Below are 48,494 nucleotides of genomic sequence, written 5' to 3' on the forward strand. Positions count from 1 at the left end.
CGAGAACAGTCCGAAGATGGAGGACCTCCAGTGCCAAGGGAGGGGGCCGGATCCCACCGGGTTGAAAGTACGGACATGGACCGACGGCGACATCTGTCACGCGTTTGGTGGAAAGGATCACCGCGACCAGTATTCGGAATACGTCGACGACGCATTTCATTTCCAGGACGAGAAGACGATCCGCCACTCCAGCGCCGCATGCAGCATACTTTACCGATCACACCAATAACCCATTCTCCATATAGCAGAAACGTGCTTAAATACGTTCTGTTCGCAGTCACCGAGGGCGTTTCGTCATTCCAACAGCTGAAGATCGTTGGCAACAAGCCGAGGAGGGAACGATGATGAGCTTGAAACACAGAATGGTAGGCGTCCTTTTGTTCGCGTTGTCGATGATCTGCGCGAACGCTAACGCACAGGTCGGCGAGTACCCGGCCGGGAGCAAGTACAGGGCTGGCTACTACTGGAGCTCGGGCTGGGACACGGCTAAAACGTACGAAATCGGCGGACACAACTACCTCATCGTCATCAAGTCCAACTACAGCGGATCGAGCAAGGTGAACATCAACATCCTGGGCGACAACTGCGCGTCCACGGGGAGTTGCATTGGCGCCCAGATCGCGACCTACACGTGGACGGCCGGCTGGACCGACGTCGTCATTTACGAGCATGGTAGCAACAAGTATTTCATGTTCTACAAGGAGAGCACCGGTGAGGCGCACGTTCACCTGGTGAACGCTAACGGCACGATCGGGACGAGGCAGTACCCAGACGTCAACCTCGGCGCCTCGCTCGTCCTGTCAGAATACTACCTTGCCAATGACGGCGACGCGGGTCTTGCCGGATGCAACAACTCGGACGGCGGGAACTTGAAGTTCTGGGATTTCAGCCCCAACGGGGTTCCTGTTTTCTCCTTCGGGATCCCTTCAGCGAAAGGGTGCAAGGCGCTCAAGTACTTTCACCACACGGAAGAGCATTTCCTTTTCCTTTACTACAACGACGGGTCGTTGACGATGGGCTCCCTGAATTCGGGATACTTCTGGAGTAACACGATGAGCACGGATTGGGATCTCGTGGACTTCTACTACGTCGACGATTTCCCGTACCTCATGCTGTACGACGCGGGCACGGGCAACTACGAGACTTATTCCATCATGTCGAACGGCTGGATCGCGGACCGGGTGGACGCCAAGACCACCACTGCGGGTTATAGCTCGATGAGCTCATACATCGGCGCGGTGGACGGCAAGACGTACTGGCACGCCATCAAGGTCACGACAGGGTACACCGCGGTGTACCACGTGCGGACCGGGACCCCGCCGTCGTACTTCGGTCTGCTCGGGCACCGCGGGGCACCACTCGGAGCGCTGGACAGTCTGCTCGGCGATTTCACTCCGTGTGAGGATGACAACCCGTACTGCGCCCAGAATATGATAGATGGGATGCTACAGTTGGTGAGAGATCCGAGCAACGCGGGCACAGAGTTCGACGTGCACTGGGATGGCTCGGCGAGTACCTGGAGAGTCGCGCATGATACTCTGACCGGTCACCCGACGGTGAGCGAGTTCTTGGACGCAGTCGGCGACGATATGGCGAGTTCGGGCAAGATGTTTTTAATAGAGGTGAAAGGTGCAGATGGCGGTGGCAGTCATTTGCCGGAGCTCATCGAAGACTTCCTGGCTCCGCTTGATGAATATCCTTATGGGGTGGATTTCTACGTTGGAACCTATGGTTCATCCGTTAATCTGCAGGACTTCGCCGATGAAGGCTACAGGCTGTTTCGCATGATTAATCTTGGCACCAAGAATTGCACCGCTGCGAACGACATTGACGTCTCCGACGCCTTCAACACGGTCCACTCCGAGTTCGACGAGTACCGAGAAAACACGGAAAACGGGGTGGAGATGCTTTTCATGTCGTCCTGGCTTTCTGAGCCATGCACAAGCCGATTCGAGGAGCTGAGCCTGGCTGCCTCCTCTCCGGCAGAAGACGACTACCTGCTGATTTCCTACTGGGGTGGGCCTGCGTTCATGGATCCTAGCGGCAACGCCGATCCCTGCGCGGCACTGGACTTCAACCAAACCTGGAGCATCAAGCAAGATATTTGGGATGGAGAATACTCGGAAAACGAAGTGATATTCCTTTCGAATTTGAACGGGTTCGATACCAGCACCTACCTCAAGTGGCAGACCGGCCTGGTGACGTGCCCGTAGGCCGCCGGTCCGCGGCCGCTCCTTACACTGCCAGCGCATCGATCAGCGCCTTCTTGATCCGATCGGCGTGGGTGTGGTGTTGATCGCCTTCTCGTACAGGCCCCTCCCCGAGGACGCGCGCTCTCCCAGTTGTGAGATAGTGCCCGAAGGGTAGAAGTTTGTCGCAGAACGTATCTTGTTAATAGCTAATCCGCGTTCGGTTTCGTGTGTTATGTACGGTGCTGATTTTAGTCGTGGAGCGACGGAGGGACCCGAATGCTGCGGAGCGTTCTTATCCAGTGGCTTCCAGCGGAGCGAAGGTGGCGGTACCTGACCCTCGCCGTTATCGTCTGCGTTTTCGCTGTGCTCAAGCTGAACTTCAACCCCGGGCTGGGGCGCCCGTGTCTGGACGGCGACTACTACTTCCAGATCGCGAGGAACGTGGCCGAGGGCAACGGCCTCGCGACGAACCTCTCTCTCTACAATCAGGGGATCAAGAACTTCCCCCACAAGATCAACCACAGCCCGGTCTGGCCCCTCACGATGGGATACCTGGGCAAGGTCTTCGACCTGGAGCGGGTCGCCGTCGTCCTGCCGGAGATCATCTATCTGCTGGATCTCGTGCTCCTCTACTTCCTCGTCGCGCGGCTGATGCGGCGCGCGGGGACAGACAAGAATCGGATCCTCTTCGTCGTGAACGGGAGGTTCGTCGACGTCGGCCACATCATCGTCGCCCTCTTCGGCGCGAACTGCGTCTTCTTCGAGTTCACCTCGCTGCCGTACACCGAGGCGATGGCGTTCATGTTCATCTTCGCCGCCGCCATCGTCGCGGACGAGGCGGCTGCGCGGCGGAGCTTGAAGGTCGCGGCGCTGGCGGGCGTCCTCGCGGGCCTCGGCTTCCTGACCCGAACGCAGAACCTCGGTCCGATGCTCGCTCTTCCGCTCGTCTTCGCCGTAGCCGGTTTCAGGCAGCGGAAGTTCTTCGCGATGGCCTGCGCCGCGGCGGCGGCATCAGCTCTCGTCCTCGTCCCCTGGGTCGCGTGGGTTGCGAGCTGGGCGGATGTCGCCGGGTGGCAGACCTTCGCCGGCCTGGGGGCCATGCGCGAAGTGCCGGAACTCACGGCCTTCCGGCACACCGTCGCGGCCGCGAACCTCGAACAGCGGGTGGGGCAGATACAGGACGGACTCTCGATCGCCTTCTCGATGAAGGACAACAACTCCTATTTCTACTCGTTCGGGTGGGTGATCTATTCCGTGCCGCTCGGGCTGTTGGCGGCGCTGTCGGATTGGTCCGAGGTGAAGCGCATCTTCCGGCGGGCCTTCTCCCCCGAAGGGTGCCTGCTGCTCTTCCTCGTGTTGTCGACGATCGCCATGCTCATCCCGCTGCACATCGAGAAGAGGCAGTTCTTCAAGGCGTGGCTGTTCGGCTGGCGCCACGGGCTGCCGTTCGTCTTGTTCGTCGCCATCGCCACGTCCTACCTGCTCGTGGGGCAGCAGAAGCTCGGCCGGGCGGTGGCGGTGCTGCTCCTGGTCGGCTCGTTCATGCACAACTACGACACGATCGGTCGGCTGTTCGACAAGAAATACGTGTCCGGGCTCAGTGGCCCGGAGGTGCCGCTCGTCAAGTGGCTCGACTCGCAGGATCCGAAGCCGACCGTGATCACGACCCACTCGCAGATCCTGTCCGCGTTCAGCCGGTCGTACTTCCACTGGATCGACTGCAAGGTCTCAGCCGCGCACACCATCGCCCTGCTCGAGAAGGGGAACGCCGACTACGTCCTCGTCTACCCGAAGCTGGCGGGGTGCAAGTACTTCGCACCCGTCAAGGCGCGCATGGAGCGCGTGAAGCGATTCACGAAGGGCTGGAGCATCGACGTCTGGAAGCTCAAGGACGAGGAGGCCGCCGCGGCAGCCCAGCCCTAGCCGACCTTCTTCTTCGAGGCGTCCGGGGCGCTCGCGTACTCCGCGTGCGGGACCCAGATCTTGGGCTTGCGGCGGGTCCCGGCGAGCTGCTCCGCGCGGGCCTGCGCGATGAGCTCCCGGCGCCGGCCGAGGCCGCGCGACGCGATCCTCAGAGTCGCCTCGGTCGCGGCCTGCCGCGCGAACGCCCTCGCGGTCGTGGAGAGGAGCACGCGGCGCTGCGGGAGGGGGAGGTTCCGGAAGGCGGCCGCGATCGTGGGCTGCATCGCCTCGAAGAACGTGTCGCTCACCGCGTGCGCCGCGCGCAGCGCGTCGGCGAAATCGTCCTGCGTCATGGTGAGGAGCTCGTCCACGTCGAAATCAATCTGCATCTTCGCCTCCTTCTGGGAACCGATCCCAACCTAGATCCCGGAGCGCGGGCAGGGCAAGAAAACGGCCTCAGCGGAGGATCATCGCGATGCCGAGGGCGCCGACCACGAGGAACAGGAGGATCGCGAGGAGGTAGAGCGCGGCCTTCGTCCGCGGGGGGGCGCCGGCGTCCGATTTCGCGGCCGTCGAGGACAGCGCCATCGCCTGCTCGAGCCGCGACGTCATCCGGCCGAGCTGCTCCACCGCGACGGGATCGCCTGGCCCCCGCGCTCGGTACCGCGACGCCGCGTAGGCGGCGAAGCCCGTCGCGATGGCGCGCTCGGTGAACAGCGCGTGGCGCGCCCGCTCGTCCCATCCGGCCTCGACGTGGGCCCACAGCGCCTGGAGCTCCTCGGGCACGCCGGCGGCGAGAGCGGCCGCGTCGAAGCGCTCGAACACGACGCCGCAGCGGGGGCAGGAGTCCGCGCCGTCACGCGGCGTTCCGCATTTGGGGCAGGAGGCTTCCATGCGCAAGGATTATCGCCGCCCCGAAGTGCGTTGACAATGCGTACGTTAATGCGTACGTCTATACTGTCGGGAGGAGGATTCGACATGACGACCAAGACCGCGAGCGAAGCACGGAAGAACCTGTACCGCCTCATGGACGAGGTGGCGGACGATCATGAGCCGGTGCTCATCACCGGGAAGCGCCATAACGCCGTCCTGATGAGCGAGGACGAGTGGCGCGCGATCCAGGAGACGCTGCACCTCGCCGCCATCCCCGGGATGGTCGTGTCGATCCGCAAGGGGATGGGGACGCCGGCAGACGAGATGTCCGAGGAGCCCGGCTGGTGACCTGGAAGATCGTCTTTTCGAAAGCCGCGCAGAAGGACGCCAAGAAGATCGCGCGATCGAACCTCCGCCCTCGCGTCGAGCAGCTCCTCGAGATCCTGCGCGCCGATCCGTACGCGGCGCCTCCGCGCTTCGAGCGGCTCGTCGGCGACCTTACGGGCGCCCTGTCGCGGCGGATCAACGTGCAGCACCGGCTCGTCTACCAGGTCGTCGAAAGAGAGCGCACCGTGAAGGTGCTGCGCATGTGGACGCACTACGAGTGACGTGAGTTGCCGTTCTATCGCTTGCGCGAAGCGGGCTTCTTCGCCTTGGCCTTCGGCGCGGCCTTGCGGGCGACGGGCTTCTTCGAGGAGGCCGCCTTCTTGAGCTGGGGCCTCGCCTTGATGGCGGCCTTCTTCACGGGCTTCGCCTTCTTCACGGGCTTCGCCTTCTTGACGAGCTTCACGACGACCGACCGTTTCGCGGGCTTCGCAGCCTTCGCCTTCTTGCCCGCCTTCGCCTTCGGCTTCGGCGCTGCGGCGGCGATCTTCTTAGCCGGGAACTTGAGCGCTGCCTGCGCCGCGGCGAGGCGCGCGATCGGCACGCGGAACGGGGAGCAGGACACGTAGTCGAGCCCCGCGATGTGGCAGAACTCGACGGACGACGGCTCGCCGCCGTGCTCGCCGCAGATGCCGATCTTGAGCTTCGGCCTCGTGCTCCGGCCCTTCTCGATCGCCATGCGGATGAGCTGCCCCACGCCCTCGCGGTCGAGGATCTGGAACGGATCGGCCGGGAGGATCTTCGCCTGCACGTATTCCGGGACGAACCCGCCGATGTCGTCGCGCGAGAAGCCGAACGTCATCTGCGTCAGGTCGTTCGTGCCGAACGAGAAGAACTCCGCGGTCCGCGCGATGAGATCCGCCGTGAGCGCGGCGCGCGGCACCTCGATCATCGTGCCGTACAGGAACGCCACCTTGTCGATGCCGTACCTGGCGCACACGTCGCGGTGCACGGCGTCGACCAGCGCCTTCTGGTGATCGAGCTCCGAGACCGCGCCCACGACCGGGACCATGATCTCCGGGAGCGCCTCGATGCCGTCGCGCACGAGCTCGGCCGCCGACTCGAGGATCGCGCGGACCTGGGTCTCGCTGATCTCCGGGAAGGTGATCCCGAGCCGCACGCCGCGGTGGCCCATCATCGGGTTCGACTCGTGGAGCGCCTCGGCGCGGTCGTTCAGCTCGTCGAGGCTGATGCCGAGCGACTGGGCCAGCCTCTCGCGCTCGTCGTGCCGCGTGGGGACGAACTCGTGCAGCGGCGGATCGAGGAGGCGGAACGTGACCGGGAGGCCGCCCATCACGGCGAGCGTGTCCTTGATGTCCTTCTTGATGAACGGGTACATCTCGGCGAGCGCCGCGCGCCGCTCGTCCGCGGTCTTGGACACGATCATCTTGCGCAGGAGGAAGAGCGGCTTCTCCGAGTTCTTGCCGTAGAACATGTGCTCGGTCCGGAAGAGGCCGATGCCCTGCGCGCCGAAGCTCCGCGCCCGCGCGGCGTCCTCCGGCGTGTCCGCGTTGGTCCGGATGCCCAGGCGGCGGAACGAGTCCACGATCTCCATGAAGCGGACGAGCCGCGGGTTCTCTGTCGCGCTGATCATCGGAAGCGCGCCGCCGTACACGAAGCCGCGCGTGCCGTTGAGCGTGATCGTCTCGCCGTCGCGGAACGTCCGGCCGCCGACGGTCATCGTCCGCGCGTGGACGTCGACCTGCAGCGCGCCGCACCCCACGATGCAGCACTTGCCCCACCCGCGGGCGACGAGCGCCGCGTGGCTCGTCATGCCGCCGCGCGCGGTCAGGATGCCCTCGGCCGCGCGCATCCCCTCGACGTCCTCGGGGTTCGTCTCCTCGCGGACGAGGATGACCTTCTTGCCGGCCTTGGCCCGCGCGACCGCGTCCTCGGCGGTGAAGGCGATCTCGCCGCAGGCGCCGCCCGGCCCGGCCGGGAGCCCCTGTGCGAGCGGCGCCTGGGCGGCCTCGGCCTTGTGATCCACGATCGGGTGGAGCAGCTCGTCCATCTGCTCGGGGGACACGCGGCCGACGACGTCCTTGTTGGAGATCAGCCGCTCTTCGAGCATGTCCATGGCGATGTTGAGCGCCGCGGTGCCGGTGCGCTTGCCGATCCGGCACTGGAGCATCCAGAGGCGCCCCTCCTGGATCGTGAACTCGATGTCCTGCATGTCGTGGAAGTGGCCCTCGAGGCGGACGCGGATCGCGTCGAGCTCCCCGTACACCTCCGGCATGGCGGTCTCGAGCGACGAGAGGTGCCGGTTCTGCTCGCTCTTCGTCGCCTCGTTGAGCGGGTTCGGGGTGCGGATGCCGGCCACGACGTCCTCGCCCTGCGCGTTGACGAGCCACTCGCCGTAGAACTTGTTCTCGCCCGTGGCCGGGTTGCGGCTGAACGCCACGCCGGTCGCCGAGCTGGCGCCCATGTTGCCGAACACCATCGCCTGCACGCTGACCGCGGTGCCCCACTCGTCCGGGATCCCCTCGATGCGGCGGTACGCGATCGCGCGGCGGCCGTTCCACGACGCGAACACCGCGCCGATGCCGCCCCAGAGCTGCTCGCGCGGGTCGTCGGGGAACTCCTTGCCGAGCACCTCGCGCACGCGGGTCTTGAACCGCTCGGCGAGATCCTTGAGGTCGTCGGCGCTGAGCTCGGCGTCCGACGCCACGCCGCGCGCCTGCTTCAGATCGTGGAGCATCCGGTCGAGCTGCACGCGGATCCCCTTGCCCTCCTCGGGCTCGATCCCGGCGGCCTTCTCCATGACGACGTCGGAATACATCATGATGAGGCGGCGGTACGCGTCGTACACGAAGCGCGGGTTCGAGGTCTTCCGGACGAGGCCCGGGATCGTCGCGCCGCACAGGCCGACGTTCAGCACGGTCTCCATCATCCCGGGCATCGACTTGCGGGCGCCGGAGCGCACCGAGACGAGCAGCGCGTTCTCCGGATCGCCGAACTTCGCGCCCATGATCTTCTCGGTCCGGGCGAGCGCCTTGTCGACCTCGGCCACCAGCGACGCGGGGAACGTGCGACCGTTCTCGTAGTACCAGGTGCACGCCTCGGTCGTGATCGTGAAGCCGGCCGGGACCGGGACGCGGAGCAGCGCCATCTCGGCGAGGTTCGCGCCCTTGCCGCCGAGCAGCTCCTTCATCTTCGCGTTGCCGTCCGCGCTGTTTCCGCCGAACGAATAAACCAGTTTTCCCGCGTTCCTTGGCATGTTCTCCCTCCGGTGTGCCGTCGTACGAGCACCGTGGAATGTACTTGACCCAGAGGAAAAGGTCATAGACCTTCTGAAATTGTTGTCAAACCAAGGAGAGCGGACGATGCCCATTCGCAGCGACCTTCTCGAGATCCTCGCGTGCCCGAAGTGCAAGGGCGCGCTTGAGCAGGTGGAAAAGCCCGAGGGGTTCGGGTGCGCGGCGTGCAACCTGTTCTACAAGGTCGAGGACGAGATCCCGAACTTCCTCATCGAAGAAGCCCAGCCCTGGAAGAAGTAGGAGGTCCGCCGTGCGGCTGCTCCTGATAGGTGCGCTGGTCGCTCTGTGCGCCGCGGCGTGCGGCACGCCGTCACAGGTCGCGTTCGACACCGGCGGGTTGAAATACGAGAGTGGCGGGGTCGGCATCGAGTTCCAGGTTCCGGCGAAGCGCGAGTTCATCGACGGGAAGTGGCGGATCGACAACTGGGAGTACAAGACTTGGCAGGTCTCCTCTACGCGCGGAGGGGAGGTGTCGAGCGAGGCGGTCAGCATGTTCGTCAGGAAGGACGGAAAGCCGTTCGAGGGGACCCTCCGCGTCGACATGGACAACGACGGCCGCGAAGAGGACTACAGCGCGGTCTTCACGGATCTCGAGCTGCGCCACGCCGAGACCGACGGCCGGATCTGGGTGCTCATGCGCGAGCTGCCCGCGCACCGCGCCCAGGTGAAACTCGATGTTTTGATCGACGAATACGCGGAGCGGTTGTCGTTTGAGGAGTACACGCGTGTCGGCCCGTTCGACGTCTGGTTGCTCCCGACGAAAAAGTACGCGGCGCGGGTGATCTCGAAAGAGTCCGTGAAGCTCGGCACTCTCGACGCTGTGGTCGCGACCATTGAGATCGCGAACCTCGCGCAGCTTCAACTCGATCCGCAGAGCCGCATGGGGTTTGTCCGCGTGCTCATGGTGCGCGTGCCCGGGTTCGAGTCGAATGTGATAAAGAAGAGGGCTTTCGCCCCCTTCGAGCGCTCGAACACCGGCCTCCTCGTCGTCGGCTACTACGACTCCACCGCCTACTTCGAGAAGGGGCTCGCCGACTTCGAGGCGTTCCTCGGGCAGTTCACGGTGAACGGCAAACCGGTGACCGTCGAGCGCACCGCACCTCCGGCGGATCCGGCGCTGCGGCCCCCGGCGCCATCGGAACCTCCGGCGTCCACCGAGTCCACTCCGTCCACCGAGTCCACTCTGTCCACTCCGCCCACCGGAGCCCCCTAGTTCCCCAGGCCCCAGCGTGGTATAGAGCCGCGATGCTCGAGGGCAAGACGATCGCGGTCGTGGTGCCGGCGTACAACGAGGAGCGGCTCGTCGCGCGGGCGGTCGCGCAGATCCCGACGTTCGTGGATCACGTGATCGTCGTCGACGACGCGAGCACCGACGGGACGGTCGCGGCGCTCGCCGCCGTGTCCTCGCGGCCGGGCTACGAGCTCCTTCGGCACGCCGAGAACCGGGGCGTGGGCGGCGCCATCGTCACCGGCTACGAGCGGAGCCTCCAGCTCAGCGCGGACGTCGCGGTCGTCATGGCCGGCGACGCGCAGATGGATCCCTCGGATCTGCCGCGCCTCGTCGCGCCCGTCGTCGCGGGCGACGCGGACTACGCCAAGGGAGACAGGCTCTCGTGGCCCGGCGTCTTTCGCGCGATGCCGCTCGCGCGCTTCCTCGGCAACCACGCGTTCACCTGGCTCACGCGGCTCAGCTCGGGCTACCGCGGCGTCCGGGACTCGCAGTGCGGCTACACGGCGATCGGGCGGGGCGCCCTCGCGCGCCTCGATCTCGCGTCGGTCCACACACGGTACGGCTACCCGAACGATCTCCTCGCGCACCTCCGCGCGTTAGGGGCGCGGCTCGCCCAGGTCCCGGTGCGGCCGATCTACGGCGAGGAGGTCTCCGGCATCTCCTGGTTCACGGCGCTCATCCGCGTCCCGCTCGTCCTCGCGCGCTCGTTCCTGCGGCGCAAGGCGCTCGCGGCGAAGAACCGCTCGATCGTGCTCGAGCCGGCGCGGCGTGCGTAAACGCCCGACGGATCGGCCGCGGCGCATCGGCGTCGTCACCACCTCGTTCCCGCGGTGGCCCGGCGATCCGGCCGGCGCGTTCGTGCTCGGGCTCGCCGCCGCGCTCTCGCGCCGCGGCCACGAGGTCGAGGTCGTCGTGCCCGAGCCCCGCGAGCGGCCGGCGTGGGGCGACTGTGAGCCGTGGCTCCGCGGGATCCGCGTGCGCGCCGTCCCGTACGCCCGGCCCCGCCGGCTGCAGGCGCTCTTCTTCGGCGCCGGCGTGCCCGACAACCTGGCCCGGAGCCCGGCGCTCGCCGCGCTCGCGCCGCTCGCCGTCGCCGCGCTCGGGGCGGCCGTCCGATGGCGCGCGCCGTCCTGGGACGCGGTCGTGAGCGAGTGGCTGATCCCCTCCGGGCTCGCGGTCGCCGCGCTCGGCGCGCGGAGGCCCGCGCACCTCGCGATCGCCCACTCCGCAGACGTGCACCTCCTCGGGCGGCTCCCGTTCGGGGGCGCGATCGCCGCGCGGCTCGCGGATCGCGCGGAGCGGATCGGGTGCGTCGCAGACGCGCTGCGCGCCGAGCTCGCCAGAATCCTCGGGCCGGAGCGGGCCGGCCGGCGCACGGAGAAGCTCGTCGTCATGCCGATGGGGATCGATCCCGAGGCGCTCGCCCCCGCGCGGGAGCGGGAGGCCGTGCGCGCGGAGCTCGGGATCGAGGGGTTCTCGGTGCTCCTCCTCGGCCGGCTGGTGCCCATCAAGGGCGCGGACCTCCTGATCGACGCCGTCGGCCCGGGGACGCGGACGACGATCCTCGTGGCGGGCGACGGGCCGGCCCGATCCGGGCTCGAGCGGCGTGCCCGCGAGCGGGGCGTCCCGGCGCTGTTCCTCGGGACGGTCGACGAACGGCGGCGCGCGGAGCTGCTCGCGGCGTGCGACGCCGTGGCGGTACCCTCCCGCGTGCTCGAGAACGGACGCCACGAGGGGCTGCCGCTCGTCGTGCTCGAGGCGATGTGGGCCGGCGCGCCGGTCGTCGCGTCCGACAGCGGCGGCATCCGGGAGATCGTCCGGGACGGCGAGACCGGGCTCCTCGTCCCGGCGAACGACGCAGCGGCGCTCGCCCGCGCGCTCGAGCGGCTCCGGGGCGATCCCGGGCTGCGCGCCCGGCTCGCGGCGGCCGGGCGAGAGGCGGCCTCGACGCGGACATGGGAGGCGCTCGTCCCGGCGTTCGAGGAGGCGCTCCGCTTGACACGAACCCACTCGACCATATAGTGGGCGCGAACGGAGGTACACGGATGGATCCTCGTGAATGGATGTTCGACAAGCGCGTCTTGCGGCGCAACCTCGACAAGGGCGCGCTCACCTGGAAGGCCTACAAGGAGTACCTGAAGGGGCTCGACGACCAGGAGGCCGGCGCCGACACGCTCGAGATCGAGTCGCGGGCGCGCGCCGACGGGGCGGCCGACGGCCGCGACGCGGGGAGGTCGGGCGCCCTCGAGTAGGGCGGCCGACGGGGGAGTCGATGGAAGAAGAGAGCAAGAAACGCATCGCCGGGGAGGGCGCCGACGCGGACGCCGATCCCGCGGTCCCGATCGACTTCACGACCTTCATCTTCTCGCTGAGCTCGTCCGCCGCGATCCACCTCGGGCTCGCCCCGCACCCGGAGCGCACGGACTGCTGCGAGAACCTGCCGATGGCCAAACAGACCATCGACATCCTCGTCCTGCTCCAGGAGAAGACCCGCGGGAACCTGACGGGCGAGGAGGAGCGCATGCTCGCGGACATCCTCTACAACCTGCGGATGGCCTACGTCGACGCGGTCGCCAGGTGCGGGTGTGCCTCGCATGGGGCCTAGGGGCCACACGGTCCTCACCGCCTTCTTCCTCCTCTCGGCAGCGTGCCGTTCCGTGACCGAGACGTCCCCGCCGCCGCCATCGACCCCCGGCGCGCCCGCCCCGCAGGAGCCGGTCGTGAAGGTCGTCTACCCGAACGTGCCCGGCTCGTTCGTCGCCTCGGTCAAGCGGTTGAAGCCGTCGGTGGTGAACATCTTCACGGCGCAGATCGTGAGGGATCGCAGCCCGTTCGGCGTCCCCGGGTTCGAGGATCTCTTCGGCACGCACCGCGAGCGGATCCAGCGCTCGCTCGGTTCGGGGTTCATCGTGGACTCCCAGGGGTACGTGCTGACCAACTTCCACGTCGTGCAGGGCGCCGCGGAGATCCTCGTGCAGCTCGAGGACGGCCGCGAGCTCGCGGCCCAGCCCGTCGGCGCCGAGCCCGGAATCGACGTGGCGCTCCTGCACATCCAGGCGGCGCGGCTCTCCCCCGTCGCCCTCGGCGATTCGGACGCGCTCGAGGTCGGCGAGTGGGTCCTCGCGATCGGCAACCCGTTCGGGCTCTCCCAGACGGTGACGGCGGGCATCGTGAGCGCCAAGGGGCGGGCCTCGCGCGAGATCGGCATGGGCGAGCGCGGGTACCAGAACTTCATCCAGACCGACGCCTCGATCAACCCGGGCAACTCGGGCGGCCCGCTCGCCGACGTGAACGGCGACGTCATCGGGATCAACACGGCGATCGCCGCGGCCGGGCAGGGGATCGGCTTCGCGGTGCCGATCAACATGGTCAAGCCGATTTTGCCGCAGCTCAAGAGCACCGGCCGCGTGGTCCCAGCGTGGATCGGCGTCGGGATCCGCGAGCTCGACCCCGCGGCGGCGAAGAGGATGGGCGTCGGCGGCGGGGTGCTCCTCACCGAGGTGTTCGACGACGGTCCCGCCGCGCGCGCGGGCCTCAAGTCCGGGGACGTGATCGCGCGCTTCAACGGGGCGGAGGTCCACGGCGTCGCGGAGCTCGCGTGGATGACGAACACGGCCGGCGTCGGGAACGACGTGGCGCTCGGCGTCTTCCGCGGGGGCCGCGAGATCGCGGTCACCGTGACGGTCGAGGCGAAGCCGTTCACCCGCTAGACGGGGATCCTACAGGCCGATCGGCGCGTCGGCGCGCACGCCCAAGAGGACGCGCCGCGCCTCGGCCACGGTGAACAGCGATCCGGTCACCAGCACCGCCCCGCCTCGTGGCGCGAGCGCGCGGCACCGTTCGAGGCCGGACCGCACGTCGGGCGCGACGGTCGTCCCGGGTCGCGCGGCGTGCGCCGAGGGATCGAACGCCCTCGCGAGCGGCGGCGGCACGAGCACGAGCGGGCATCCGAGCGGGGCGAGCAGATCGAGCATCGCCGAGACGGGCTTGTCGCGGCACGCGCCGAACAGGATCGCGTCCACGCGCTGACCGCGCTCCTCGAGCGCCGCGACGAGGGCCGCCATAGCCTCCGCGTTGTGGGCCCCGTCGAGGACGTGCAGCGGCCGCCCGGGGATCTCCTCGTAGCGGCCCGGCCAGATCGCGGTCGACGCCGCCCGCGCGAGCGGGGCCTTCGAGAGCCTCGGATCCTCGCGGCCGAGGACGTCGCACACCGCGCCCGCGACCGCGGCGTTCTCCCGCTGGTGCCGGCCGGGCCAGGGCAGCGCGAGGCCGTCGTCGACCGCGAAGTCGCGGCCGCAGAGCTCGACCGGGGCGCCGACCGAGGCCGCGACGCGCTCGACCTCGGCCAGCGCCTCCGCGCCGAGCGGCCCGACCACCAGCGGGATCCCCGGCCGGGCGACGCCGGCCTTCTCGCGCGCGACGTGGGCGAGCGTTGGGCCGAGCCACGCGGTGTGGTCGAGGCCGATCGAGGTGATCGCCGTCACCGCGGGTGCCGCCACCGAGGTGGCGTCCAGCCTGCCGCCGAGGCCCACCTCGAGCACGGCGAGCTCGACCGCGCGCTCCGCGAAGAGGCCGAGCGCCGCGACGGTCGTCGCCTCGAAGAAGGTGAGCGGGAGGCACAAGGGCGGATCGGTCAGCGCGAGGGCGCGCGCGAGGTGCGGCGCGAGCTCACACGAGTCGATCTCGGCGCCGTTCACGCGGAACCGCTCCGTGTAGCGGTGGAGGTGCGGCGACGTGAACAGCCCCGTGGAGAGGCCGGAGGCGCGGGCGCAGCCCTCCACGAGCACCGCGACCACACCCTTGCCGTTCGTCCCGGCGATCTGCGCGCATCGCAGACCGCGATCCGGAGCGCCGATTCCGTCCGCCGCGGCGCGCACCCGATCGAGCCCGAGCTCGATGCCGCGGGTTCCGAGCGCGTAGACCCGTGAGAGGAGGGAGGCGTAGTCCATGGGCGGCAAGCCCTACTTGTACTGATCCTTGAGCTTCAGGAACTGCAGGAAGTCGTCGATGTCCTCGACCTTGGAGATGACCCAGGTGCCGTCCTCCAGCGCGACGAAGCCGGCGTTGACGAGCCGCAGCATGATGTCCTCGACCTCGGCGGGCTCGAGTCCGACCTGCTCGGCCATCTCGTTGAAGTCGGTCCTGAATCGCACCGCGCCTTCCCGGTTGTCGTGTATCCGGACGAGCCGCTTCAGGTTCTCGATCACGCGCTCCTTGGCGTCGCGGTAGAGGAGGACGCGGATCAGCGCGTCCGCCGACTCGAGGCGCCGCGCGAGCTTCCGGATGAGGCGCAGGGCGATCTCCGTGTTGTGGACGATCATCTCCTCGAGCACGCGGACACCGACGACGAGCAGCTCCGCGTCCTCCTGGACGGTCGCCGTCGCGGAGCGCGGCTGATCCGTCAGGATGGACATCTCTCCGACGAACTCGCCTGGCCCGAGGATCGCGAGCGTCTTCTCGACGCCCCTGGACTCCACCGCGATGCGCACCGAGCCGGAGCGGACGACGAACATCTCCGCGCCCTTCTCTCCGGTGGTGAACAGCACCTCTCCGGCCTTTGCGTTCTTCCCGTATTTCGCGAATAAAGGATCGCTCATCGTCTCCTCCGCGCCCGAAGTGAGCGCAGTATAGCAGAAAGGGGCGCTCGATTCGTCTTTTGTGCTCCGCGACGAGCGGACATCAAACTGCGGGGCCATGGCGTCGCTTTGTTGACGCTAGAGTGCCGTTGCGTTTAGGATTTGACGACCGTTTGCGAACGCGACCGGGGGTCGTGTGCGAAGGAGGGCTCCTTGCAGAAGAAAACGATCCTGTTCGTCGACGACAGCGCGACGATGCGCACCATCGCCGAGAAGACGTTCTTCGCCGAGCCCTTCGACGTCGTCACGGTGCCGTCCGGCGAGGCGGCGATCGCGAAGTTCAAGGAGGTGCGCCCGAGCGTCGTGCTCGTCGACGCGGGGATGGCCGGGGTGAACGGCTACGACGTCTGCAAGGCGATCCGGGAGGACGCGGTCGCCGGGAAGACGCCCGTGATCATCATGAGCGGCGTCTCGATGCCGTACGACGAGGGTCGCGGCCGCGACGTCGGCGCGACGGAGCACGTCAAGAAGCCGTTCGACACGGCGAAGCTCATCGAGCGCGTCGTCGAGCTGTCGAAGGCCGCCCCCGGGGCGGACGAGGTGGAGGCGATACCGCTGCAGCCCAAGCCCGCACCGGCGCCGAGCTTCCAGCCGGCCGCGCCCAAGCCGATCGCCCCGCCGATGGCGCCGGCCGCGCTCAGGGCGCCGATCCGCCCGGTGTCGCCGCCCGCAGCGGCGCCCAAGGTGGCGGCCCACTCCCAGATCAAGGAGACCATGGAGTTCGGCCGGGCGATGAGCCTCCAGGCCGCGCAGAAGGCCGCCGAGCCGGAGGTCAAGCCGATCGAGATCTCCCCGCCGACGCACACCGAGACCGCGCAGTTCCAGGTCGGAACGCTCGCGGAGCTCGCGCAGATGGACGCCTCCGGGCGCAACGTCCGGCCGGAGCCGGCGGCGGACGCGATCGAGCTGAAGCCCGCGGCCCCGGCTCCGAGGGCCGAGCCGAGCCAGGCCGTGACCGCGGCGGTTCGCGAAAAGGCGCGCGCCGTCGCCGAGCGGGTCGCCGCACAGTCGGGGGCCGACCTGACACCCGATCAGGTGGCCGCCCTGCAGCGGCTGAGCGCCGACGTCATCGAACGCGTGGTGTGGGAGGTCGTGCCGGATCTCGCCGAGGCGATCATCCGAGAGCAGATCGCGAAGCTCCTCCAGAAGTGAGCCCCCAAGATGCTCGACATCCAGAGAATCCGGAGTGAAACCGATGCGGTGAAGCGCGGCCTCGGGACCGTCGGGGTCGCGCCCGACGCGATCGACCACGTCCTCTCGCTCGACGGCAGGCGGCGCGATCTGCAGCGCGAGGGGGACGCCCTGCGCGCCGAGCTGAACACGAAGTCGAAGGAGATCGGCCGCGAGCGGGATCCCGAAAAGCGGAAAGCGCTGATCGACGCCGTCGCCGCCGTGAAGCGTGGGATCAAGGAGAACGAGGCCGCGGTGCCCGAGGTCGAGAAGGAGCTCAACGATCTCCTGCTGTCGATCCCCAACGTGCCGCTTCCGGAGGTGCCGATCGGCCCGGACGAGACGCACAACGTCGTCGTCGAAGAGCGCGGGCAGGAGCCCGCCTTCGATTTCGAGCCGAGGCCGCACTGGGAGATCATGGAGCGCCTCGGCATCATCGACTTCGAGCGCGGGCAGAAGGTCTCCGGCTCCCGCTTCTACTTCCTGTGCGGCGAGGGCGCCCGGCTCCAGCGGGCGCTCATCACGTGGATGCTCGACGTGCACACGCGCGAGCACGGCTACACGGAGCTCTACTCGCCTATCATGGTGCGCGCCGAGTGCCTCTACGGCACGGGGAACCTCCCCAAGTTCGGCGACAACCTGTACCACGACGCCGAGGAGGACTACTGGTTCATCCCCACCGGCGAGGTCCCGGTGACGAACTACTACCGCGACGAGATCCTCGACGGCGCGCTGCTTCCGCGCAGGCACGTCACGTACACGCCGTGCTTCCGCCGCGAGAAGATGAGCCACGGCAAGGACACGCGGGGCATCAAGCGCGGCCACCAGTTCGACAAGGTCGAGCTCGTGCAGTTCGTGCGCCCTTCGCTCGGGCGGGCCGCGCTCGACGAGCTGACCGGGCACGCCCAGCGGCTGCTCGAGCTGCTCGGGCTCAGGCACAGGAAGGTCATGATCTGCTCGGGCGACCTCTCGTTCGTCGCCGCCATGAAGTACGATCTCGAGGCGTGGTCTCCGGGGAGCGGCGAGTGGCTCGAGGTCTCGAGCTGCAGCCTGTTCGAAGACTATCAGGCCCGCCGCGCGCGGATCCGGTTCAAGGACGAGGACGGCAAGAACCGGTTCGTCCACACCCTGAACGGCTCCGGGCTCGCGCTACCTCGCGTCCTGATATCGTTGATCGAGACCTACCAGCGGGCGGACGGGTCGGTCATGGTGCCCGAGGTGATCCGCCCGTACATGGGCGGTCTCGAGCGGCTCGCGCCCAAGCGCTGATCGAGCGCCGCTCACGCGAACATGGTCTGGATATCCTTCTCCACCGTCTCCTCCTTCTTTCCCAGCGAGAGGCCGAGCTCGGTGACGAGCAGTGACCTCGCGGTGTCCAGGAGGCGTCGTTCGCCGAAGGAGAGATCCTTGTCGGACTTCAGCCGGTACAGATCCCGCAGGACCTTGGCGACCTCGAAGGGCGAGCCGCTCTTGAGCATCTCCATGTATTCGCGGTAGCGGCGGTTCCAGGGCTGCGTCTTCACCGCGACGTCGTCCGACTTCAGGATGTCGAGCACCTTCTTCGCGTCCTTGCGCGAGATGACCGGCCTGAGCCCCGCCGCGGCGGCGGTCTCGGTCGGCACCATGATCTTCATACCATTCTCGAGGACCTTGAGGATGTAGAACGAGCGCTCCTTGCCGCCGAGCGAGCGCGTCTGGATGTCGGTGACCTCCCCCACGCCGTGCGCCGGGTAGACAGCCTTGTCGCCGATCTTGAAGGTCTGACTGACTGCCATGAGCCTCGTGTTCCTCGCGCTGGAAGCGATCATGTCCGCGGTTTCAGACGCGACGGCGAAAGACCGGCCGCACCTGCGGAGCAGCTTTCATAGCACGGCAAGCGGAGTAGGTCAATGTGCGTTATTATTAGTTTCGGATTTTCCGATAACGATAATATGTATATGAAATGTTGTTTTGCGTTATTCGTTCGCACTCGAAACCAAATAATATATTCGGCGCCTTTCCACGAAAATGTTTATGTATAACAGTTTATAAATAGCTTGACTTTTTCGAAAGGGCTCAATAACATACGCGCCAACGTGTCATCTAACATATCGAAATTCCTATTCAATTCGGGCTTTGCCCGGATGGGAAAAAGCAGAGCGAAAAACCAGAGTCGGGCGGCATGAGTGCTGCCCGAACGAAGGGGATGGCCATGATAAAACACGGTTTGCTCGCCAGCTCGTTGACGCTCGTTGTCGTCCTCTCTTTCGGCACGAACGCCGGGGCGCAGGACATGGTTTTCTCGACGACGGACACAGGCGAAGTCGCCGCTCCGCCGCCCCCGCCGGCCGGCCCGCCGAGCGAAGCGCTCGCCAATGCGCTGCGACTGTACCAACAGGAGCATTACGCGCAGGCGGCCGTGCAGTTCCAGCGGATCGTCCAGGGTGAGACCGGCGACCAGCCTGCAAACGTGCAGAAGGCGCAGTTCTTCCTCGGGAAGTGCTTCTACCACCTCGGTTTCTATCAGTCGGCGCTCGGCGTCTTCGAGGAGATCGCGCTGATGTCGACCGGGCACCTGTACTTCCAGACGACCCTGCAATGGCTCGCGCAGCTGTCCCGCGAGCTCCCGGAGCCCGCCGGCATCATCGGCCTCGTCGGCCGCTACGGCGACTCGGTCTCCGTCCTGCAGGAGTTCAACAAGGCCGAGACCAAGGACCTGTACAACGAGCTCCTGTATCTCATGGGCCGCTACTGGTACCAGCAGGGCGAGTTCGCCAAGTCGCGCGACTTCTTCATGGGGATCGACCGCAACCACGAGCTCTACGTCAGCGCCGTCTTCTTCGCCGGCATCACGTTCGTCCGCGAGCGCCAGGCGCAGCCGGCCGCCAAGACGTTCCTTTCGATTGTCGACAAGTATGAAGACATCATCTTCCTCTCGGACGAGGAGGAGCGGTTCCTCAACCTGGCGTGGCTGTCGCTGGCCCGCATCTACTACTCGACGAAGCACTGGGACAGCGCGGTCGAGGCGTGGAACCGGATCCCGCAGTCGTCGGAGTACTACCTCGACGCGCAGTTCGAGGAGTCCTGGGCGTTCTTCCAGGTCGACCAGTACGACCGCGCCCTCGGCAACATCCACACGGTCAACTCCCCGTACTTCGAGGAGTCGTTCTACCCCGAGTCCACGATCCTGAAGGCCGTCATCTACTTCGATCAGTGCCTGTACGACGACGCGCAGATCACGGTCACCGAGTTCACGAAGAGGTACGAGCCCATCAACGCCGAGCTGCAGCGGGCGCTCGCGCAGTTCCAGGACAACCAGCAGTTCTTCAAGTTCCTCCGCGAGCTGCAGCGCATGAGCGAGGAGGGCGAGCTCCAGGACGCGGTGTCCGAGGCCAAGGTGTCCGTCGGCACGGACGGGGTCTCCGGGGGCGCGTCGGCCGCGCCGCCGAAGACGATCATGGGCTTCTCGCCGCAGATGCTCGCCGTCATCAAGGGCGCCCTCGACGACCGCACGCTCCTGCGGAACCTCGAGTACGTCGAGCTCCTCGAGGGCGAGGAGAAGAAGCTGCAGGCGATGCCGCCGCAGTTCGCGCAGGCCGCGGCCGGGCAGCGCATCCTCCAGGACATCCAGACCGCCAAGACCGTCGCGGTCGACAACACGGGCAACCTGGCGCGCTCGCGCTACGAGCGGCTCCTCACCGAGATCCAGGACCTCCTCAACCAGACGACTCGTATCGAGATCGAAATCCTCAAGGCGCTGCGCGGCGAGCTCGACCTCGAGATCCAGACCGAGCAGGAGGCCACCGGCCCGGTGGTCCAGCAGGCCGAGATCGAGAGCGACGCCGAGCACGTGATCTGGCCGTTCGAGGGGGAGTTCTGGCGCGACGAGCTGGGCTACTACAGGCAGCCGGTCGCGAGCCGTTGCGGAAGGTAAAGGAGGAGATGATGCGGAAACTCGGTCGCTTCTGTGTCGCTGGAATCGCCCTGTCTTTCCTCTTGCCGGCGGGGGTGCAGGTCGCCGCGGCGGCGGGTCAGCCCGCCGCGATCACGGAGGAGAAGTGCATCCCGACGGCCATCGAGGAGAAGGTGACGACCTGCCCCGGCGGCTTCAAGATGGGAACGTTCAGCGGCAAGCCGAAGGCGAAGGTCGGGACCAGCACCAAGGAAAAAGAGGTGAAGAAGGAGACCGGTCCGAGCGGGCCGGGGCTCGCGGCGAACTTCGTCCAGAACATCACCGAGTCGGCGTTCAAGCGCAAGCGCGAGGCCAAGAAGGTCGACATCCTGAAGAAGGAGATCGAGCTCATCAAGCGGCTCGCCAAGCAGACGCCGAACGACAACCCCGAGAAGGGCGAGATCCTGAAGCGGCTCGCCGACGCGTACAAGGAGATGTACGACCAGTACAATTTCATGGCGCGCGGGCTCGAGGAGAAGATCTTCCAGACGAAGGACAAGGCGGCGAAGGCCAAGTTCAAGGCGCAGCAGAAGGGCCTCGACGACATGGCCACCGGATTCCGCGAGGAAGCCATCAAGGCGTACGTCGAGATCCGGAACAACTTCCCGGACTACCCGGACTACGACGAGATCCTCTTCGCCATCGCGTACGAAATCGATCAGATGGCGAACGAGCTCGACGATAAGCAGAAGGACAAGAAGGGCGCCTTCCGCGAGCGCGCCCGCATCTTCTACCAGGAGCTCATCCGGAACTACCCGCGGTCCAAGTTCATCCCGCACTCGTGGATGGCGTTCGGCGAGTTCTACTTCCAGGAGGCGCACGACGTCGAGCGGGCCATGAAGGCCTACGAGAAGGTCGTCGAGTGGGGCGAGGAGAACAACCCCAACTACGTCGTCGCAATGTACTACCAGGCGTGGTGCCTGTTCAACCTGCAGGAGTACAAGACCACGATCAACCAGTTCAACAAGGTGATCCAGTACGCCGGCGAGAACCTGGAGAACAAGGAAGCCCAGGTCGTCGCGAAGCGGGCCCGCATCGAGATGGTGGATCCGTTCTCGAAGATCGGGAACCCCGAGCAGGCGTGGCAGTTCTTCCAGAAGGTCGGCGGGGGGCAGGCGCACCAGATGCTCGAGAAGCTGGCCAACCTCTACTACGACGACGGCCACTGGGCGGACGCGGTCATCGTCTTCCACCAGCTCGAGAAGCTGGAGATCGAGAACTTCAGGAAGAACGGCGGCGACGACCTCTGCTACTTCCAGACCATGGTCACCAACGCCGTGATCAGCTCGTCGCCCAAGGACAAGCAGGTCGAGGAGGTCACGCGGCAGATCGCGCTGTCGAAGAAGTTCGAGTCGGAGAAGCACGACGCCGCGAAGATCAAGAAGTGCCAGCAGGACACGATCTCGTTCGCGTGGGATCTCGCGACGCAGTGGCACCTCGAGGCGGTGGGCAGCGAGTCGGCCCCGGGCACCAAGGACCACGGGACGATGAAGCTGTGCATCTCGATGTACGACGAGCTGCTCAAGCAGTACCCCAACCTCGACACCCTCCAGGTCGAGGGGTTCGACGAGAGCACGAAGCCCACGAAGTACCGCGTCGCCTACTACAAGGCCGAGCTGTACTGGCACATGGAGGACTGGGCGAACTGCGCCCCGGCGTTCGACGCCGTCGTCGACATGGATCCCACGGGCGTCTACACGTCGGACTCCGCGTACGCGGCGGTCCTCTGCTACAACAAGATCTATGTCGCCAAGCGCTCCGGCGACGACCGGTCGAGGACCCACAAGCTCAAGAGCGACACCGGGAACAAGGTCTGCGACAAGGCGTGCAAGAAGTGCAAGACGGACTGCAACAAGAAGAAGACCGCGGACGAGAAGAAGGCCTGCATGAAGGTCTGCGACGAGGGCGAGCGGATCGTCCTCGCGCCGCGCGAGCTCACCGACCTCGAGAAGGGCACCCTCAAGTCGTATGATCGTTATGTTTGTTACGTGAACGAGGGCGAAGATCTCATCTCCATCAAGTACCGGCGGGCGCGCATCTACTACGAGGCGAACATGTTCGCCGAGTCCGCGACGCTGTTCTACGACATCGCCGTCAACCACTCGGACGCGGAGGTGGGCATCTACGCCGCGAACCTCTACCTGGACAGCCTGAACGCCCTCGGGAGCATGGTCGAGAAGCCGATCCCGTCCTGCTACGACGACCTGGCGTCGGCGGTCGACGTGTTCATCGACACCTCGAAGAAGCCGGGCTCGAACCTCATGAAGGACGAGGAGTTCGCGGGGCAGATCAAGTCGCTGAAGGTCGGCGTGCTCCGCAAGAAGGCCGAGTCGCTGACGACGCGCGGCAGGTTCAAGGAGGCCGCCGAGATCTACCTCACGATCTACCGCGAGTTCACGGGCGTCTACGACGACCGCGGCATGTGCGAGGTGCTCTTCAACACGGCAATCAACCTCGAGTCCGCGCGCCTCGTGATGTCGGCCATCAAGGTGCGCGAGAAGATGATCAAGGAGTACCCGAACTGCGAGCACTCCAAGCGGGCCGCGTACTTCATCGGGGAGAACTACCACGCGCTGCAGTCGTTCTCCCAGGCGGCGGACAACTACGTCGCCTTCGCGAAGAAGTACCCCGGCGAGCCGGAGGCGCCCACCGCGCTCGGGAACGCCGTGATGTTCTACATCGGCCTCGGCAAGACCGACGACGCCTTCAAGACGGTCTCCCTGTACGAGAAGAACTACGGCGGCCGGCACGTCGAGGACACGGCGACGGTCGTGTTCAGCGCCGGCTACATCCACATCAACGAGAAGGACTGGGAAGCCGTCCGCAAGTGGTACACGAGCTACCTGAAGAAGTACGCGAAGGCGAAGCTGCTCGACGAGCAGATCCAGGCCAACGTCTTCATCGCGGACACGCACTGGAACGCGAAGAAGCAGAACACCACGGAAGCGATCAAGTTCTACAAGAAGGCCGAGCAGCTCTTCGACAAGGGCGGCATGGACAAGGTCACCGACCCGACGCGCAAGGCGAACATGCTGATCGCGGCGGCGAAGGCGAAGTACTACATCGCCGAGGTGAAGTACCGGGAGTTCGAGAAGGTCGAGTTCCCCGAGTTCGTGGGGCAGCGCAAGGTGCCGGACAAGATCTACAACTGGTGGAAGAAGGAGCAGGGTCCGGCGAAGGTCACCGAGATCGAGAAGTGGAACAAGGACAGGCGGCGCCTCGCCCGCTGGGGCTACTGGGACGAGGGCAAGCCGGTAAAAGAGCAGATCAAGGATGTTAAGAAAGAGGAGAAGAAAGAGGCGTTGGACATGCAGTTCGCCTACTGGGCCAAGACGGACCTCGGCCCGTGGATGGAGAAGAAGAGCAAGCTCATGACCGAGGCGACCGACCTCTTCACGGCCGTCGCCGCCGTGCACGTGCCCGAGTGGGAGATGGCCGCCGCGGCGCGCGCGGGCGACATGCAGTTCCAGTTCATGACCGCGATCTACGACTCGCCGCTCCCGCCGTCTTTCAAAGGCGACCAGGAGCTGACGGACATCTACCGGACGACGATGGACGAACGGGCGGAGCCGTACCGCACCGGCTCGATCAAGGCGTTCGAGTACTGCCTGAACATCTCGACGAAGGTGCGCTGGTTCAACGAGAACTCCCTGCGCTGCGAGCGGGAGCTGAACAAGCTCGAGCCGCGGCAGTACCCGATCTCCGAGGAGACGCGCGTCGAGCCGAAGTTCACGTTCAACTACTGGGCGGCACCGGACCCGGTGCTGGAGCTCGAGACCGACGCGCAGAAGCGCGACAAGGCGCTCACCGCGTCGGCTGAGGCGATCGGTGACGAAGGCGGCGACGCCGCGAAGGCGGAGTAGGAGGCGACCATGAACGGGAACAGCAAAAACATCATGCGCGTTGCTGGGATTCTCGCGGCTGCCTTCGCGATAGGCTGCGGCGGCGCCAAGGGCGCCGGCGGCGGCAAGGGCGGCGGAGAGCCCCAGGTCGGGGAGGACGGGAAGCCGATCATCACCCAGGAGGCCCGCGAGGACTTCGACAAGATCGTCGTGAAGTACAAGGAGGCGGCGAAGGCCGGGTGGACCGAGGGGAGCTGCGACTCCGTGGCCAAGAAGTTCGCGAAGATCGCGGAGGCGCACGGGGACATGGCGGAGGCCATGTACAACGTCGGCGCCGTCTACAGGAACTGCAAGATGAAGGACAAGGCGATCGACGCGTTCAAGGCGACGCTCGCCAAGCACCCGAAGCACCAGCTGTCGCTCACGCACCTGGCGGTCTACGACCTCGAGGCCGGGAAGGAGGCCGACGCGGAGGCGAAGCTGAAGGACGCGATCATGGCCGGGCGCAACACCCTGGAGGCGGTGCCCGCCTACACGGTGGCCGCGACGATGCTGCGCGCGCGCGCGGTGAAGGGCGACCAGGAGGCCTGGAAGAAGGCGCAGACCAACCTGCGGACGGCGCTCGCCATCGACAACAAGTTCATGCCCGCGCTCTACCAGCTGACGATGCTCTACTACGACATCGCGGTCGGCCTGAAGAAGCCGTCGTACCTCACGCTCGCGTCGCTCGTCTTCGCGCAGGCGCAGAAGCTCGACCCGGAGTTCGCGCCGATCTACCACGCGCTCGGGCTCATCGACATGGAGAAGAACGAGCTCGTCGAGGCGAACAAGGCGTTCGAGCTGGCCTTCAAGAAGGACCCGAACATGTTCGAGGCCTACATGAGCTTCGCCGCCATCAACCTGAACTTCCGCGGCTACGACTCGGCGAAGATGGCGTTCGAGAAGGCGATCGCGCTGCGGCCGACCAACTACGAGGCGCACATGGGCCTCGGCGTGGCGGCCCGCGGGCTGGGCGACTTCGCGCTCGCGCGCACCGAGTACAACAAGTGCGCCGAGCTCGAGCCCGCGCGCACGGACTACCTGTTCAACCTCGCGCTCCTGACGATGGACTACGAGAACGACGGCACGCCGGCCGGGTTCCAGAAGGCCCAGAAGGCGTTCGAGGACTTCATGGCCAAGGCCACGGAGGAGCACAAGAAGGATCCGGACGGGGCCAAGGGGCCGAAGCTCTCCCTGTACGAGAAGGCGAAGCGGCGGATCGAGACGTGCAAGAAGGCCGTCATCCAGATCGCGGAGGCCGAGAAGGAGATGGCGGAGCTCAAGAAGCTCCAGGACGAGCAGGCGAAGGCCCAGAAGGATCTCGAGGAGCAGATGAAGAAGGCCGCCGAGCTCGCCAAGCAGGAGGAGTCGGGCGCCGCGGCGCCGGGCGGAGGCGAGGCCGTGGACGAGGCGGCGATCGAAGCCGAGCTCGAGGCGGAGGCGGCGGACGCCGAGGCCAAGGCGAAGGCCGAGGCCGACGCGAAGAAGGCCGAGGACGCTCCCGCGGAGGGCGAGGCGGCCGACGAAGAGAAGAAGGACGCGCCGAAGCTCGACTAGGAGCTCGGAGGCGGAACCGAGGTGACCGAGACGGGTGTGGGACGGCGGTTGGCGATTTTCTCCGGGCGGTCCGGAGGGGAGGATAGAAGATGAAACGGCTCGCGGGTTTCATGATAGGTTGCGCGTTGGTGGCGTTCGCCGGGGTCGCGCTCGCGCAGGGTCCGGGCGGCGTCCAGTACGCGGAGAAGACCGAGTACACGTTCGACGACGACGTCGTCACCGGCGACCTCGTCCGCCCGGACGGAGAGCTGACCGTCGTCCGCAAGAAGGGGAAGCAGCGCAGCCTGATCAAGGTCCGGCAGCACTTCATCCCCGAGATGCTCAAGTCGGTCGAAGACATCTGACGGCGCCGCGACCGCTCCGCCGGCCCTCCGACCGCGTCCGGCGGCCGAGGCGATGCCCGCGCCCCTTGCCGACAGCCGACAACCCGGTCCCCTGCGTGGCGTTCCCGCATTGACACTGAGGTGCTCCCTGCTAGAGTCTCCGCCCATGAACCAGCTCAGATCCGTCAAGGGGATGCACGACGTCCTGCCCGAGGAGATGCCGAAGTGGCACTTCCTCGAGGACACGTTCAGGCGCCTCACGGGTCTCTACGGATACCGAGAGATCAGGACCCCGGTGCTGGAGCCGCTCGAGCTGTTCGTCCGCGGGATCGGCGAGGCGACGGACATCGTGGAGAAGGAGATGTACGCCTTCGAGGACAAGGGGGGCGACCGGCTGGCGCTCCGTCCCGAGGGCACGGCGTCTGTGATCCGCGCGTTCGTCCAGCACGGGATGCAGGCGCGCGAGCCCGTGTCGAAGCTCTACTACATCGGCCCGATGTTCCGCCGCGAGCGCCCGGCCAAGGGCAGGTTCCGCCAGTTCTACCAGGCGGGCGCGGAGCTGCTCGGGGCGGCGGAGCCGGCGGCCGACGCCGAGATCATCGACATGGCCACGCGCTTCCTGTCGGCGCTCGGGATCGCGGACGTGAGCGTCCAGCTGAGCAGCCTGGGCGATCGGGAGTCGCGGCTCGCCTACCGCGGCGCCCTCGTCGAGTGCATCGAGAAGCGCCGGGAGGAGCTCTGCGGCGACTGCGTGAGGCGCCTCGCCGTGAACCCGCTCCGGATCCTCGACTGCAAGGTCGAGTCGTGCAGGGCCGTGGCGGCCGACGCGCCCTCCGTGATGGACTACCTGTCCGGGGACGCCGCGCGGCATTTCGCGGAGCTGTGCGCCGCGCTCGAGCGCTTCGGGACGCCTTTCGAGGTGGCCCCGCGGATGGTGCGCGGGCTCGACTACTACACGCGGACCATCTTCGAGATCCAGGGCAGATCCGAGGCGCTCGGCGCCCAGGCGACGCTCGTCGGCGGCGGGAGGTACGACGGCCTGGTGTCCGAGCTCGGCGGTCCCGCGACGCCCACGATCGGGTTCGCCTTCGGCCTCGAGCGGCTCCTCCTGATGCTCGGTGACGCCGCGGCCCCGGACGCCCGCCGGCCGATCTTCGTCGCCGGCGTGGGGGAGGGCGGCGTCGACCGTGCGCACGATATCGCGAGGACGCTGCGCGCGGCCGGGTGCCCGGTCGAGGTGGCCTACGCCGCGGCGAGCCTCAAGTCGCAGCTCAAGCGCGCGGACCGCGTCGGCGCGCGCGGGGTGGTGATCGCCGGGGAGGACGAGGCGTCGCGGGGGGCCGTCACCTGGCGCGACATGCGCGACGGGACCCAGGTCGAGCTCCCCGTCTCGGAGCTCGCGGCGCGAGCCGAGGCCCTGCGGTGAACACTCGCGCTCGAACGAGCGGAGCTCTGGTGCTCCTCGCGCTCCTCGCCTCGACCTCCTTCGCGGCGGCGGAAGAGGAGGGTGTCGCCGCGCAGGAGGAGACCGCGAAGCGCCCGCCCGTCGGCGCGAGCGGCATCGAGCTCAAGGAGCTCGAAGAGGACTACACGCCCGAGGTCAAGAGGTTCACGATCCCGCCGTACTACCAGGAGAGGTCGGAGCGGGTGACGTTCCGGACGCTGTTCCCCCTGTTCTTCTTCCGCGAGCGTCAGGGCGAGGGGGCGCGGACCGATCTCGGGGTCATGCCGTTCTACTGGCGGTACCGGGAGGGGCCGGCGTCGGCCGACGTGTACTTCCCGTTCTACTGGCGGTTCCGGGATCCGGCCTACGAGACCGACATCGTCCTGCAGACCTACCTGAACCGGAGCGCGCACGGGTTCAACTTCGGGTTCGCGCCGCTCTTCTTCTTCGGCAAGGACGACGAGAAGAGCACGAGGTACCAGGTCGTCCCGCCGCTCTACTGGAACTTCCAGAAGGCCGACGGCGGGTTCCTGCTCGCGGGGATCTACTACGACCACCGGAAACGGGGGGACTACGATCGCGGCGTCCCCCCGCTGTTCTTCGCCGGGAGGAACCGCGACGAGACGTACCTGCTCGTGCTCCCGCCCGTGTTCTGGCGCTTCACCGACGAGGTGGCCTACGAGACGGTCACCGTGGTGCCGCCGTTCTTCTTCAAGACCAGGGAGACCGGCTGGAGCGTCGGGCTGCTGCCCATCCTCTACTTCGCGCACGACGAGAACTGGGCGCGCGTGCTCGTCGCGCCGTTCTACTACGGCAGCCGCTGGGGCGAAGGGCGGAGCTATTACATCCCGCCGCTGCTCACGTACTACAGGAAGAGCCCGACGCTGTCGCAGGGCGGCGTGGCGATCTTCTACCACTGGTACGAGAGCGAGGGCGACTACCTGCGGATGTACTCGCCCCTCGCCTGGACCTTCGGCAACAGGCGCTCGGACGAGAAGAACCTCCTCGTGCCGCCGCTCTACTACCGCGGCACCTCGCCGGTCTCGGACGACACGATGGTCGGGCTCGTCTACTGGAACTTCCACGATCACTACAAGGAGCGGACCTTCGCGATCGCTCCGCTGTTCGCGTACAACACGAGCCTCTACGAGGAGCGCTGGAGGACCTGGGTGGCGCCGACGTTCGACATCGGCAAGAAGCCCGACGGCTACCACGTCCGCCTGCACCCGGTGTTCTACCTCGGCAAGGACAAGCGGAGCAGCCACTTCGTGCTCGCGCCGATCGTCTGGAGCTTCCTCGACGACGAGGACCGGAACACCGTGGTGTTCCCGCTCTGGTGGAACTTCGTGGACCTCGAGCACAAGCAGGTGGACCGCGTGGTCTTCCCGTTCTGGTGGCAGTTCGACGATCTCAAGCGCTCCAACTACAAGCGGGCGGTGTTCCCGTTCGTCTGGGACCTGCACAACGTGAAGGACAAGGAGCGCACGACCGTCGTCGTCCCCGCGTTCTGGCGCGATCGGGATCCCCGCAGCACGATGACCGGCGTCCTCAACGTCGTCTGGCACGAGGGCGCGATCAAGGGGAACAGGTTCTGGACCTTCCAGCTCTTCCCGCTGCTCGCCCTCGGGCACCCGCCCGCGCCGGACGGCGCGTACTGGTCCTTCCTCGGCGGGCTCGCGGGGTGGCGGCGTCAGGGGATGACGAAGGAGCTCAAGATCCTCTGGATCCCCTTCGACGTGAGCGACTACGAGGAAGAGCCCTGAGCTGCACTTCTGGCCGCCGGGCTTCCCAAGAGATTGAGATCGCCCGGGCGGTCCTCGATCTCGATCCGAACTTACCTGGTGTGCAACCGCAGAATGGAGGTATAGAAAGCACATGCTCTCCCGGCAGCGCGTGCTCCTCTACCTGCTTGAAACTGCCGGTGGGCGCGTCGATCACCTGCACGCCACGAAGCTCGCCTTCTCCCTGAAGCACGACACCGCGAGCCGGGGGGGCGATGCGTTCTACGATTTCCTGCCGTACAAGTTCGGGCCGTTCTCCTTCGCGCTGTACCAGGAGGCGGGCAAGCTCGGGCAGGCAGGGCTTCTCACAGACGAAGGCAAACGGTGGAAGATCTCAGACGAAGGCAAGAAGCAGATTGGGGATCTGCCTTCTGACGTGAAGCGCGATGCAGACGAGGTGGTGACGAAGCTCGGACGCCTGTCGTCGGACGCACTGCTGCGCACGGTCTATGCTCGCCACCCTTGGTTCACGATCTTGAGCGAGGTGACGCGCAAAGAACGTCGCCCGGTGGCGGAACCCGCCGTCTACACCGCAGGCTACGAAGGGCTCTCCGTGGACGCGTTTCTCGATCGACTGCTGCGCCGCGGCATCGAGCGCGTCATCGACGTCCGGAACAATCCTGTGGCGCGGAGGTACGGATTCCACCGCCGTACGTTGCAAAGCCTGTGCGACAAGCTGGGTGTCGAATACCGTCATTTCCCCGAGCTTGGGATCCGTTCCGAAGACAGGCAGACGCTGGAGACCTCGGAAGACTACGACGTTCTATTCAAGGCCTACGAGCACAGGATTGCGCGTTACGATTCGGCCTCGGTCCGTGAGGTCGCGCTCTTGATGCGCGAGAAGCCGAGCGTCTTGCTCTGTATGGAAGCGGATCCCGCACGATGTCACCGAACTCGCCTGGCGCGAGCCGTGGAGTCGTTGATCTCTCTTCCGGTGAGCGATCTCGGGGTGCAATGAACGTCGCCAAGATCACCCGAACGAGGAAGAGCCCTGAGCTGCTCTTCCGTCCGACACCGGAGCCATACGCACTCTCGCATTGGTGGTAGTATCTTCGAAGAGGTGAAGGCGATGGCGCGCCTCCGAAGCTCGATGCCGATGCACGATGCGGTTCGGGATGACGGCCGACGGCTCCGGATCGTCGGTCGACTCTTCGCGACCCTTCTCGGCGCGCTCTCGCAGTTGGCTCTTCTCGGTTCGGCGCTGGGAGAGCCCGTGGATCTGGAGCCCCCGGCCGCCGCGGACACGCCGATCTCCCACGCGGGCCTGGACCGCTTCGACGAGCCGCGCCTCGCGTCGAACGGGACGACGTTTCTCGAGGCCTGGGTGACGGAGCACGTCGTGTTCACCGAGTACGAGCCGCCGTATTCGGGCGTCTCCTATCGGCTCTTCTCGCCGAACGCAGACGCGATCGAAACACTGCTCGACGGCGACCTGAACGCGGGCGAGGCGTCCTGGATGGAGGCCGTCTCGGTCGGCGGGGACTACTACGTCCTCTGGAGCTCGCCCCTCGCGGGCTCTCCCGGAGAGTACCTCCCTGCGCGGGCGGTGCGGATCGACGGGGAGACCGGGGAGATCCTGGCCGAGAACACGGTGACGTTCGCCGGCGATCCCGCCGTCGGCGTGAGCAGGGTCGACGCGATCCTCGCCGGAGAAGACGGCGCCGTCCTACTGTGGTTCGACGAGGAGTCGTTGTTCATGGCGACGCTCGACCCGGACGACCTCACGGCCCGGGGGGACGGCCCGACGCTGCTTCTCTCCCTGCCGGACGAGTACCCGTACCCGTACTTGATGTCGGCCGCCCGCTCGGGCGATCGGCTCCTCGTCTCGTACCTCCTCATGGAGAACACGGGCTACTACCAGTACACGTTTCGCATTTACTCGGATCTGTTCGATCTCGAATCGAGCTCTCTCGAGTCGAGCTTCCTCGTCGCCGAGTACGAGAACTTCGTCGGGTCGGACCTCTGGGGTGAGCTGATCGTCATCAACCCCTCGGAGAGCGTGTCCATCGGCGAGGACGGGGAGCGGTTCGCGCTCTTCTGTGCGGTCTCCGAAGCGGGTTCATTGTTTGGGACGTTCTCGTTCGGGGCTGCGTACGTGCTCGACGCGCAGACGGGCGCTCTCCTGAACGAGAGCGCCGTGGACGCGTTCTTGCATTCGGCCAGATGCGACGAAGCGCTCGCTCGCGTCGGGGATCGTTACCTGGCGGTTTGCGCTGGGCCGGAATCGTCGGACGAGGAGACGAGCTCGGTGAAGGCGCTCCTTCTGGATCGCGAAACCGGCGCGCCGCTCTCTGCCGCGAGCACCGTCATGTCGGAGGGTGTCCTCGCCTCCGACGTCCCCAGGGCGCGGGCGAGCGGCGATCGGTTCTTCGTCGAGTGGCAGGGAGAAGGCGAGCCGTACTACTACGGCGGGGAGATCCGTGGCGCGTTCTTGGATCTCGACGGCGGGGTCGTGACACCGGACGGGATGGACGTCGCGGAGCGGAACAACAGCGAGCTTCGCCCGGCGCTGGCCAAGGGAGGAGAGCACGACCTGCTCGTGTGGATGGACGGCCGGAGCCCGGAGTCGGGCGACTTCGACATCTACGGCGCCCGGTTGGACACGGGAGGCGTCTCGCTGGATCCGTACGCGCTCCCCATCGGGACGGGCGCGGGCGATCAGAGGGATCCGGCGGTCGCCTCCAACGGCTTCAACTACCTGGTCGTCTGGGAAACGGAGCCGACCGAGGCCGCTTCCGTTCGCGGGATCTGGGGGGCCCTGGTGAACGGGGCGACCGGGCAGCTCGACCCCGGCGGCGCGTTCGAGATCCCGACCGTGTACGAGGGCCACAACCCGAAGGTCGCCGCGCGCCCGGGGGGCGATGAGTACCTCGTCACCGTTGACGACGTCCGCCACGAGGAGGACTACAGCTGGACAGAGGGCATTTTCGGGGTCCGGGTGGATGCCGCGAGCGGCGAGATCCTGTCCCCGGAGCCGTTCCTCGTCGGGAGGACCGACGGCTACACGTTGAACGGCGACCTCGCGTGGACTGGGAACGGGTTTCTCTCCGTGCTGCTGGACTGGGGCGGCGCCATGATGGAGGTAGTGGCGTTCCTCATGGATGCCGAATCGGAGACACCCGAAGAGGCGACTCCCATCCACCTGGGTTGGGGAGGCGACACGTATTCGACATCGGTTCCTCGGGCGACCGTCCTCGGAGACACCGCGTTCGTCGCTTGGCGCGACTCGACGGAGGTGATGCTCGCCGACATGGATCTGCTCACGCGCGAGGTTTCCTGCTGTCGGACGCTGGGAGCGTGCCCGGCCGGAGACGCGACCAGCCCTCCGGCCATCGCCACCGACGGCGAGGGGGTCCTGGTCGTCTGGGCGTGCCGCGGAGCCGACGGGACGAAACCCGATCTGGAAGCGGTCCGCGTGAACGGCGCTGGAGAGGTCGTCGACGGAGAGCCGATAGCGCTGGAGCCCTCGGGGGAAGGCTGGATGCCGGCGCTCGCCGGCGGCGCGGAGGGGCTCGTCCTTGCGCACGTGATGGAGCTCCCCCACGTCTGGAGGGTGGTGACGCGGCGAGTCACGGTGAGCGACTATCCTTTGACGGACGACGCCGGGACCGGTGACGCCGGGGTCGACAGCGGCGATGCGGACTCCGGTGAGACGGACGGCGGAGACGCTTCGACAAACGCGTCCTGTGCCTGTTCACCCGTTGCCCGGAGCGCTCGCGCGAGTCTGTTGTCCTTCCTCTTGTGATATGTTTTCCACGGCGCGTACTGTTCATCCGAAACTTTTTGCATACATTTTTTGTGGGGAAGGCGTTTCGAGAAACTTTTCAGGACCCTCAAACAGTTTGAGGAGGGTTCATCCGAAACTTTTTGCATACATTTTTTATGGGGAAGACGCATGCGTGATCAGTTAGCCTCATGATGTATTCTCCGCTCGATCCCGCGATTTCGATACGAGGCCGCCGAGGGGCGGCAGTCGCGGAGTTTCTTTCGTCGCGGTCGGCCGCGCGGTGCCGTCAATCCCAGCAGGTGGTCGAGCACGGACGGGCGGCGGCGCCAGTTCGGGTCGCGTGCGTCCTCGGCGAGATCGAGCGCGATGCGCTCCCACTCGCCGGGCGTCGCCGACGCGAGCAGCGCGGCGACCAGGGCCGCGTGACGCGTGCGGATCGCGTACGAAAGCGAAAGCTTGTGCAGCGGCGCGCGCCGCACTCGCCTCTCAAGGGCACGCTCGATGTTGTCGCGGTGCACGAGGACGTCGACGAGCAGCGTGTGCAGCAGCTTCGCAGAGAGCTGGATGCGCACCGAGCTCTCGGTCGTCGCGCGGATCTGGTCGAGCTGCGCGCCGGACTTGTCGATCTTATTGTCGCCCTCGATCTCCCAGCGCAGGCGGTACAGGTCGCCGACCTGCTTCGGGCCGTGCGAGTCGCGCGGCAGGTTGGTCAGGTAGATGAGGTAGCCCTCGGGGCCGGGGATCATCACGAGCCTCGCCGTGACCGCCTTCTCTCCCTTGCCGAGCACCACCGTCGCGTCGACGCACCTGCCGTCGAGCGCGATCCGCTCGTCGGCGAGGGTGAGGTCGAGGTCGGCCTCGGGGCAGATCTCGCATCGCACGTCGCCGCGGTGAATGGCCACGATGCGCGGCTTCCAATTCTCCTTGAGCCGCACGACGTAACGGACGCCGCTCTCGTCGCAATCGCGGATGCGCTTCAGGCTGACGTAGCCGAGGTCGACGAGCAGCCCCATGCCGCGGTAGCGGTCGTCGACGACGAGGTGCGGGCTGTCGTGCTCGCGCGCCGGGCTCAGGTGGTAATCGATCATGCAGCCGCGGCCGAGCGACAGCTCCTTGTGCACCTTGACTCCGGCCGGGCTGCCGCTGGCCGGGAAGACGTCGGCGAGCGCGGGGCGCAGCGTGACCGTCTCGGAGTCGAAGACGCGCCAGTCCGTGACACCAGCGCCGAGGATGCCGGGCAGGAGTGTCGGCAATGTCGCGACGGAGTCGAGCGCGCGCCGGAGCAGGCGCTCCATCAGCCGCGCCAGCTCGTCGTCGAGCCAGGAGTAGAACGCGCCGCGCACGACGCGGTCGTCCGAGCCGCTGTTGTAACGACGGTGCGCCTCGGCGAGCACGCCGATGTCGTCGCTGCCGTTGGACAGAACGAGCGACGCTACGAGCCGCGCGACGTCGAGCTTTCGCTCGCGCTGCACCACGCCCAGGTCGCTTGCCGCCGCCTCGATCACGTCGTCGGGAAGAAGATCTTGCAAGGTCTCGAGCAGAATCGTACCGTTCATGTGGGGCCTCCCTGGCGTGGGTGTAGCAACCGTTTTTCGCCAGTCAGAGGCCCTTTTATCAACAAACTTTCTCAAGCGATATCCGATGGTTGCGGCTTAACTGAGCACGCATGGGGGAAGACGTTTCGAGAAACTTTTTTGGAGCCTCCAACAGTTTTTATGTCCAGTGATCGTTCTTTGAAGGACGATCAAACAGTTTGATCAGCCCTCGATCGAAACTTTTTGCATACTTTTTTTGTCGGGGAGGTGTTTCGGGAAGATTTACAAGACCCTCAAACAGTTTGATCAGGGTTCATTCGAAACTTTTTGCACATGTTTTGTCGGGGGGAGTCGTCTCGAGAAGACATGCAGAAGCCTCCAGCGGGTTTCATGCTCTTCAATCGCACGGCCCTGGCCGGCGCACTGGAAAGAGTACGCGATCCAGAATTGGGGCAGGGGGCCACCAAGGAGCTCAAGATCCTGTGGATCCCCTTCGACGTGAGCAAGTACGAGGAAGAGCCGTAGCACTCCCGATCTCGGGTTCGTTCCGCAATTACAGGACGGGACGATGTGGCCCGCATTGGTGCGGTGGTCGGACTGGTTGCTCCGATCAGGCGCAGGTGTCGGTGCAGATGTCCGCCTGATTGCCATAGCAAAGGAAGAACCCCGAGAACCCGATGAGCTGGTCGAGCAGGTCGCACGCCTCGCACTGGGGCAGCACGATATTGTCGTAGATCTGGATCAGGCTCGTGCTCCCGCCCACCGAGGTCAGGGAGCCCAGACCGTCCAAGCTCGTCAGGGCAGCGTTGGAATGGATTTTAACGCCCCCACCTATCGATGACAGTGCGCCCAGCCCGCCCAGGTTCGTCAGCGCTGCGTTGGAGTAGATGTACAGATATCCAACCATCGAGCTGAGCGCACCTAACCCGTCCAAGTTTGTCAGGTTGGAGTTGTCGCTAACGTACAGGCCATCGCCCAGCGAAGTGAGAGCGTCTAGTCCCGCGAGGCCCGTCAATTGGTTGCTCTCCTCAACGAAAACGCTCCCGCCCACGTGATACAGGGCGCTCAATCCGTCGAGGTTGGCGAGATCGTAGTTGCCGGTGACGCGCAGGTCCCCGTTCACCGAGGTGAGCGCACCCAGCCCGTCCAGCCCCGTCAGCGTGGAGTTGTTCTGGATGTAGAAGGTCTCGCCCACCGAGGTGAGCGCGGTGAGCCCGGTCATGCTGGTCAGGACGCCGTTCTCCGAAATGGCCAGGATGCCGCCCACGGTGGTCAGCGCGTTCAAACCGCCCAGGCTGGTGAGAACATCATTGCCGGAGATGCTCAGGACCCCGCCGACCGAGTCGAGCACGTTCAGCCCGTCCAGGTTCGTCAGGCTGTCGTTGTACCATATGTTCAAGTCCGTGGTCACCGAGGCGAGCGCGCCGAGTCCGTCGAGGTTTGTCAGAGCGTCGTTGTGCCAGATGCTCAAGGTCCAGCCCACCGATGTGAGCGTGCCGAGATCCAGGTTCGTCAAGGCGGTGTTCTCGTCGATGCGCAGGCTCCCGTTCGCCGTGGTGAGGGCGCCGAGGTCCAGGCTCGTCAGGGCGATGTTGTTGTAGATGTCCACGACCTCTTCCACCGAGGTGAGCACACCGAGGTCCAGGCTCGTCAGGACGGTGTTGTTCTTGATGTACATCAAGCCGCCGACCGAGTAGAGGGCGCCGAGGTCCAGGCTCGTCAGGCCGTCGTTGTCCTCAACGCGGAGGTTTCCGCCAATCGACTCGAGATACGGCAGGCTCGCGCTCGTGAGCTCGGTCGAGGTGACCGACAGGGAACCGGTGATGCACGGGTACGGCTCCAGGAAGGCCACGTCCGAGCTGTCCACGATTGTGTAGCCTCCGACGTAACAGTCCGTTTCGGTGTCGGAGTCAGTGTCCGTTTCGGTGTCTGAGTCGGAGTCGGAGTCCGTTTCGGAGTCCGTGTCGGTATCAGTGTCCATGTCTGTGTCCGTATCCGTGTCCGCGTCTGTGTCGGTATCCGTGTCGGTATCGGTGTCGGTGTCGGTGTCCGTGTCCGTGTCTGTGTCGGTATCGGAGTCCGTGTCGGTATCGGTGTCGGTATCGGAATCCACGTCGCTTGCGTCACTCGGGCGTCTTTTCTCGCTGGAACAGCCGATGAGAGAAGCGACACAAGGGACGAAAAGGACCAAAGCGAGCAAAGCGATCAACGCCCGTGCCGACGGCAACGTGGAACGACCTCTTTCTGGAATCATTCTCCACCCCCGTGATGGGGCGACTATATCATGATTGCGAAAAGCTCTCTGAGATGAGGCATAGCGTCCTGTGGCAATTTCCCGCCTGACCCTGACCGGCACGGCTCACTTCTTCAGGATGTCGGCGAACGGGTTGTAGGAGAAGCCGGGCTGCTTGCCTCCCTGTCGCTTCGGCGACGGAGGCGACGGCTGCGGCGCGCCGGGCTTCGTGCTCCGCGCAGCGTCCTTCGGCGGCGCCGCGCTCTTCGCCGTGAACGAGATGCGCTCCCGGGCGAGATCGATCTCGAGCACCCGGACCCGAATCCGGTCACCCGCGTGCACGACCTCGCTCGGGTCGCCGACGAACCTGTCGGCGAGCTGCGAGACGTGCACGAGCCCGTCGCGATGGACACCCACGTCGACGAACGCGCCGAACTTGGTGACGTTCGTCACGACGCCGTCGAGCTCCATTCCGACCGAGAGGTCCCGGATGGTCCGCACGTCCTCCCGGAACGCCGGGGCGACGAACTCCTTGCGCGGATCGCGGCCGGGCTTGCGCAGCTCCTCGAGGATGTCGCGCAAGGTCGGTTCGCCGACGCCGTCACCTGCGTAGTCTCCGACGGCGATCCTGCCGACCGCTTCCGCATCCCCGACGAGGCTGCCCACCTTGACGCCGAGGTCGCGCGCCATCCGGCCGACGAGGTCGTAGCGCTCGGGGTGCACGGCGGACGCGTCGAGCGGGTGCTCGCCGCCCCGGATGCGGAGGAAGCCCGCGCACTGTTCGAACGCCTTGGCGCCGATCCCCTTCACGGCGAGGAGCTGGCGGCGGCTCGCGAAGGCGCCGTTCTCGGCCCGGTGCGCCACGATCGCGACCGCGGTCTTCGGCCCGATCCCGGCGACGCGGGACAGGAGGGCGGGGCTCGCCGTGTTGAGCTCCACCCCCACCCCGTTGACGCAGCTCTCGACCACCTCGTCGAGCTTTCGCGACAAGAGCGGCTGGTAGACGTCGTGCTGGTACTGCCCGACGCCGATCGCCTTGGGCTCGATCTTCACGAGCTCGGCGAGCGGATCCTGGAGGCGGCGCGCGATGGAGACCGCGCCGCGGATCGTCAGGTCCAGCTCCTGGAGCTCCTGCCCGGCGAGCTCCGACGCGCTGTAGACGCTGGCGCCGGCCTCGCTGACCGGGACGACGATCACCGACGACTGCCCCGTCTCGACGAGGGCGCCGCGGATGAGCTCCTCCGCCTCGCGGCCGCCGGTCCCGTTCCCGACCGCGACGGCCGCCGGGGCGTGGCGGCGGATGAACGCCGCGAGCCCCGCCTTTCCCGCCTCCAGCGCGCGCTCCCCGGCCACGGTGCTGAACGTCATGTGCTCGACGTAGCCGCCGGTGGCGCTCACGGCGGCGCACTTGCAGCCGGTACGCAGCCCCGGATCCACGCCGACGACCGGCTTCCCGCCGAGCGGGGGAGCGAGCAGCAGCGCGCGGAGGTTGTCGGCGAACACCTCCACCGCCGCCTTGTCCGCCGCGAGCTTCAGCTCGACGCGCACGTCGCTCTCGACGCTCGGCGCGAGCAGCCGATGGAACCCGTCGGTGAACGCGGCCGTGAGCTCCGCGGCGAACGGCGACCGCGCGTCGACGCCGATCGTCTGCCGCAGGCTCTCGAGGAGCGGCGTTTCGTCCACTCGCACGGCGGCGCGGAGCACCTCCTCGCGCTCGCCACGGCGGATCGCGAGGTACCGGTGCGACGGGATCCTCGTCACCGGCTCGGAGAAGTCGAAGTAGTCCTTGAACTTGGCGCCGCTCCCCTCCTTCCCCTCGACGACCCGGGAGACGAGGACGCCGCCTTCGGCGAACGCCTTGCGCACTTTCCCACGGACGTCGGGCCTCTCGGTCGTCACCTCGGCGGCGATGTCCCGCGCCCCGGCGAGCGCCGCGTCGACGTCCGCCACACCCTTGTCCGGCGCGACGAACGCCGCGGCCTCCGCGCGCGGGTCCCCGCCTCTGGGTTGCGCCAGGATCAGCTCGGCGAGAGGGGTGAGGCCTCGCTCGCGCGCGATCGTGGCCCGGGTGCGGCGCTTGGGCTTGTACGGGAGGTAGAGATCCTCGAGGCCGGCCTTCGTCCCGCAGGCGCGGATCCGGGCCGCCAGCTCGTCGGTCAGCCGGCCCTGGTCGGCGATGGAGGCGAGGATCGCCTCGCGCCGCTGCTCGAGCTCCACGAGGTAGGAGTGGCGCTCCAGGATCGCCCGGATCTGGATCTCGTCCAGGCTCTGGGTCTGCTCCTTGCGGTAGCGCGCGACGAACGGCACCGTGTTCCCCGCCGAGAGCAGCGCGACCGCCGCCGCCACGCGCTCGAGGGCGAGACCGAGATCGGCGGCGATGAGGGGGTTCGGATCGAACTTGCCTTGGGCTGACATCTTCCGTGAAACCTCCTGGACGTGGGCCTCAGAACGGCGAGATCCACTGCCAGCCGACCTCGATGAAGCCGTTCCACGCGTTCTCGTTCCTATCGCTCATCGGGGAGAAGAAGTAGGGGAACCACTCGAGGCCGCCCTGGACGCGGATGCGCTCGTAGAAGCTGAGGACGACGAGCGCCTGGCCCAGGGGCGCCGAGCACTGCGCCGCGTCGTCGTCGAAGTCGCCGAAGTCGCAGTCGCGCTGCCGGAAGCGATCGCCCGTGCTGAACTGGAAGCCGACGCGCGCGCCGAGCCTGAATTGGAACGCCGCGTTGCTCAGCTGCGGGATCTCGAGCTCGAGCCCGAGCAGCGGCGTGAAGGCCCACACGTTCTTCGCGGGGGAGATGAGCTGGCTCAGGCCCCGGGTCTGGAGCGCGAGGTTGAAGCGGACCCAGCGCGTCGGGACGAGGCGGCCGGTCAGGCTCGTCCCGACCTCGGTGCCCATGCCGGCCGCGAGGTAGATGATCGCCTGCGGCGGCTGGTACTTGAAGAAGTTCAGCGCCGGCTTGCCGAAGGTGCGCAGGATCATCCGCTCCCGCGGCGGCAGCTTCTTGACGAGCGCGTCGAGGTCGCCCGCGAGCTCCTCCCGGATCGCGGACATCGCGAGCCACGACTCGTCGCGATCCAGCCCGAGATCGCGGAACCAGAAGTCGTACTCCTGGAGGAGGCGCAGGGTGTGCTGGAAGCTCGTCTCGTCGGGCAGCGCCTTCCAGGAGCCCGCGTCCTCCGGCTTTGGCCCGTGCACCCGCGGCGGCTCCTCCCCGTCCATGGCGCGCCTGCAGTGGAGGTGATCGATCGTCTCGTCCGGCTCGAGCGCGCGGCACTGGTCGTAGAGGCGGTCGAGGGCGACCTGGAGGAGGATGCGGAAGTCCTGGAGGTCCCTCGCCATGCACGCGCCCTGGAACCTGGCGTCCCCGTCGACCACGTCCCGGAGGCAGAAGAACGGCCCCCAGGAGTCGACGCCGCGCCGCCCGACGGCGTCCTCCGGGAGCGCGATCTCCACCTCCCCGGCCGCGGCCTTGCGGACCCGCGGGGCGATGGTCTCGAGCAGGTACCGCCGCGCGTCGTGCATGCCGAGGTAGAAGTCGAAGACGCGGAACTGGCGGTCGAAGAAGCCGAAGAAGTTGAACAGGAGTCCGCTCGCGGAGGGCAGATCGCGGAACGTGATCTCGAGCTGATCGCGGATGTGGGGGTTCTCGTCGACGAGGGTGTAGAGCTCCTTGGCCTGGGCCGCGCGGACGTACTCCTGGGAGTAGGCGCCGAACGCCGGGAAGAGCGCCTCGATGTGCTCCGTCGACTTCTCGCGGGTCGCCTCCGGGTACGAGGTGTGCTCCGAGTCCAGGTACAGGAAGAGCACGTCCGCGGGGAGCGTCCCGCTGCGCAGGTCGGGCATGGGCCGCCACTGGGCGCCCGGGGACTCGCCGCGGCTCTCGAAAAGGCCCGCGCGCGCGGTGCGGTGCGCGAGTCCGATGGGGTTGCGATCGAACATGCTGCCGTCCATGAAGTCGGTCTTGTACCGGGGCTCCGGGCAGTCGCGGAACGCCGCCAGGTACTCGGGATCCCGGATCTCCGGGCTCGTCATGCAGAAGCCGACCTTCTGCGGCGGGAACGCGAGCGGGAACGCCGAGGAGGCGAACATGATCTGCTTGACCACGGCGAAGTCCGCCGCGGCCGATCGGGCGCTCGAGACGTTCGGCTCGGCGAACGGCAGGAGCGGCTGCTCCACCCCCCACGTCTGGTCGACGTAGTTCGTCACCAGCGGGGCGGCGTCCTTGCCCCGGCCGCGGACCCGGAACACGAACTTCTCCTCCTGCCGCGGAACGGCGAGCCCTTCGCCGACGCCCACCGACCTGCCCACGACGCGGGTGGCCGCCGCCCCGACGACGATGTCGAGGGACCTCTCGAACCCTTCCACCCACTCGTCCTCGAGCCGCTCGGACATCTTCTCCATCGCCCGGCGCGAGGAGAGCGCCAGCGGCGGGGCGTTGTCGACGTCGATGAGATCGTCGTAGCGGAGCGTGGTCCACGACGAAAAGAACAGGCTCTCCCGGGGGTCGGGCTCGGGCGGGTTGCCCAGGGCGATGAGCGCGATGATCGAGTTGATCGTCCCGGCGGAAGAGCCGGTCAGGATCTTGGGCTGGAACAGGTCCGGGTTGAGCTTGATGGCCTCGGTGAGGTAGTAGAGGAACCCGGCCTGGTAGCCTCCGAGGGACACGCCGCCGCTCGCCGTGATGGAGAGCGGGATCGGGAGGGCCGGTGCCGGCGGCTCGGGCGCTTCCGGTGCTTCCGGCGCTTCCGGCGCCGCCTCCTGGGAGGCCACCTGCAAGGGCGCCGCCGCGAGCGCCGCACAGAGGATGGCGGCGAGCCGGGTCCTTCGTTTCATGGCTGGAAATTGTTTCACATCCACCTGTGAAAGAGGAAGAAAAACCGCTCGATGAGCCGCTTCCACAGCGGGCGCGCGCGCCACGTCTCTCGCGCCAGCTCGACGCAGCGCGTCTCGTCGCGCTCGAAGATCTCGCGAAGCTCCGTCGCGAACTCCGCCTCCGGGACGATGACGTTCACCTCGAGGTTCATCGACCACGAGCGGTGATCGAGGTTGAAGCTGCCGACGGTCGCCCACTCGTCGTCGATCACGGCGGTCTTGGCGTGGAGCATCGCGCCCTGCCAGCGGAAGACGCGCAGCCCCGATCTCAGGGCGTGGCCCAGGAGCGCCTGGCTCGCGAGCTGCGCCGGGAGGATGTCCCCGTCGGCCGGGACCATGACACGCACGTCGACGCCGCGCCGCACCGCGTTGCGCAGGGCTCGCCGAAGGCCCCGGTCCGGGATGAAGTACGCGTTCGCGATGTAGACGTACCGCTTCGCGTGCTTGATGGCGCGAAGGTACGCGGAGCGAATGGGGCGGCGCTTCTTGCGCTCGCTCGAGCCGACGATGCTCACGTGCGTGTCGCCGACCGCCTCGGCGCCCTGCGAGAACAGCCTGGGGTTCGGCGCGAGGCCCGTGCGGCTCAGCCACGTCGCCAGCGCGAGGCGGGAGAGGGTCGTCACCGCCGGCCCCTCGATCCGGACGTGGATGTCGTGCCATCCCCGGCCGCCGAGGCGCTGCGGCAGCCAGTTGTCGCCGATGTTGATCCCCCCGACGAAGCCGATGCGGCCGTCGACGACGAGCAGCTTCCGGTGGTTCCTCCGCAGAAGACCCCACCCGAGGCGCCACGGCGCGACCGGCCGGTACTCCAAGACCGCGACGTTCGACCGCGCGAGATCGGCGAAGAACTCGTCGGGGACGTTGATCGTGCCGACGCCGTCGACCGTGAGGTGCACCTGGACCCCGGCGCCGGCGCGTTCGGCGAGCGCGTCCGCGAAGAGGCGGCCGGCCTTGTCGTCGTTGAAGATGTAGCTGTCCATGAGGATCGTCTGCCGGGCGGAGGCGATCGCCTCGAGCATGGCCGGGTAGGCCTCCTCGCCGTCCTCGAGCAGCGTGACCCGGTTCCCCGGGACCGCCGTCTCTGGAGAGAGATGTCCCCCGTCCCCCATGGTCGGCATCTTTTTACGGGAGCGAGTTGGGGTCAAGCCGGGTTCGCGCTATCTTGTCTGGACGTTGAACGAAGGGCCGCCGGCCGGCAACCCACGTATCGAAGCGAGGATACGGGTATGACCGACGCGGCGATAGCACTGCTGATGGGCGACATGATGGTGCCAGGCGGCGAGGAGCTCCACCTCGCGGATCGGGAGATCGCGGCGCGCGCGGCCGCCGGCGACGCGACCGCGTTTCGGGAGCTGTACGTCCGCCATCGGCAGCCCGTCTACGCGGTGGTCGCCAGGATGATCGAGGGCGAGGCCGATCGGGAGGAGCTCCTGCAGGACGTCTTCACGCAGGTCTACCTGTCGCTCGGCGGCTTCAGGGGGGACGCGAAGCTCTCCACCTGGATCCACAGGATCGCCGTCAACGTCACGTTCCAGCACATTCGGCGCAAGGGGCGCCGGGTCCGGCTGCAGCTCGTGGACGCGACGCCCGCCGAGGATCTCTCGATCGAGACCAGGACGACCTCGCAGAGCCCGGAGGACGACGCCTCGCTGCGCGATCGCAAGGTCGCCGTCGAGCGCGCGCTGGCGAGGCTGTCGCCCAAGAAGCGGATCGTGCTCGTGCTCTCCGATTTCGAGGGGTACACGTCGAACGAGATCGCCGAGATCGTCGGCGCGTCGTCGCTGACGGTGCGCACCCGGCTCTTCTACGCGCGCAAGGAGTTCTACCGGGAGATATCGAGGGAGGCCGCGTTCGCCGACCTCGCCGCCGGGGAGGCCAGGGGATGACGCGCTGCCTCGACGAGCGCGAGCTCTACGCCGCGATGGACGGGAGGCTTTCCAGGAGGCGCGGGGAGCACCTCGCGATCTGCCCGTTCTGTGCGGCCCGGCTCGCCCGGGTGATCGCCGTGCGGACCGCCGCCCGCGACGCGTGCGCGCCGTCGCCGCCGGATTGGGACAGGGTGGAGGCGCTGGTCGCGCGCTCCGTCCGGGACGCGACGGTTCCCCGGCCTGCCGCCGGATGGTCGCTCGCGCCGGCCGGCCTGTCGCTCGCGGCGGCGCTCCTCGTCGTCCTCGCGATCGTCGTCGGCAGGCAGGCGGACGAGGCGGGGCCCGCCCTCGCGGACGCCCCGGGGGGGGGCGCCACGACGCCGCGGATTTTCGCCCGCGCGCCCCTCGCGGCGGCGGTTCTGGAGAGGTTCGGCGCGGGCTCGCCGGGCAGCGGCGCGGCCGTCGCCGAGGGCGACGCGGTCGAGTGCGGAGCGTCCGGGGGCGCCCGGCTGGCGCTCGGGGACGACATCGCCGTGGACGAGGCGGGGCCCGCGCGGCTCGAGGTCGCATCGCTCGACGAGTGGCGCCCGACGATCCGCTTGAGGTCGGGCGGGTACCGGATCGACGTATCCGAGGGGGCGATGCCGCAGGAGCTCGTGGTGCTCGCCGCGCACGCGGAGCTCACCGTCACCTCGGGCTCGGCCGAGATCCTGATAGTGGACGGCGTGCTCGAACTCCGCGCGCTCGACGGCCCGCTGCGCGTGGCGACGGGCGGCGACTTCCTCGAGCTCGCGGCCTTCGAGGGCCTGCGGGCAAAGGCGGGCCAGGGCGTCGCGGTCGCGGGCGCGTGGACCCGGCTCCCGGCGTCACGGGGGCCCGACGCGGGCGACGCGCCGCTCCTGGATCTGGACCGCCCGACCGGGACCATGCCCAAGCAGGCCGTCCGGGACGTGCTGCGCGCGAACACGGACAGGTTGCGCGCATGCTACGAGACCGCGCTGAAGAGATCCCCCGGGCTCGAGGCCCTGTCCGTGACCGCGCGGCTGCGGGTCGGGGTGAACGGCCGCGTCGGGAGATCGAGCGTCGCCGGCGTCGAGGAGTGGCCCGATCTCAAGCGGTGCCTCTCGGAGGTGCTCGAGGGCATGCGGTTCCCGCCGCCTTCGGGGGGGGAGGTGGAGCTCGTCGCGCCGCTCCGCCTGACCCCGCTCGACTGATCCCCGGGTCAACCGATGAAGATCCGCAGCCCGAGGGCGAGCGCGAAACGCCCGCCGTCCGTGAGGTCCTTCTGGAAGCCGATGTCGACGCCGAAGCTGGGATCGACGTAGCCGATGCCCGCGGCGATGGTGTTGATGTCGTAGTAGACGTCGTACGCGTAACCGACGCGGAGCGGGACACGGCCCGCGAGGAACAGCTCCACAGCGCTCCGTATCTCCGTGCCGACTTCGTCGTGGCTCGTGAAGTCGAAGACGGCATCGGCCTCGATGAGGAGCATTTCGAACAGGGTGACCCCGACGCCGCTGCCCAACGAGAGCGGCGCGTAGGCGCTCCCGGGGTTCGAGAGGTTGTAGCCGGCGACGCCGATCGAGACGATATTCGCGAGCCTGAGCCCCGCCCCGGCGTCGAAGGTCAGGCCGTCCATCTGCTGCGAGCCCGACGACGGCAGCGCGGGCCGGCCGTTCGGCCCCCGGTCGCCCCTCTCGAGATCGCTCTCGACGCGAAGGTACCGGCCGGTCGCGCCGATGAAGAAGGTGTCCTTGATGTTCCCCGCCACCGCGAGCCGTGCGTCCCACGACTCGAAGTCCCTCCGGCTCTCGTTGGCGCGCAGGTAGTTCAGCGAGAGCCCGGCGCCGATCGTGGAGGAGGTGATCGAGTCGACGATCGCGCCGCCCGCCGTGTGCAGGTTCGCGTTCTGCTCGCGCGCGAACTGGTACCCCAGGGAGATGTGGTAGACCGGCGCCATGGCGATCGTCGCCGGGTTCAGGTACAAGCCCGAGGCGCTGGACGGAGTCGCGCAGAGGGCGCCCGCGAGCCCGAGAGCGCGTGGGTCGAGGAGCGGGGACGTGCCGAACAGCGGCTCCTCGGCGCGCGCGGTCGACGCGAACGAGAGGAACAGCGCAGCCGCGAGCGCAGCGGCCGCGACGCGCGGAGGCGACAAGCTGGGGTTCGAGATCGACATGACAGCAGACTATCCAATTCGCCAGAGCGAAGTCCAATTCCCGCCCTGGCCTTCGCGAACCTGAACGGATTGCCACGGCGCGCGGACAAACCATCAGGCGAGACCGCTCCGAATGACGGAAAGCCGCAGGAGAAAGCGCCATGAGTGACCCGTTTCGGCCCGGGCAGATGACAATTAAACAAATTGCATATTAACAAATAAACAACAACCGACACCGGGAAATAATAGCAATAATTACGTTTGGTTACGGATTGAACGCGCGGCCTCCGACCGCCACGATTTTTCGAAGACGTTCGCGAACGATCTGTGAATAAGAAAAAAACGAGGCACCACGCGAACATGGCGAGAGACCGCATTTTTTCTGTTGTCCGCGAGCGAAAAGATCTGTTACGAACGCCGTCGTTGGGCGATAACACCTTTCATTATTGGCTGAGCGGTGCGAGTCGGATCTTTCTGCGGTGGGGATGACGTAGGCAATCGAGGTTACTGGGCGGGCGTACAGATGTGAACAACCCTGTGAAAAAGGTGTTGTCCATCTGTTAAATGACAAGGGTGAAGATGCAACAGTGGGGAAATGCACTGGCCGCGATCCGCGGAAAACTGAGCGCGCAGGTCTTCGAGACCTGGTTCGCGCCGATCGTGGCGACCGGCATCGGCGAGGATCGGGTCACGCTCGGCGTTCCCAACAACTTCTTCAAGGAGTGGCTGACCAACAACTACGTGGAGCTCATCCGCGACGCGCTGCACGCTGAGCTCGGGCGGCGCGTCGAGGTGGAGATCGAGGTCGTGTGCCGTCCTCTGGAGGGTGGCGCGACCGCCCCCGAGGAGAGGGAGGCGACGCCGAGCCGCCGGATCCCGTCCCTGGACTCGCGGCTGAACCCGAAGTACACGTTCTCGAACTTCGTCGTCGGGACGTCGAACCAGCTCCCGCACGCGGCGTCCATCGCGATCGTCGAGCGGAACGCCTCGACGTACAACCCGCTCTTCATCTACGGCGGCGTGGGGCTCGGCAAGACGCACCTGATGCACGCGATCGGCAACGCGGTGCGCGCGAAGTCGGCGAACAAGGTCGTCATGTACATCTCGTCCGAGGAGTTCGTGAACGAGTTCATCACCTCGCTGCGGACGAACAAAATGGACGTGTTCCGGCGCAAGTACCGCAAGTGGTGCGACGTCCTGCTCGTGGACGACATCCAGTTCATCGCCGGCAAGGACGGGACGCAGGACGAGTTCTTCCACACGTTCAACTCCCTGTACGAGGACGGGAAGCAGATCGTCCTCACGTCCGACAAGTACCCGCAGGAGATCCCGGATCTCGAGGAGCGGCTGCGCTCGCGGTTCCAGTGGGGGCTCATCGCCGACATCCAGGCGCCGGAGCTCGAGACCCGTCTCGCGATCCTGAACCGGAAGGCGGAGGACGAGCGGATCGAGCTGCCCGGCGACGTCGCGCTGTTCCTCGGGAGCTCGATCAAGACGAACATCCGCGAGCTCGAGGGCTCGCTCATCAACCTCGCCGCGCACGCGTCGCTCGAGGGGCGACCCATCGATCTCGAGTTCGCGAAGGAGACTTTGAAGCGCGTCATCGCCCTCCACCAGTCCGCGCTCAGCGTGGAGACGGTGCAGCAGGCCGTGTGCAAGCACTTCAACATCTCGCTCTCGGACATGCGGGGGAGCCGTCGCCACCGCTCGGTCTCGCTGCCGCGGCAGGTCGCGATGTACCTGTGCCGCAAGGGGCTCAGGAGCTCGTTCCCGGAGATCGGCCAGCAGTTCGGAGGCAAGGATCACACGACGGCGCTCGCCGCGTGCCGCAAGGTCGAGAGGATGCTCGCCGAGGACAACATGGTCCGGGCGAAGGTCGAGGCGCTCGAGCGGCTGCTGGGATTCTGACCGTTTTTTTCTCCAGGTGGGCCGTGGTGGTATGATCTCCCCAAAGAGGAGGTCTCTCATGGCTCCGTGCAAGCTCCTTGTCATCACGGCGTGCGCCGCGTTCGCGGCGATCGCCGTCACCACTGCGCTCGCGCAGACGCAGGCCGAGTGGCGCGACGCGAAGGAGGGCGAGGGCTCCGCGCAGGGGCTCGTCCTCGCGCAGTCGTACCACGGGACGGTCCCGGGGTTGGGCAACCAGCTCCCGCGCGTCGAAGAGGTCAAGGGCAAGCCCGGCAACTGGATCACGTGGCCGGGGTTCCTCATGCGGCCGGACGGCGGCTCGCGCCTGTTCCTTCAGACGACCAAGGAGCTCGCGTTCGAGAAGATCACGAAGAAGAACCGCGTGCAGCTCCAGTTCAAGGAGACGCGCGTGCACCTCGACAACAACCGCAACCCGCTCGTCACCGTGAACTTCAACACGCCGCTGCGGACCGCGTACCTGAAGCGCCACGCCAAGCGGGTGGATCTCGTCATGGAGCTCAAGACCCCCGCGGAGATCGTCGTCACGCAGCACGTGGATCCGGACGGCTACTGCTACCTCTTCGTCGACTTCCCGCCGGGCCAGTACTCCACCGGCGGCGATTGGCGCCC

Annotated in this window: 37 protein-coding genes and 1 pseudogene; 26 read left to right on the forward strand and 12 right to left on the reverse strand. The window is 66.9% G+C overall.

Annotation, left to right across the window (positions count from 1 at the left end; all coding sequences use genetic code 11):
• Positions 1-341 precede the first annotated feature (341 nt).
• Complete coding sequence (locus tag M0R80_06725) at positions 342-2,213, forward strand: hypothetical protein (GenBank protein ID MCK9459317.1); 1,872 nt, start codon at positions 342-344, stop codon at positions 2,211-2,213.
• 255 nt (positions 2,214-2,468) lie between these two features.
• Positions 2,469-4,115, forward strand: coding sequence for a hypothetical protein (locus tag M0R80_06730; protein ID MCK9459318.1), 1,647 nt, complete (start codon positions 2,469-2,471; stop codon positions 4,113-4,115).
• Here the strand turns inward: M0R80_06730 and M0R80_06735 are convergent.
• Together M0R80_06735 and M0R80_06740 are read right to left on the reverse strand one after the other, a co-directional pair.
• A complete protein-coding gene (locus tag M0R80_06735) occupies positions 4,112-4,483 on the reverse strand; it encodes a hypothetical protein (GenBank protein ID MCK9459319.1) in 372 nt (123 codons plus the stop codon). The two genes, M0R80_06730 and M0R80_06735, sit on opposite strands and share 4 nt — an antisense overlap.
• A 67-nt stretch (positions 4,484-4,550) precedes the next feature.
• Positions 4,551-4,988, reverse strand: a complete 438-nt coding sequence (locus tag M0R80_06740; protein ID MCK9459320.1) for a zinc ribbon domain-containing protein — start codon at positions 4,986-4,988, stop codon at positions 4,551-4,553.
• Between the two features lie 84 nt (positions 4,989-5,072).
• On the opposite strand from M0R80_06740, the gene M0R80_06745 reads away from it, so the two are divergent.
• Together M0R80_06745 and M0R80_06750 are read left to right on the forward strand one after the other, a co-directional pair.
• Positions 5,073-5,315: a type II toxin-antitoxin system Phd/YefM family antitoxin gene (locus M0R80_06745; GenBank protein ID MCK9459321.1), complete on the forward strand. Its 243-nt coding sequence runs from the start codon at positions 5,073-5,075 to the stop codon at positions 5,313-5,315.
• Positions 5,312-5,575, forward strand: a complete 264-nt coding sequence (locus M0R80_06750) for a Txe/YoeB family addiction module toxin (GenBank protein ID MCK9459322.1) — start codon at positions 5,312-5,314, stop codon at positions 5,573-5,575. The genes M0R80_06745 and M0R80_06750 overlap by 4 nt, the downstream gene beginning before the upstream one ends.
• Positions 5,576-5,589: 14 nt before the next feature.
• Here M0R80_06750 and ppdK read toward each other — a convergent pair whose 3' ends face one another.
• The gene (gene ppdK, locus M0R80_06755; protein MCK9459323.1) at positions 5,590-8,568 is read right to left on the reverse strand and encodes a pyruvate, phosphate dikinase; all 2,979 of its coding nucleotides are present in this window, start codon (positions 8,566-8,568) and stop codon (positions 5,590-5,592) included.
• A gap of 106 nt (positions 8,569-8,674) precedes the next feature.
• Here ppdK and M0R80_06760 point away from each other — a divergent pair, with 106 nt between their 5' ends.
• From M0R80_06760 to M0R80_06790, 7 genes are read left to right on the forward strand one after another with little or no spacing between them, the layout of a single operon-like run.
• Entirely contained in the window at positions 8,675-8,848 is a 174-nt protein-coding gene (locus M0R80_06760; protein MCK9459324.1) for a Trm112 family protein, read from the forward strand.
• A gap of 10 nt (positions 8,849-8,858) precedes the next feature.
• On the forward strand, positions 8,859-9,821 hold the full coding sequence (locus M0R80_06765) for a hypothetical protein (GenBank protein MCK9459325.1): 963 nt from the start codon (positions 8,859-8,861) through the stop codon (positions 9,819-9,821).
• A gap of 32 nt (positions 9,822-9,853) precedes the next feature.
• A complete protein-coding gene (locus tag M0R80_06770) occupies positions 9,854-10,615 on the forward strand; it encodes a glycosyltransferase family 2 protein (GenBank protein MCK9459326.1) in 762 nt (253 codons plus the stop codon).
• Entirely contained in the window at positions 10,608-11,861 is a 1,254-nt protein-coding gene (locus M0R80_06775) for a glycosyltransferase family 4 protein (protein ID MCK9459327.1), read from the forward strand. Before M0R80_06770 ends, M0R80_06775 begins: the two co-directional genes overlap by 8 nt.
• 23 nt (positions 11,862-11,884) lie before the next feature.
• Positions 11,885-12,091, forward strand: coding sequence for a hypothetical protein (locus M0R80_06780; GenBank protein MCK9459328.1), 207 nt, complete (start codon positions 11,885-11,887; stop codon positions 12,089-12,091).
• A gap of 20 nt (positions 12,092-12,111) precedes the next feature.
• Positions 12,112-12,444, forward strand: coding sequence for a DUF1844 domain-containing protein (locus M0R80_06785; protein ID MCK9459329.1), 333 nt, complete (start codon positions 12,112-12,114; stop codon positions 12,442-12,444).
• The gene (locus tag M0R80_06790; GenBank protein ID MCK9459330.1) at positions 12,434-13,549 is read left to right on the forward strand and encodes a trypsin-like peptidase domain-containing protein; all 1,116 of its coding nucleotides are present in this window, start codon (positions 12,434-12,436) and stop codon (positions 13,547-13,549) included. The genes M0R80_06785 and M0R80_06790 overlap by 11 nt, the downstream gene beginning before the upstream one ends.
• 9 nt (positions 13,550-13,558) lie before the next feature.
• Here M0R80_06790 and M0R80_06795 read toward each other — a convergent pair whose 3' ends face one another.
• Both M0R80_06795 and M0R80_06800 read right to left on the reverse strand, forming a co-directional pair.
• Entirely contained in the window at positions 13,559-14,788 is a 1,230-nt protein-coding gene (locus tag M0R80_06795) for a bifunctional folylpolyglutamate synthase/dihydrofolate synthase (protein ID MCK9459331.1), read from the reverse strand.
• Between the two features lie 12 nt (positions 14,789-14,800).
• A complete protein-coding gene (locus tag M0R80_06800; GenBank protein ID MCK9459332.1) occupies positions 14,801-15,436 on the reverse strand; it encodes a Crp/Fnr family transcriptional regulator in 636 nt (211 codons plus the stop codon).
• A gap of 192 nt (positions 15,437-15,628) precedes the next feature.
• Between M0R80_06800 and M0R80_06805 the strand changes: the two genes are divergently transcribed.
• Together M0R80_06805 and serS are read left to right on the forward strand one after the other, a co-directional pair.
• Complete coding sequence (locus tag M0R80_06805) at positions 15,629-16,627, forward strand: response regulator (protein ID MCK9459333.1); 999 nt, start codon at positions 15,629-15,631, stop codon at positions 16,625-16,627.
• Positions 16,628-16,636: 9 nt separating this feature from the next.
• Positions 16,637-17,914: a serine--tRNA ligase gene (gene serS, locus M0R80_06810; protein ID MCK9459334.1), complete on the forward strand. Its 1,278-nt coding sequence runs from the start codon at positions 16,637-16,639 to the stop codon at positions 17,912-17,914.
• 11 nt (positions 17,915-17,925) lie between these two features.
• On the opposite strand, the gene M0R80_06815 is transcribed toward serS, so the two are convergent.
• Positions 17,926-18,420, reverse strand: coding sequence for a CarD family transcriptional regulator (locus tag M0R80_06815; protein ID MCK9459335.1), 495 nt, complete (start codon positions 18,418-18,420; stop codon positions 17,926-17,928).
• Between the two features lie 416 nt (positions 18,421-18,836).
• Between M0R80_06815 and M0R80_06820 the strand changes: the two genes are divergently transcribed.
• The 8 genes from M0R80_06820 to M0R80_06855 all read left to right on the forward strand — a co-directional run bounded on the left by M0R80_06820 (position 18,837) and on the right by M0R80_06855 (position 33,307).
• The gene (locus M0R80_06820; GenBank protein MCK9459336.1) at positions 18,837-20,558 is read left to right on the forward strand and encodes a tetratricopeptide repeat protein; all 1,722 of its coding nucleotides are present in this window, start codon (positions 18,837-18,839) and stop codon (positions 20,556-20,558) included.
• 8 nt (positions 20,559-20,566) lie between these two features.
• A complete protein-coding gene (locus M0R80_06825; GenBank protein MCK9459337.1) occupies positions 20,567-24,439 on the forward strand; it encodes a tetratricopeptide repeat protein in 3,873 nt (1,290 codons plus the stop codon).
• Positions 24,440-24,448: 9 nt separating this feature from the next.
• On the forward strand, positions 24,449-26,014 hold the full coding sequence (locus M0R80_06830) for a hypothetical protein (GenBank protein ID MCK9459338.1): 1,566 nt from the start codon (positions 24,449-24,451) through the stop codon (positions 26,012-26,014).
• A gap of 89 nt (positions 26,015-26,103) precedes the next feature.
• The gene (locus M0R80_06835) at positions 26,104-26,358 is read left to right on the forward strand and encodes a hypothetical protein (GenBank protein ID MCK9459339.1); all 255 of its coding nucleotides are present in this window, start codon (positions 26,104-26,106) and stop codon (positions 26,356-26,358) included.
• Positions 26,359-26,503: 145 nt separating this feature from the next.
• Positions 26,504-27,763 (forward strand): histidine--tRNA ligase, encoded by a 1,260-nt coding sequence (hisS, locus tag M0R80_06840; protein MCK9459340.1) that lies wholly within the window; start codon positions 26,504-26,506, stop codon positions 27,761-27,763.
• Complete coding sequence (locus M0R80_06845; protein MCK9459341.1) at positions 27,760-29,544, forward strand: hypothetical protein; 1,785 nt, start codon at positions 27,760-27,762, stop codon at positions 29,542-29,544. Before hisS ends, M0R80_06845 begins: the two co-directional genes overlap by 4 nt.
• Before the next feature lie 112 nt (positions 29,545-29,656).
• Positions 29,657-30,520, forward strand: a complete 864-nt coding sequence (locus M0R80_06850; protein ID MCK9459342.1) for a DUF488 domain-containing protein — start codon at positions 29,657-29,659, stop codon at positions 30,518-30,520.
• Between the two features lie 111 nt (positions 30,521-30,631).
• Positions 30,632-33,307, forward strand: coding sequence for a hypothetical protein (locus tag M0R80_06855; GenBank protein ID MCK9459343.1), 2,676 nt, complete (start codon positions 30,632-30,634; stop codon positions 33,305-33,307).
• Positions 33,308-33,465: 158 nt separating this feature from the next.
• Here M0R80_06855 and M0R80_06860 read toward each other — a convergent pair whose 3' ends face one another.
• Positions 33,466-34,845, reverse strand: a complete 1,380-nt coding sequence (locus M0R80_06860; GenBank protein ID MCK9459344.1) for an IS4 family transposase — start codon at positions 34,843-34,845, stop codon at positions 33,466-33,468.
• 345 nt (positions 34,846-35,190) lie between these two features.
• On the opposite strand from M0R80_06860, the gene M0R80_06865 reads away from it, so the two are divergent.
• Positions 35,191-35,349, forward strand: coding sequence for a hypothetical protein (locus M0R80_06865; protein ID MCK9459345.1), 159 nt, complete (start codon positions 35,191-35,193; stop codon positions 35,347-35,349).
• 1,374 nt (positions 35,350-36,723) lie between these two features.
• On the opposite strand, the pseudogene M0R80_06870 reads toward M0R80_06865, so the two are convergent.
• The 4 genes and pseudogenes from M0R80_06870 to M0R80_06885 all read right to left on the reverse strand — a co-directional run bounded on the left by M0R80_06870 (position 36,724) and on the right by M0R80_06885 (position 43,051).
• A pseudogene (locus tag M0R80_06870) lies at positions 36,724-36,930 on the reverse strand (hypothetical protein).
• A gap of 253 nt (positions 36,931-37,183) precedes the next feature.
• Positions 37,184-39,472, reverse strand: a complete 2,289-nt coding sequence (locus M0R80_06875) for an RNA-binding transcriptional accessory protein (protein MCK9459346.1) — start codon at positions 39,470-39,472, stop codon at positions 37,184-37,186.
• 28 nt (positions 39,473-39,500) lie between these two features.
• Complete coding sequence (locus M0R80_06880) at positions 39,501-41,894, reverse strand: patatin-like phospholipase family protein (GenBank protein MCK9459347.1); 2,394 nt, start codon at positions 41,892-41,894, stop codon at positions 39,501-39,503.
• 14 nt (positions 41,895-41,908) lie between these two features.
• Positions 41,909-43,051: a phospholipase D-like domain-containing protein gene (locus tag M0R80_06885; protein ID MCK9459348.1), complete on the reverse strand. Its 1,143-nt coding sequence runs from the start codon at positions 43,049-43,051 to the stop codon at positions 41,909-41,911.
• A 108-nt stretch (positions 43,052-43,159) separates the two neighbouring features.
• On the opposite strand from M0R80_06885, the gene M0R80_06890 reads away from it, so the two are divergent.
• Both M0R80_06890 and M0R80_06895 read left to right on the forward strand, forming a co-directional pair.
• Complete coding sequence (locus tag M0R80_06890; protein ID MCK9459349.1) at positions 43,160-43,819, forward strand: sigma-70 family RNA polymerase sigma factor; 660 nt, start codon at positions 43,160-43,162, stop codon at positions 43,817-43,819.
• Complete coding sequence (locus M0R80_06895) at positions 43,816-45,015, forward strand: AgmX/PglI C-terminal domain-containing protein (GenBank protein MCK9459350.1); 1,200 nt, start codon at positions 43,816-43,818, stop codon at positions 45,013-45,015. The genes M0R80_06890 and M0R80_06895 overlap by 4 nt, the downstream gene beginning before the upstream one ends.
• Positions 45,016-45,023: 8 nt before the next feature.
• On the opposite strand, the gene M0R80_06900 is transcribed toward M0R80_06895, so the two are convergent.
• Complete coding sequence (locus M0R80_06900) at positions 45,024-45,977, reverse strand: hypothetical protein (protein ID MCK9459351.1); 954 nt, start codon at positions 45,975-45,977, stop codon at positions 45,024-45,026.
• Between the two features lie 543 nt (positions 45,978-46,520).
• Here M0R80_06900 and dnaA point away from each other — a divergent pair.
• Both dnaA and M0R80_06910 read left to right on the forward strand, forming a co-directional pair.
• Positions 46,521-47,864 (forward strand): chromosomal replication initiator protein DnaA, encoded by a 1,344-nt coding sequence (dnaA, locus tag M0R80_06905; GenBank protein MCK9459352.1) that lies wholly within the window; start codon positions 46,521-46,523, stop codon positions 47,862-47,864.
• 58 nt (positions 47,865-47,922) lie between these two features.
• The coding region (locus M0R80_06910) for a hypothetical protein (GenBank protein ID MCK9459353.1) at positions 47,923-48,494 on the forward strand (572 nt) is incomplete at its 3' end.

Source organism: Pseudomonadota bacterium, assembly GCA_023229365.1.
GTDB lineage: Bacteria > Myxococcota_A > Polyangia > JAAYKL01 > JAAYKL01 > JALNZK01.

What these genes read in the sequence shown, in the direction of transcription:
- M0R80_06745 (MCK9459321.1), top strand. Translation starts at nt 5,073, where the DNA reads ATGACGACCAAGACCGCGAGCGAAGCACGGAAGAACCTGTACCGCCTC.
- M0R80_06815 (MCK9459335.1), bottom strand. Translation starts at nt 18,420, where the DNA reads ATGGCAGTCAGTCAGACCTTCAAGATCGGCGACAAGGCTGTCTACCCG.
- M0R80_06885 (MCK9459348.1), bottom strand. Translation starts at nt 43,051, where the DNA reads ATGCCGACCATGGGGGACGGGGGACATCTCTCTCCAGAGACGGCGGTC.
- M0R80_06895 (MCK9459350.1), top strand. Translation starts at nt 43,816, where the DNA reads ATGACGCGCTGCCTCGACGAGCGCGAGCTCTACGCCGCGATGGACGGG.
- M0R80_06770 (MCK9459326.1), top strand. Translation starts at nt 9,854, where the DNA reads ATGCTCGAGGGCAAGACGATCGCGGTCGTGGTGCCGGCGTACAACGAG.
- M0R80_06760 (MCK9459324.1), top strand. Translation starts at nt 8,675, where the DNA reads ATGCCCATTCGCAGCGACCTTCTCGAGATCCTCGCGTGCCCGAAGTGC.
- M0R80_06800 (MCK9459332.1), bottom strand. Translation starts at nt 15,436, where the DNA reads ATGAGCGATCCTTTATTCGCGAAATACGGGAAGAACGCAAAGGCCGGA.
- serS (MCK9459334.1), top strand. Translation starts at nt 16,637, where the DNA reads ATGCTCGACATCCAGAGAATCCGGAGTGAAACCGATGCGGTGAAGCGC.
- M0R80_06880 (MCK9459347.1), bottom strand. Translation starts at nt 41,894, where the DNA reads ATGAAACGAAGGACCCGGCTCGCCGCCATCCTCTGTGCGGCGCTCGCG.
- M0R80_06740 (MCK9459320.1), bottom strand. Translation starts at nt 4,988, where the DNA reads ATGGAAGCCTCCTGCCCCAAATGCGGAACGCCGCGTGACGGCGCGGAC.
- M0R80_06855 (MCK9459343.1), top strand. Translation starts at nt 30,632, where the DNA reads ATGGCGCGCCTCCGAAGCTCGATGCCGATGCACGATGCGGTTCGGGAT.
- dnaA (MCK9459352.1), top strand. Translation starts at nt 46,521, where the DNA reads ATGACAAGGGTGAAGATGCAACAGTGGGGAAATGCACTGGCCGCGATC.
- M0R80_06865 (MCK9459345.1), top strand. Translation starts at nt 35,191, where the DNA reads ATGCAGAAGCCTCCAGCGGGTTTCATGCTCTTCAATCGCACGGCCCTG.
- M0R80_06830 (MCK9459338.1), top strand. Translation starts at nt 24,449, where the DNA reads ATGAACGGGAACAGCAAAAACATCATGCGCGTTGCTGGGATTCTCGCG.
- M0R80_06850 (MCK9459342.1), top strand. Translation starts at nt 29,657, where the DNA reads ATGCTCTCCCGGCAGCGCGTGCTCCTCTACCTGCTTGAAACTGCCGGT.
- M0R80_06835 (MCK9459339.1), top strand. Translation starts at nt 26,104, where the DNA reads ATGAAACGGCTCGCGGGTTTCATGATAGGTTGCGCGTTGGTGGCGTTC.
- M0R80_06860 (MCK9459344.1), bottom strand. Translation starts at nt 34,845, where the DNA reads ATGAACGGTACGATTCTGCTCGAGACCTTGCAAGATCTTCTTCCCGAC.
- M0R80_06785 (MCK9459329.1), top strand. Translation starts at nt 12,112, where the DNA reads ATGGAAGAAGAGAGCAAGAAACGCATCGCCGGGGAGGGCGCCGACGCG.
- M0R80_06875 (MCK9459346.1), bottom strand. Translation starts at nt 39,472, where the DNA reads ATGTCAGCCCAAGGCAAGTTCGATCCGAACCCCCTCATCGCCGCCGAT.
- M0R80_06730 (MCK9459318.1), top strand. Translation starts at nt 2,469, where the DNA reads ATGCTGCGGAGCGTTCTTATCCAGTGGCTTCCAGCGGAGCGAAGGTGG.
- M0R80_06780 (MCK9459328.1), top strand. Translation starts at nt 11,885, where the DNA reads ATGGATCCTCGTGAATGGATGTTCGACAAGCGCGTCTTGCGGCGCAAC.
- hisS (MCK9459340.1), top strand. Translation starts at nt 26,504, where the DNA reads ATGAACCAGCTCAGATCCGTCAAGGGGATGCACGACGTCCTGCCCGAG.
- M0R80_06825 (MCK9459337.1), top strand. Translation starts at nt 20,567, where the DNA reads ATGATGCGGAAACTCGGTCGCTTCTGTGTCGCTGGAATCGCCCTGTCT.
- M0R80_06735 (MCK9459319.1), bottom strand. Translation starts at nt 4,483, where the DNA reads ATGCAGATTGATTTCGACGTGGACGAGCTCCTCACCATGACGCAGGAC.
- M0R80_06900 (MCK9459351.1), bottom strand. Translation starts at nt 45,977, where the DNA reads ATGTCGATCTCGAACCCCAGCTTGTCGCCTCCGCGCGTCGCGGCCGCT.
- M0R80_06795 (MCK9459331.1), bottom strand. Translation starts at nt 14,788, where the DNA reads ATGGACTACGCCTCCCTCCTCTCACGGGTCTACGCGCTCGGAACCCGC.
- M0R80_06820 (MCK9459336.1), top strand. Translation starts at nt 18,837, where the DNA reads ATGATAAAACACGGTTTGCTCGCCAGCTCGTTGACGCTCGTTGTCGTC.
- M0R80_06725 (MCK9459317.1), top strand. Translation starts at nt 342, where the DNA reads ATGATGAGCTTGAAACACAGAATGGTAGGCGTCCTTTTGTTCGCGTTG.
- M0R80_06790 (MCK9459330.1), top strand. Translation starts at nt 12,434, where the DNA reads ATGGGGCCTAGGGGCCACACGGTCCTCACCGCCTTCTTCCTCCTCTCG.
- M0R80_06890 (MCK9459349.1), top strand. Translation starts at nt 43,160, where the DNA reads ATGACCGACGCGGCGATAGCACTGCTGATGGGCGACATGATGGTGCCA.
- ppdK (MCK9459323.1), bottom strand. Translation starts at nt 8,568, where the DNA reads ATGCCAAGGAACGCGGGAAAACTGGTTTATTCGTTCGGCGGAAACAGC.